The organism is Arthrobacter sp. 18067, assembly GCF_902706295.1.
Lineage (GTDB): Bacteria > Actinomycetota > Actinomycetes > Actinomycetales > Micrococcaceae > Arthrobacter.
The window spans coordinates 1-57,671 of the sequence record NZ_CACSJJ010000018.1 but is presented as its reverse complement, the minus strand read 5'-3'; the positions used below and the strand labels follow the sequence as shown (position 1 = coordinate 57,671).

Below are 57,671 nucleotides of genomic sequence, written 5' to 3'. Positions count from 1 at the left end.
CCCAAAATACACTCTGGGTCCCTTGAAACTCGCCTGAAGGAGTATCCATGGCCGGAAACCCTGACGCCCACGTCGACCGGACGTACAACCAGACCGTTGAAGCGCGCCGGTCCCCCAACCATCGGAAATGCCCCTTAACCGGAGGGAACGGGCAAGGCGGTTTGCCGCGAAGCCTCGACCTCAGCGTCTTGGCTCGTCCGGGCCGGGGTAGCAGTCCACTGGGTGCGGACTTCGATTACGCCCAGGAATTTCTCTCTTTGGACCTCGGAGCGCTGGCACGGGACGTGGACCAGGTATTGACGACATCCCAGGACTGGTGGCCCGCCGACTTCGGACATTACGGCCCATTGATGTTGCGTATGGCTTGGCACAGCGCCGGAACCTACCGCGTTGGTGACGGGAGGGGTGGAGCAGGCGCGGGAATGCAGCGCTTCGCGCCCTTGAATGGTTGGCCTGATAACCGCAACCTGGATAAAGCGCGCCGGCTCCTGTGGCCTGTGAAAAGAAAGTATGGCCAAAAGATCTCCTGGGCTGATCTGATGATATTCGCAGGTAACCGTGCCTTGGAGACCATGGGTTTCGCCACCCTCGGTTTTGGCGGTGGCCGCGAAGAAGTCTGGGTCGCGGACCAGACGTACTGGGGGCCGGAGGACAGGTGGCTCGCCGACGAACGGCACAGCGGCATCCGGGAACTCCACGAGCCCCTGGCGGCCAGCGAAATGGGACTGGTTTACGTCGACCCGCAGGGTCCGGCGACCGTTCCAGATCCTCTCGGTGCCGCACGCGATATCCGCCAGACATCCCGTCGCATGGGCTTGGACGACGAGGAGACCGTAGCGCTCATTGCCGGCGGGCATACTTTCGGCAAGACGCACGGAGCGGCCGATCCTGGCTCCAGCCTTGGGCCTGAGCCCGATGCCGCTCCGCCTGAAAGCCAAGGCTTGGGCTGGGCTAGCCGCTTCGGTACGGGCAACAAAGGCGACACCACTACCAGCGGGCTCGAAGGAATCTGGACCCCTACCCCAACCCAGTGGGACAACAGCTTCCTGGAAGTACTGTTCGGCTATGACTGGGCGGTGACACTCAGCCCCGCCGGGCTGTGGCAGTGGATCCCCAGCAATGGTGAAGGTGCAGGCACCGTCCCGGATGCCCACGACCCGTCCAAGTCGCACGTACCCACTGTGCTCACCACGGACCTCGCATTGCGCGAGGATCCAGCGTATGAAGAGATTGCGCGGCGATTCCTGGTGGATCCGGACCTCTTCGCCGCTGCCTTCGCCCGGGCCTGGTTTAAGCTCACCCACATCGATATGGGCCCGCGCCAGCGCTACCTGGGGCCACTCGTGCCAACTGAACCCATGATCTGGCAGGACCCGCTTCCTGAGGTAGGGCACGAACTCGTCGATGCCGTCGACATCGCCAAACTGAAGAGCCGATTGCTCGAAGCGGGCCTGACGGTAGGACAACTGGTCAGCACGGCCTGGGCATCGGCTTCAACGTTCCGGAACAGCGACAAGCGCGGTGGGGCGAATGGCGCCCGCATTCGCCTCGAGCCGCAGCGCAGCTGGGAGGTCAACGAGCCTGAAGCGCTGGGTGCAGTCCTTGAGGCTCTTGAGCAGATCCGCCAGGAGTTCAACGACTCGCAGCGCGGCAACAAGGAAATCTCCTGTGCCGACCTGATTGTTCTTGGTGGCTGCGCAGCAGTGGAATTGGCTGCGGCACGCGCCGGACACGACGTCGAGGTCCCGTTTTGCCCTGGACGCACTGATGCTACGCAGGAATGGACCGATCCCGGACATTTTGCCGTGCTGGAACCGAGCGCGGATGGATTCCGCAGCTATCGGCGCGAAGGCAACATGCCGCCGTCGGAAGTCCTCCTCATCGAGCGGGCAGGCCAACTGACTCTGAGCGCCCCGGAGATGACTGTGCTGCTGGGAGGGATGCGCGTACTCGGCGCCAACCACGGCCAATCACCGTTGGGCGTACTCACCTCGACGCCGGGCGAACTGACCAACGACTTCTTCGTCAATCTGCTCGACATGGGGACCGTATGGGAACCGAGGGTGGATGACAGCGCGACCGAGGCCGACTACGAGGGGCGCGACCGGCACAGCGGCGAGCTCAAGTGGGTTGCAGGCCGCACGGACTTGATCTTCGCAAACAACTCCGAACTCCGCGCATTGTCGGAGGTTTACGCGGGCCTGCACTCGGAAGGGAAATTCGTCAGCGACTTCTTATCCGTGTGGCACAAAGTGACGTGTCTCGATCTGTTCGGCCGCTGATGAGGGCGGGAAAGCCACAGGACGACGGTACCGGAACCCGGCGGAACGCAGGCATCATGCTCTCAATCCTCCACCGGATGATAGCGGCGCACGCTTACCTGCAGCCATTGCCGTCCGCCACGGAAAAGAGCTGTGCGCTGTGTGGGCATCGAGTGCAGGGCGATGACTCCCACACCACAGACTGGCTGCTCCTCCAGCTGGGAACGGATCCCCGCTGCAGTAGATGCAAATCGTTCCAGCGCGCCGCAAGTCCCTCAGCCGGCCATAAGGACCCACGCGCTGGAACCGGGACACATTTACGGTAGTCCGCGTCAGGATTTCCCATGGACAACCACTAAGGATAGTGAGGCCGCTCACATATCGGAAGGATGGGCTGCCTCCGCAGTGGTGAGGCGCAGGACTTTCGGTACCGGGCGGAAGTTCCACCTGTCTTGTGCTTCTCCTTCAACAGCGACGTCCAAGGAGCCCGATAATGACCAGCGCGAAAGTGGACCCGCATGCCAGCTGACCAGCGGACCACGCCTCTATCCCGAGACTCCACCAGCTCCGAGGTCTACGATGCCTGGAAACGCTTCATCCAGGGCGAGGACGATATCAGGGGCGTACGGCCGGAAGTAGCCATTTCCTGGCAACGCTCCCGGGACCAGTACAAGATTGACCCGTTTCTGTCCGAGGTACCTGATGCAGCCGTCTCCCAGGTGGCGCACTCGGTAGACCAGGACGTCGTCTTCACGGAGCTTGGCTTTTGTGCCGCTGCCATGACCCACGAGGTGGCGAACGCGGGCGGCGTCGTGACCATTGCCGATGCCAGCGGCAGAATCCTGACGGCTTGGGGAGACAAGAACACCCGTTCGGTCGCCACCGCAGGCGGCCTTGCGCCATGGTTCTGCTGGTCGGAGGGGGCTGTAGGTACGAACAGCATGGGCACCGCGCTGGAAGCCCGGCGAGCGGTGATGATCCGTCAAACGGAACACTGGTGCCAGGCCTTCCACGAATGGTCCTGCGCGGGTATCGCCGTACGGGATGTGGTGAGCAGGGAGCCACTTGCCATCCTCAACATCTCATGTTGGCGCGGTGACCTGCCGATGCCGGCGCGGAAATGGCTGGAGAGCGCTGCCACCCATACACAGAACAGTCTTCGCCGGCATGCCCGGGACAGCGGCAGCGAAATGCTTGCCGCCTACGCCCACGCCCGGGGTCGATCGAAGGAGCCGCTCGTTGCCGTCGATACATCGGGTGCTGTGGTTATTGCGGACGACGCTTCGAGTGTCATCCTGGGAGTGCCTGGCAACACGCCAGCGGTTGATCCGGCTGTGCGTTGGACGCCACAGCTCCCCGCACTCATCCACGCCGCCCGACACGCCACCAAACGGGCCACCACCGACCCGGGATGGACAGGCTCCACCCAAATCTTCACTCCCCTCGCTGACGAACCATCCTCGATCGGAATCCGCCCCATTTTCCTCCATGGCACTCTGATTGGACACCTCATTTCGTTCGGTGCCTTCGCTGGGGAACAGTTCCCCCAGGCAGAAGCAGGCGGGGTCTTACTGAGGCCGTCGTCCCGGCGGATAGTCGCCCTCCGGGAAGAAAACCTCATGGTGCTGCTGGGGACCTCCGAGGTCACTGTTGCCGAATCGGAAGGCAGCGAAGTGTGGCTTCTCACCAATGAAGGCAAGCTGCGGTCTGCCTTCTCCGGCCTGGATAAACTCGAAAAGGACCTGATGGACACCGGCAGTTTCCTGCGGGTCCACCGCCAGTACCTCGTCAACGTCAGTCGCATCCGGGAGGTTGAGCGGAGGGACAAAGGCGAACTGGTTCTGATCATGGACGATCCCGCAAACACCATGGTTCCCGTGTCCCGGCGGAACGCTCCCATGGTGCGTCGCGCATTGAGCATCTGAAAACGCCAGAGGCCGGAATCCACATGGATTCCGGCCTCTGCATTTCTTGGTGGAGGACATACGGGTCGAACGTATCGAGGCCACCCCACTGGTGGATCCCCCCAATGCCCGGCTGCGTGGACAAACCTCAAAGCCGAACGAGATAACGAGACTACCTCCGTTCCGCGGGGACATCAAATCACGGGGCTTGCCCCGGACGTATAGCCTTGCATCATGAGTCACGCGCACCCGGAAAACTGGCCCGTCCTGATCATTGCCGGCGCCTTGGACCCCGAACTCCTCAAAGACGTCAAGACCCTCGCTGCTGCAGCAGAGGAGTCCGACGGAAACCCTCCCTTCTCGGAGCAAACGCTGGTGATGCTGCGTGGCGCCGATGCCGGCGATCACTCCGTCTTATCGTTCGTCCTCTACGCGCCCGATGAGGACTCGGATCCCGCCACGGGTGAAGACCTGGCCGGAACCGCCGTCGTCATTGAAAACGGGGATGGAAGCGGCGTGCTGGAGCTGGCTGTGCACCCGAGTTACCGCAACCAGGGCGTTGCCGGGAGGCTGCTGGACTCGTTGCGGGGCAAACGCAGCCTGGACGGACTCAGTGCATGGTCGCACGGCAACCACGAAGCCGCTGCCGAACTCGCGAAGCGCTTTGAATACGGGCCTGTGCGGGAACTGTGGAAGATGCGGCTGATGTCGTCGGCCTCCTCACTGCCCGACGCCGGACTCCCGGACGGCGTCTCACTCCGCGCCTTCGTGCCAGGCCAGGATGAGCAAGCCTGGCTTGCCGCAAACAGTGCAGCCTTCTCACACCACCCGGAGCAGGGCTCGATGACCCTCGCGGACCTTGAGGCGCGGAAGACCGAAGAGTGGTTCGATCCCGAAGGCTTCCTGCTGGCTGTCAACGCCGAGGGGGAACTGCTGGGGTTCCACTGGACCAAAGTCCATCCGCGGCAGGGGCCGCACCCTGCCATCGGCGAGGTGTACGTGGTAGGCGTGACGCCCGCCGCCCAAGGCCTGGGCCTGGGCAAGGCGCTGACCGTCGCGGGAATCCAGCACCTCCAGGACAAAGGCCTGCATGCGGTGATGCTCTATGTGGACGCCGATAACCATGCAGCAGTAGCCCTATACCAGAAACTCGGCTTCGTTCGCTGGGACACCGACGTGATGTATGGCCCGGTGGCCAAAAAATAACCATGCGGGATCACTTGGCCTAAAGCCGGTGACATCTTGGATTCGAGCAGTGGAATTGCTTGTAATGTGGGAGGAAACCCCGTCCTGAGCTTAGGAGAACCCCATGCAGCCGGACCCCGTCGGCACCGCCGGATCCACCTCTAAGGGTGCAACATTGCCCCCGCGCTTCGGATCATCGGAAGTGCCGGCCTCTCGGGCCACCCAGGACCGCATCGACATTCCGGAGTTCGCCCCGAGCCTTGTGCCCGAAGGAGATATCTCCCCGGACCGCTTCCTGGACCGCGAACTCAGCTGGCTGGCGTTCAACTCACGTGTGCTGGAGCTCGCTGAGGATCCGGACCTTTTCCTGCTGGAACGCGTCAGCTTCCTGTCGATCTTCGCTTCCAACCTGGACGAGTTCTTCATGGTTCGGGTGGCTGGCCTCAAGCGGCGCATCGCCACGGGTTTGGCCGTGCCCTCCCCCGCAGGCCTGAGCCCCATTGAGGTGCTGGAGCAGATCAGCGAAGAAGCCCACAGGCTTCAAGAGCGCCACGCACGGGTCTTCGCCGAGCAGATCCGTCCGGCCCTGGCCTACGAGCACATCCACCTCATGCACTGGCATGAGCTCGATGAGGATGCCCGCCACCGGATCAGCATCATGTTCCAGGAAAAGGTCTTCCCCATCCTGACACCGCTGGCCGTGGACCCTGCGCATCCCTTCCCCTACATCTCTGGGCTCTCCCTGAACCTTGCGGTGATCGTGAGCAACCCGATCAGCGACAAGGAACTCTTCGCCCGCGTGAAGGTTCCGGACCAGCTCCCGCGCCTCATTTCCGTGGATGGACCGCGCGCCGGTGCCATCCCGGGCCGGGTTGCCAGGTTCATTGCCCTGGAAGAAGTCATCGCCGTCCACTTGGACAAGCTCTTCCCCGGGATGGAAGTCCTGGAGCACCACACCTTCCGCGTCACCCGCAACGAGGACCTGGAAGTTGAAGAGGACGACGCCGAGAACCTCCTGCAGGCCTTGGAAAAGGAACTGCTGCGCAGGCGCTTCGGTCCTCCCGTGCGGCTGGAAGTCACGACGGACATCAACCCGAACATCAAAGCGCTGCTGATTCGGGAACTTGGCGTCGAGGAGTCCGAGGTCTATTCCGTTCCGGCACCTCTGGACCTCCGTGGGCTGTCGGCGATCAGCGGCATCGACCGGGCCGACCTCCACTACCCCAAGCATGTACCCCACACTTCCCGGTACCTCAACGAGTCTGAGACTTCCAAGGCAGCGAACGTCTTTGCCGCCATGCGCCGCAGGGATATCCTGCTCCACCACCCATACGACTCCTTCTCCACCTCCGTTCAGGCATTCCTGGAACAGGCGGCCGCGGATCCCAAGGTGCAGGCCATCAAGCAGACCCTGTACCGCACGTCCGGCGACTCCCCCATCGTGGACGCCCTGATCGATGCCGCCGAGGCGGGCAAGCAGGTCCTGGCCCTTGTGGAGATCAAGGCGCGCTTTGATGAGCAGGCCAACATCTCCTGGGCCCGCAAACTGGAACAGGCCGGCGTTCACGTGGTGTACGGCATCGTGGGCCTGAAGACCCACTGCAAGCTCTCACTGGTGGTCCGGCAGGAAGTGGACGGCCTCCGCCGCTACTGCCACATCGGCACTGGCAACTACCACCCGCGCACGGCCCGCTACTACGAGGACCTGGGCTTGCTGACAGCCAATGAGCAGGTGGGCGAGGACCTGTCCAAGCTGTTCAACCAGCTCTCCGGCTATGCCCCGAAGTCAACGTTCAAAAGGCTGCTTGTAGCGCCTCGTTCCGTCCGTGCGGGCTTGGTGGACAGGATCGAAACTGAGATCCGCCATGCACGCGCAGGCATCCCGGGCCTCGTGCAGATCAAGGTCAACTCGATGGTGGACGAAGCCATCATCGACGCCCTCTACCGCGCTTCGCAGGCCGGCGTAAAGGTTGACGTAGTGGTGCGCGGCATCTGCTCACTGCGGCCGGGAGTCCCCGGGCTCAGCGAGAACATCACTGTCCGCTCCATCCTGGGCCGCTTCCTTGAGCACTCGCGCGTCTTTGCCTTTGGCAACGGCGGCGAGCCCGTGGTGTACATCGGTTCCGCAGACATGATGCACCGCAACCTGGACCGCCGCGTGGAAGCCCTGGTTCAGTTGGCCAGCAAGGAAGATACCGCAACGGTCATGGACCTCATGCGCCGCTACGTGGATGATGGAACCGCCAGCTGGCACCTGAACGATCACGGACACTGGACCAGGCATCATCTGGACGAGGACGGCAAGCCGTTGCTGGACATGCAGTCCTGGCTCCTGGACTCACGTTCACGCCAGCGCGCATCGGCCCGGCGGTAGAGGAAACACTTGAACAGCGATACACCCGTGGCGGATCAAACAGACCACCCCGGCGAGCCGGTGGCCGTCATCGCGGCCGGCGCCATTCCGTGGCGGATCAACAAGGGCACCCTTGAGGTCCTCCTCATCCACAGGCCCCGGTACGACGATTGGTCCTGGCCCAAAGGTAAGCTCGACGCCGGCGAAACGGTTCCGGAGTGCGCGGCCCGTGAAGTGTGGGAGGAGATTGGCCTCCAGGCCCCTTTGGGCATACCACTCCCGCCAATTCACTACCACGTTGCTGCCGGCCTGAAAGTGGTGCGGTATTGGGCTGTCAAGGTCAATGGCGCGCAGCTTAGGCCCGACGGCAAGGAAGTGGACAGCGTTATGTGGTGCAGCCCTGACCGGGCTGCCTCATTCCTGAGCAACCCGACGGATGTGGAGCCACTCGAATACCTGGAGAAGGCCCACGTCCGCGGCGAGCTGGACACATGGCCCCTGGTACTGATCCGCCATGCCAAAGCGAAGCCCCGGTCCTCCTGGACCAAGGCCGAGGGCGACCGCCCATTGGCAGCGACGGGCCAGCGTCAGGCAGTTGCCGTCCAGCGCCTTCTGGAGGTCTGGAAACCGCAACGCGTGGTGACCAGTCCGTGGGCGCGTTGTGTTGCCACCATTGCTCCGTATGCGAAGGCGAGCGGCGCCAAGGTAAAACTGGTGGAGGCCCTCACGGAGCACAACCACCAGCGCTCTCCCAAAAAGACTGCTGCGGCAGTTGAGGCCTTGTTCGACAAGCAGGTGCCCATCGCGGTCTGCACACATCGTCCGGCCCTACCTACTGCCTTGAAGCAGCTGGGCCAGCACATGTCGCAAGGCCTGAAGGCGCTCCTTCCCGTGTCAGACCCGTATCTGACGCCCGGCGAAGTCATTGTCTGCCAGGTTGTCCGGGGATCTGAGCGGAAGATCGTCTCCGTGGAACAGGTCAAGCCTTTCGACGACTAGTCCTTTACTTGCGCCCCAGGTTTTTGTATCAGATGGTTGATACAATAATCGCACTTTTCGATACAAAGACTTGGGGGTCTTCGACGTGTTCTTGAGCCTGCCACCGATGTTCTTCCTTGGCCCGGTTGTGGGCGCCGTCATCGTGTACCTGTTCCTTCGGATGCAGGTGTGGTCCAAGCCCGACTCCCAATCCGTTGCGTCACACGGGCTATGGGTGGGCATCATTGGATGGATGGCCAGCTCCTTGCAAGGGGCCATGAACACGGGGATCCTTCGCGTGAACCCCATGGGGGCCAGTGCCCCCACAACTCCCGAGCAGATCGCCGGCGCACTCGCCTGGCCGATTCTCGCCTGCCTCGCCGTCCATGCCTTGGGTCAGATGAGCTACCCCGCACCGAAAGCACCACGCAGGTACGCCGAACTGACCGTCCGCAGGATCAGGGACTTCCTCCCCCGCAAACTCGCTTGGACCACTGCCGCCATTTTCGCCTTTGCTGCCCTGGTCATCGCCTGGATCTCAACGCTCCCTGGCCACACTCCCGTGCAGCCCACTCCACCGACCCAGGCGCCACCTCCGGACACCGGGTATCCGGACAACGGCTACATGGGCCAAGGGCAGGAAGGTAGGATTCCCGGCTGGGAGCTGGCCGCATGGCTGGGCGGGGCCCTGCTGGTTCTTGCCGCCGGAACCCTTCTTGTGCTGCTGTTGATTGCCCGCCGCCGGCAGCTTGAAACACTCGACGGCGACGATAACCGGACACTCCGCGCCATAGCCAGCAACCGCTTGCTGCGGACTGTCGCGACCATCGCAGCCGGGCTGGCGAGCATCGCCGGGAACTTCGCTGCGCAGCCAGCCCCTGGAGCCCTGTGGCAGTCGTCCTGGTTCAATTACGTCGGCATGGTCAACATGGCGGTATTGCTCGTCATGTGGTGGTGGCGGGTTCCCGAGCTGCCATCGCTGCTCAAAGCGGCCACGACCACCAGCGCTGCCACCCTCCGCGCCGATCCCCGAACCCATGGGGCGGCCCGGCTCAGCATTTCCGTCGGAGCGGCGCTGGGCGTGCTGGGCGTTGTTGCGCTCGTTACCGGCTACGCGGCAATCCTGATGCCGGCTCGAACACCTGAGCTGTGGGCATTTCCTTCGATGACCGGCATGGTCGCCGTCATTCTCTTGGCAGCCATTGCCGCGGGCGACCTCCTGATCGGACGCAATTACGGTACATCCGGCGCTCCCCTCCGATGGCCACGGCAGCCCGTCTCCAAAGGCTTGTTCTCCTTTGCCATAGGCAGCGCCCTGGTACTGGCCGCCGCGCTCGCTTTCGCGGTAGCCGGCGAGGTGCAACCGTTCGGTTCCAAGACCTGGCCGGCCGCGGTTCTCGTCTCCATGGTGGTCGCGCTGGCCGGCTCCGCAGCCGTCCTGACGGTGCGCCGCCGTCGAGGTATCCCAGAGACAGGCGGCAACGCAGGACTGGATGCCGCGCTTCGAGCCATCAGCATGTACAGGATCGTCAGGACCCTCTCCGCGTATTGCCTGGGGCAGGCGGCCGCACTGCTGATCAGTACCGGCAACGCCTGGTATGGAGTATTCCCGCCGGGCCCCAGCCCGGACCCGATTGGCCCCAGCCCTGCGGGCACGATCGGCATGGTCCTGGCCGTCATCGCGGTCCTCGTCGCCGTGACGCCGGTGCGGAGCCTGTTCCGCACCCTCCCCCGGGGGAACACCGCCAAGCAAGGGGAACACGCACAATGACCGCCGGGATCACAGTCGACCTGGCGGATCCCGTCCCGCCGTACGAGCAGATCCGCCGCCAGCTCAGTTCCCTGATTGCCGTGGGAGTGCTGGAACCAGGCAGCCGCCTGCCCACGGTCCGCAGCCTGGCAGCGGACCTGGGCATTGCGGCGGGAACGGTCGCACGCGCCTACAAGGAACTCGAGCAGTCCGGGCTGATTGAATCACGACGGCGGAACGGAACTGTCGTCGTCGGCCCGCCCCCGGCACCCCACGGCGCTGTTCGCGCGGACTCTGCGGTGATGGCCGCCGTCGACGGTTTGCTCCGGACGGCCCGCGACGCGGGCATTGGTGACGACACTCTCATAGATCTGGTTCGAGGGCGGCTGACCAGTAAGCTGGACTCGTGAGCATCCCCACCCCTTATGAAGACCTTTTGCGTGACGTCATGGCCAACGGCACGCACAAGTCGGACCGCACCGGAACCGGAACGCGCAGCGTTTTTGGCCGCCAGTTGAGGTTCGATCTTGCCGAAAGCTTCCCGCTCATCACCACCAAGCGGGTCCACTTCAAGTCCGTGGCAGTCGAGCTCCTGTGGTTCCTGCGAGGCGACTCGAACGTGAAGTGGATGCAGGACCAGGGCGTCTCCATCTGGGACGAATGGGCTGACGCCGATGGCGAACTCGGCCCTGTCTACGGGGTGCAGTGGCGCAGTTGGCCAACTCCCGACGGCGGACACATCGACCAAATCTCCGAGCTCATGTCCAACCTGGCCGCCAACCCCGATTCACGCCGGCACATTGTGTCTGCATGGAACGTTTCCGAGCTCAAAGACATGGCCCTGCCACCTTGCCATGCTTTCTTCCAGTTCTATGTGGCCGACGGCAAGCTGTCCTGCCAGTTGTACCAGCGCTCCGCGGACACCTTCCTGGGCGTACCCTTCAACATTGCTTCATACGCGCTGCTGACGCGCATGGTGGCCCAGCAACTTGGCCTGGAGCCGGGCGAGTTCGTTTGGACCGGCGGCGACGTGCACGTCTACGACAACCACGTGGACCAGGTTGCCGAGCAGCTCAGCCGTGAGCCCTACGAATACCCGCAGCTGAAGATCCTCCGTAAGCCAGACTCGATTTTCGACTACACGCTGGACGACTTCGAGGTTGTGGACTACCGCCACCACCCCACCATCAAGGCGCCGATTGCCGTATGAGCGCTCCTTCTTCCGGGACTCCTTCCCAGCTGCCCGGCGTGATCTTCACCCAGGAAACCGCTGGCCGCATGACAGGCATTGGGCTGGTGTGGGCCCAGACAAAGTCCGGTGTGATCGGCAAGGACGGCGCCATGCCGTGGCACCTGCCCGAAGACCTGAAGCACTTCAGCCAGCTCACCACGGGTCACCCCGTCATCATGGGCCGCAAGACGTGGCTGTCATTCCCCGAAAAGTACCGTCCGCTCCCGGGCCGCACCAACATTGTGGTGACCCGCAACGCAAACTGGGCATCCACGCCCGAGGCCGAGGGCGCCGTCGTGGTTTCGTCGCTTGACGAGGCGCTGCTCGAATCCCAATTCGCGCCCGGCGGCCAGAAGGTCTGGATCATCGGGGGCGGCGAGATCTTTGAGCAGTCCATGGGCATCGCCAACGTGGCGGTCATCACGATCATTGACGCCGACCTCGAGGGCGACACTTTCGCTCCTGAACTTGGCCCGGACTGGACCTTCGACACCGTTGCCCCGACCGAGGGCTGGCTCTCCGCCAAGAACGGCACAAACTACCGGTTCACAACGTGGCGCCGGACCGAAAGCTAGGAAAGCCAGCATGCTGAAGAAACCTGAAACCCTGTTCGTGCTGGGCTATATGCTGCTGCCGCTCTTCGCACTGATCTCCGCCATTGTGGGACTGACCATGATCCTGGGCGGCAACAAAATTGCCGGGATCATCGTGCTGGTCGTTGTCACTCAGGTGTTCACGTTTGGTGCCTTCTTCGCCCTGCGCAAGCGCAAGGCCCTTTTGCTGCAAGAGCACGACGCCGGCCACTAGCCGCTGCGGGCGGCGAGCCAAGCCGCCTCGATGGGTGCCGGCGTCGCGCATTGCCTGCGTGACGTAACCAACAGCGGTAGTTTGCTCCGAAAGTTTAGACTTGGGGAATGACTACAGCAGCTAATCCGTCCGTTGGACTGGTCGGTTGGCGTGGCATGGTCGGCTCCGTCCTGATGCACCGCATGCAGGAAGAGAACGACTTCGCCAACATCAACCCGGTATTTTTCTCCACCTCGAACGCAGGAGGTGCCGCCCCTTCCTTTGCTGATGGGGCAGGCAAGCTCGAGGATGCGTTCGATATTGAGACGCTGGCCAAGCTGCCGATTATTGTCACCGCCCAAGGCGGGGACTACACCAAGCAGGTCCACGGCGAACTCCGCAGCCGTGGCTGGGACGGTCTCTGGATCGACGCTGCTTCCACCTTGCGCATGAATGACGACTCGATCATCGTGCTGGACCCCATCAACCGCGACGTCATCGACGCCGGCCTCTCCGGCGGCGTGAAGGACTTCATCGGCGGCAACTGTACGGTCTCCTGCATGCTCATGGGCCTCGGTGGCCTGTTCAAGAACAACCTGGTGGAGTGGGGCACCTCCATGACCTACCAGGCTGCCTCCGGTGGCGGCGCACGCCACATGCGCGAGCTCCTGAACCAGTTCGGCACCCTCAACAACGAGGTCAGCAGCGAACTGGACGATCCCGCGTCGGCCATCCTGGAAATCGACCACAAGGTCCTCGCTGCCCAGCGCAACGGCGTTGACGCCACACAGTTCGGCGTTCCGCTGGCCGGGTCCCTGATTCCCTGGATCGATGCCGACCTCGGCAACGGGCAGTCCAAGGAAGAGTGGAAAGCCGGCGTCGAAACCAACAAGATCCTCGGCACCGGCAACGGCACCGCCGGTAAGGACCACATCGCCATGGACGGACTGTGTGTCCGCATCGGCGCCATGCGCTCCCACTCCCAGGCCCTCACGCTCAAGCTGCGCGAAGACCTGTCCGTGACGGAGATCGAGAACCTCCTGGCCAAGGACAACGAGTGGGCCAAGGTTGTTCCGAACACCAAGGAAGCCTCTATGTCCGACCTGACCCCCGTGGCTGCATCCGGCACGCTGGACATCCCCGTGGGACGTATCCGCAAGCTCGAAATGGGGCCGGAATACATCAGTGCGTTCACTGTTGGCGACCAGCTCCTGTGGGGTGCAGCCGAACCGCTGCGCCGCATGCTCAACATTGTGACTGGCAAGCTCTAGCCATTCTCGTTTGAAAACCCGCTGTTCCGTCGCCGGCCCGCAACGGAACAGCGGGTTTTCCACGTTTAGGGCGGAGTCCAGCGGGGCGGGCTTCAGCGGGGCCGGCTTCAACCGGCCATGAACGTCAAGTACGCCCTTCCCTGTGCGTGGAACGAGTGCTCAGCTGCCTTGCCAAGCTGACCTGCGAACGGCTCCGGAACCACACTTACCGTCTTCCCGGTGACAGGCCTCGCCCATGTTCCCACCACTTCTCCCCCGGACACCATGATCCGTTTGAACACACCATTCTTCCCCGGGACCACGAGCTCCGCGAACTCGGGGGCCAGGACCAGGCTCCGGTCCTGGTAACCGAGCAGGAACTCGTCGAACCCGGGAAGTGCCAGCAACGAGCGTGAGCCGGGGACGCCGTCGTCGAGCATTGCTGCTGTCTCCGACGACAACCAATAACTGGTGCCGCTGAGAGGCAACTCGACCAACCTGTCCTGCAGCGTCTTGAGGGCTGCGCGTGCCTCGATGAGAGGCACTTGGCTCCACCACGAAAAGTCCTTGATGGTCGCAGGACCGTGGCTCCGGAGGTAGCGGAAAAGCAGCTCCGCAATGCCTTCCTCGCGCCCCAGGTCCCTCGACTCCGGAATCCATTCCTCGAACGGCACGAACAATTGCTGTACGCCCGCTTTACCGTTTGACGCCGCCATGGGCCCCTGGACCAGCCACGCCCGCTGGCAAAGACTCCCGAGCAAGTGGATGCCCCGCTGCGCTTTGGTGATCTGGCCGGCGTCTTCAAACGCCTGGAACAGCTGCTCCCGGGTTGCGCCGTGTGCACCCTCGGTTGCTTTGAGCACCTCAGTGGTTTTGAAGGCAACGTCCCGGCAATGGCTGATGTCGTCCGGTGTGATCGCCAGTTCACGGTGGCGGCCAGCCACCATATTCATGAGGCGGTCGCTGGTGATGCCCAGAATCCAGCGGAGATCTTCCGGTGCGAGTAGGTGGAGCGTCCCGCGCATGGGCCACGAACGGACCACAGACCCGGCGTCGAGGGCTGCCCTGACGTCCGAGGCGCGGCTGCCAGGCACACGCCGGCCTACCGCCCAGAGGGCTGAGCCAAGGTCCTGGGCCTGCATGGCCGTCATCCAACGGACCGCGTCCGCAACCGTTGGAAAGCCGCCGCCCAGCAGTCCTTGGCTGGCTAGCCGCAATCGGCCCATGACTCGCGGAGTTGGATCGGTGTGGGCTGAAGGCATGCTTCATCCTAAAAGGGCCAACGTGCACAGGGAACCTTTCCGCGCCTCCCAGCCCTCACCCAGCAGCGGATCCTACGATGAATTCATGCTTTTTGGAGATCTTGCTCCGTTCGTGCGGCCGATGAGCCGGTGGTTGGCTACCGCCGGCTGGTTCTGCACGCTCGTCGGGCTTGGAGCCGGACTGATCGTGGCGGTGGGGACGGGTGTGAGCCTTTCCTCTTCGATGCAAGCCATCCAGACGGTAAGTCTGGTGGCCACCGCCGCAGCCGCGCTGCTCATCGGTACCGCAGCGGCGAGCCAGCCATTGGCAGATCGCGACGACGACGCCCCCGAACCATGGTTCTACCCGACCGCCGCCGCGCAGGTCCGCAGCTTCCTGCTGGGAGCCCTCGTCATGTTGCTGGGCTTGGTGGGGTTCGCAACTGCCGGGCTGTTCATGCCCAGCGGGCCCTCGCCGCAGAGTATCGCCTTCAGCCAGATCTTCCTGTTGGGCTCGGTCAGCTGCGGGCTCACGTTCCTGCTGCTCAACAAGATCCTGCCGATCGCGGAACGTCGTACCCGCTAGGCTCCCAGCCTTCCAGGCTCACCGAGGGGCGACATCTCGACCCTAAACCCAGCTCATTCCCCAGAGAGCCAACCCCTCGAGGACCCTCGGGCGTGCGTGCGGGACAGGCCTTAGAGCGAAACACCGATCAGCAAGGGCTCCGGGTGCAACTCAATACCAAAACGTTCGACGACGCCGGCCCGCACCTCACGCGCGATGGCCACCATGTCCGCAGCCGACGCCGAGCCCCGGTTGGTAATGGCCAGAGTGTGCTTGGTGGACAGGGAGGCCCTGCCGCCCGAAACGCTGGACGCCTCAAGTCCGAAGCCCTTCCCGAAACCTGCCTGGTCGATCAGCCACGCAGCGGAGAGCTTCACCATGCCATCTGTTCCCGCGGGGTACTGTGGAGCGTTCTCCGGTAACTGCCCAGCACGCTCGGCCGCCACGATCGGGTTGGTGAAGAAGGAACCTGTTGAATAGGTGTCCCGATCTGCTGCGTCCAAGACCATGCCCTTGGATGCTCGAAGCCGCAGGACTTCCCTCCGGACATCGTTGGAGTAGGCCCGTTTGCCGGCCTCCACGCCCAGCACCCTGGCCAGTTCGGCGTAGCGGATGGGGGCGCTCATCCGTCCCAGCGGCAACTGGAACTCGACCGTTAACACCACATAGCGGGGAGAGCCCTCCACCGTGGTCTGCTTCAGGATCGAATCGCGGTATCCGAACTTTAGCTCGGAGTTGGTGAAGGTTTGCACTGCATTGCGTTCGCGGTCCCATGTCCTGACGGAGGCAATGGTTTGTGAAACGTCCGCACCGTAGGCGCCCACGTTCTGCACAGGAGTGGCTCCCGTGGCTCCCGGAATGCCGGACAACGCCTCCAACCCGGACCAGGCGTGCAGCACGGAGTGTTCCACCAGCGCATCCCAGTTGTGGCCCGCCTGCACCACCACCGACACCCCTCCGCAGCTGTCCTCGGAGTTCACGGTGAAGCCTTCTGACGCGATCTTCAAGACGGTCCCGGGGTAGCCTTGGTCCGAAATCAGGAGGTTGGAGCCTCCTCCGATGATCAGGAGTTTCTCGCCGGAAGCGTCGGCGGACCTGACGGCGTCGATGATTTCGGCCTCGGTGCGGGCCTCAACATAGTTCCCTGCGGGGCCGCCGACAGCGGCTGTGGTCAAGTCGGAAAGCAGTGTTTGGGTCACCAATCAAGCCTAACGGGCTTCCTCGGGCTGGACGGACCGGGCCTTCTGCTGACCGGACAGCGGGGCCAGGAAGAAGCTGACCACCAGCAGCACCAAAGGCGCCAGCAACGAATGCAGGATTCCGAAATGCTCGGCCAACAGCCCCAGGAGCGGAGGACCGCAGAGGAACGCTCCGTAGCCGATGGTGGAAACCACCGAGACCCGGGCAGCTGCGTGGACGGGGTCATCGGCAGCCGCGGACATGCCCACGGGGAAACCAAGGGAGGCACCCAGGCCCCAAACCGCCAAGGCAACAAAGGCGAGCCACGGAACCGGTGAGAAAACAAAGAGCGCCAGGCCCACGACGGCGGTGGCCGAGCACCAGCGCATCACCAGCACGCGTCCGAAACGGTCCAGGATGGCGGTCCCGGCGAAGCGTCCGATGGTCATGAATGTGACGAACAATCCATAGCCAACAGCGCCGGCGGCATCGGACTGCCCATGACCGTCGGCCAGTGCCAAAGCCACCCAATCCCCCGCGGCCCCCTCAGCCAAAGCCAACCCGAGGACCAGGACGCCGATCAGGAGTGTTCGGCGATCACGCCAGGCAAGGGCCACCAGCCGTTTGTTGTCCAGCGGAGCGGCAGCCTTGCCTGATTGGGGACGCAGCTCCGGAGACGCGGCATCGATGATCGGCAGCGGACCGGTGGAAGGGTCCTGGAAGGTGTCCGTTCCGTCGGGTCGGTAAGTGTGGGTTGCTGCTGCCGTCTTTTCCGCGCGGAACCAGAACCCGGCAGTCACCACGGAAGTGGTTACCACGACGCCTGAGATCAGGAAATGCCAGAACACCGGCATGTGCACGGCGGCCGCCCAGGCACCGAACCCGGCGGCGGCCACGGTACCGAGGCTGAACGCTCCGTGGAGATGCGGCATGATGTGCCGGTCCATGGCACGTTCCAGCGCGGCTCCTTCAACGTTGGATGCGGTGTTCCAGCTTGCCGTGCCGAGGCCGAGCACCACCAGGCCAGCCGCCACCACCAGCGGGCTCGCAGCGACGGAAGCGCCGAAACCCACAGTGACCAGCCCGGCGCCCACCATGCAGCTGCCGATCCGCGTGGTGAGTTTGGGACCCAGCCTGAGCACGATCAGGCCCGAGGCTGAGATCGAGATGAAAGACGCCACCGTCATGCACATCAGCAGCAGGCCGATGCCACCCGGCGTCAGGTTGAGGCCGTCTCGGATGGCTGGCAGGCGAGACACCCACGTCGCAAAGGCGATGCCACTCGCGGCGTAGGAGGCAAGAACAGCGGCGCGCCACCGTGACATTTCAGTCGCAGTGGCGCACGGTTTGCTGCGATGTTGAGGGGTGTTCGGTTGGTTCAAGAGACCTTCACGACCGCCTGCGACTTCATGAGGACCTTAAGTCCGGCCGCCACAACGGTGAGGTCAATGCGCGCGGTGCGGGCATCGGCGTCGAGCGCTCCCACTACACCGGTGACGTCGATGACAGCGCCGGCCTCATCGGTTCCGGTGGTGTCAGTGACGAGGACGGGCTTGGTGAATCGGGTCTGGTAATCGACGACGGCGGCGGGGTCGCCGGCCCAGTCGCTCACCAGTTGCACGGCGGCACCCATGGTGAACATGCCGTGGGCGATGACGCCCGGCAGCTCCACGGAGGTGGCGAAGGCTTCGTTCCAGTGGATCGGGTTGAAGTCACCGGAGGCTCCTGCGTACTTGACCAGGTCCTGGCGGGTGACGTCAATGCTGCGGGTGCCGATTTCCTGGCCGACCGTCAGTTCTTCGAATGTGGGGCTCATGGCTACTGTCCCTCTCCGCGGACCAGGATGGACGAGGTAGTGGTGGCGACCTTTTCGCCTTCCACTGTGGAAATCTCGGAGCGTGTGGTGATCATGGCTCCACCGCCCATGGCACGGACGCCATCCACGTGGAGTTCGGCTACGAGCTTGTCACCGGCAACTATTGCGCGGTGATGCGTAAACCGCTGGTCTGCGTGGACAACGCGGGAAAAGTCGATCCCCGACTCCGGGTCTTCCACCAGTTGGGCATCGGCACGCTGGGCAATGATGATGGCAAAAGTTGGTGGGGCTACGAGGTCGCTGTGGCCGAGGGCCTTGGCCGCGTCAACATCGAAGTGCGCTGGGTTGCCGGCCTTCACGGCCTTGGCGAACTCGCGGATCTTTTCGCGCCCGACGTCATATACCTCTGCGGCAGGGTAGCTTCGGCCCTGCAGGTCCGGATTGATACTCATGCTCCAACCCTATCGGGCCGCGGGAAGGTGGTGCCGCTTTCGCGTGGGCGTTACTTCTTGTAGCTCTTACGGATCTTCTGTCCGCGGATGACGAGCCCCGTGACGTGCAGCAGCAGCCCCACGCCGATCACGGGCAGAGAGGCCATGGCCAGTCCTTGGTTGCCGGACGTGTTCCCCACGATGGACAGGACGAGCCCGACGGCGATCAACCCCATGGCGCCAAAAACCAGCGCTTTGTAGGAGGTGGAGGCGGTGGCCCAGAAATCGTTCAGCACCGTCCAAGTCTACCCGGGGCGTGATGGGGGCGTTGCCGAGGGGTTAGCACTCGCTGGAAAGACGGGCGCTTACTGCCGAGAGCTCACCCCTCGCGGAGAACGCAGTCTAGAAGAGGGAGTCCTGCAGCGCCGGGATCTCCGTGGTGTGGGGGCCGAACTCGATTTTGCGGCCTTTCAACGCCCCCAGGTCTGCCACGAAACTGCCTTCCACCTCGACACCCGATGCGTCGGGAAGTCCGGCCAAGGCGATCGCCCCGGACAGCGAGCGGACCCGCAAACCGTGCCCGCCGGCGTCGAATGTTGCCGGATACGGGTGGCGTCGGCCTGTTTCGGCACCAGCGACACAGAGAAGCTCAGACAAGTCCGGCCGGTCCCACTCGTCCTCCACCACGGAGTAACCAGTCATCGCGAGCCCGCCCAACAGTTCGCGGACCCGCCCTGCGTGCTGACGGTTCAAGGCCAGAAGCTCGACGGCGGTACGCGGCTCCACGAGCCCCGCCACCTTGGAAGCGGACCTGACTTGCTGGACGAGGCCGAGCTCGCGGGTGACCAAATCCTCCAGCACGCGAACTATCCGCCCATCTTCGGCGTGGGCCACATGCGAGGCGTGCACGGCACCCTGCTCAGCGAGCCGGTTCCATTTGCGCTGGGCCGAGGCCGTACCAACTTTGGTGGCACCGTTGGCGAAGGTAGCGACGTAGAGCCAGTGCGGCTGCATCAGGTAAGCCCGCAGGCCCGTTGGAACCGAACCGCCCCGGTGGAAGTCATGCATCAGCCGCGAGTCGTCCCGCGCAAAGCAGGCACCGCACTGTTTGCCCCGCTCGGCCGGAGATCCGCTGCGGCAGGGAACATGCGTACGATCACCAGGTCCGTGAACCTTGGTGTGGCCAAGGCACCAGACACCGGGGATAACGCGCAGGCCCAGGGTTGAACCCTGGGCCAACGCAATATCAGTGAACTCCGCGTCCGGCGAGAACAACCTCAACGCCGGTGAAGAAGAGTCCCAAACGACTCCGTGGACCAGCATGCTTACAGGGAAGGCTGGACTCCGAATGCCACTGCGAGCTTCATGATCTTCTCAGCGCGGCCCAAACGCGGGAGGTCGGAACCATCGCGGATCACGCGGCCGTTGGCCTCGAAGTCGTTCATGAAGTCGGTGGCCCAGGCAACGTCCGAAGGCGTGGGGCTGATGACCTCGTTGATCACGGTGGTCTGATCGATGGCGAGGCAGAGCTTGCCGGTCATGCCCATCGTCACCGTGATGCCGGTCTGCTCGCGCAGGATCGGGTGGTTGGTGCCCACGGTGGGTCCATCGATGGGGCCCGGCAGGTTGCCTACGCGGCTGGCGACAACCAGCTTGGCGCGCGGGTACGCCATGGCCTCCGGAGTGGCGGCCATGCCCGTGTCGCGGCGGAAGTCGCCGGAGCCGAAAGCAAGGCGGAAAGCTCCCTGAGCACGTGCGATGTGGTTGGCTTCCTCGATGCCGAGGGCGGACTCGACCAGTGCAATCACGGGAGTCTTGCCGTCCATGCGGTGGTAGGACTCGGTGACCTGATCAGCGGACTCGGTCTTGGCGAGCATCACGCCGAGCAGGCCGGGTGTCCCGCGCAGGCCTGCGAGGTCGTCGGCCCAGAACTTGCTGGTGGCGTCGTTGACGCGCACCCAGGCCTGGCCGCCGGCGGTCAGCCAGTTCACCACATTCTCGCGCGCTGCATCCTTCTGGGAAGGGTCCACGGCGTCTTCGATGTCAAGAATGATGGCGTCTGCCCGCGAACCCGCAGATTCGTCAAAAAGCTCGGTCTTCATGGCATTCACGAGAAGCCAGGAACGGGCGATGTCGGCGGGAATGTTGCGGGTAGGCCGAATGGACTCGGCGGCGATGCTAGACGTCATGTATCTACCGTATCCGCCCCGCGGGCCGCAAGGCGAAGAAATCCGCCCGGTTGTGAGGATCAATACGAACTAAACCCCATATGACTGTGGGGTCCGGCAGTATGAACGCCCGACGGCGGTACGCGCCAGTCATGTCGGGCCCACCAGTCGCTGTTGTTCACAAGGCTCAACGCAGCGACTTGTGTCCCCCGGTTGCCGGGAATTGCCCAGGATTTCGTCCCATGTCTGCCTGTTTCGCAGCGTTTCCAGGCGTTACCCGATCGCTTCCCACCCGCCGTCGAAATGGGCTTTCATCGTTCCCAAGCCGTTGCGAAAGTTCCCAACCTCTTGCGTAGGCCGACCCACCCAACACAACACCCTCATCGAAAGTAGCTCCCATGAAACTGCACCTGCCCCTGCTGAGCGTCGCGGCCGCCGTCGTACTAGCGCTGACGGTGAGCGGCTGCGGCGGCGCTGCCGAAGCCGGACAAGCCAACCAGGCAGGCACCGAGGTCAAGGAACTCCGGTACCAGGGCTCGGCCAACAACGTGACTTTCCCCGAACTGGCTGCGGACCTCGGATACCTGGGCGACTTGAAGCTGAACTGGGTTGGCAACACCACCAGCGGCCCCCAGGACATCCAGTCGGCGGCGACCAACCAGACTGACTTCGGCGGCGCATTCTCCGGAGCGGTGGTCAAGCTCATTGAAGCCGGTGCACCCGTCAAGGCTGTGACCAACTACTACGGCTCGGACGAAAAAACGTTCAGCGGGTACTACGTCAAGGCAGAGAGCACCATCAAGGAACCGCGTGACCTGATCGGCAAGAAGATCGCCGTCAATACGCTGGGCGCACACCACGAAGCCGTCATCAACACATGGCTGACCAAGAACGGACTCAGCCAGGACGAGATCAAGCAGGTCCAGCTGGTCCCGCTGGCACCGAACGACACCGAGGAAGCCATCCGCCGCGGACAGGTGGACGCCGGAACACTCGGCGGAGTCCTCCAGGACAGGGCCATCGAGGCCGGCGGACTGCGGTCGCTGTTCAGCGATGTGGAGCTGTTCGGAACCTTCGCAGGCGGCCAGATCGTGCTCCGGAACGACTTCATTGAAAAGAACCCGAACACCACCCGCACGTTCACCACGGGCGTGGCCAAGGCGATCAAGTGGGCCGCGGAGACGCCCCGCGACGAGGTGATTGCCCGCTTCACCAAGATTATCGAAAGCCGCGGCCGAAATGAGAGTACGGCCAACCTGAAGTTCTGGAAGAGCCCCGGCGTCCCGGACTCGGGCGTGATCAAGGACGAGGACTTCACCCGTTGGGAGGCCTGGCTCAGCTCAGCCGGCATCGTCAAGGACAAGCTCACGCCGTCCAAGTACTACACCAACGAGTTCAACGAGCTCGCAGCAGCGAAGGGATAGCCATGACAGCGAAAATCAGCCTCCGGAACGTCACCAAGGAATTCACTGTCCGGGCCACCAAGACAACCAGCGCCACCCGGCTCACCGCCATCGATTCCCTCAGCCTGGATGTCCGCGACGGCGAGTTCCTCACTTTGGTGGGCCCCAGCGGATCGGGCAAGACCACACTGCTGGACCTGCTGGCCGGACTCTCAACGCCGACATCAGGTGAAGTCCTGGTGGATGGGAAAGCAGTCACAGGGCCGGGCAAGGACCGCGCCGTGGTGTTCCAGCAGTACGCGTTGTTCCCGTGGCGGACTGCATCAGCCAACGTCTCCATCGGACTCGAAGGCGTGGGCCCTGACGGCAAGAAGCTCAACCGCCGCGAACGTGCAGCGAAAGCCAGCGAATACCTGGCGTTGGTGGGCCTGGCGGGTTTTGAGGACCGGTATCCCCACGAGCTTTCCGGCGGCATGAAGCAGCGCGTCGCCATCGCCCGGAGCCTGGCATACGAGCCGGACGTGCTGCTCATGGATGAACCGTTTGCCGCCTTGGATGCGCAGACCCGCGAGCAGTTGCAGGATGAGCTCCTCAGGATCTGGAAGGCCACGGGCAAGACGATTGTCTTCATCACGCACGGCATTGACGAGGCCGTGTACCTCGGCGAGCGCGTCGCTGTGCTGAGCGCCCGCCCCGGCCGCCTCAAGGAAATCGTGGACATCAACATCCCGGACCGCGACGGCGACGGCGACATCCGTTCAAATCCGGCCTTCGTGGAGCACCGCCATCAGGTCTGGACGCTCCTGCACGACGAAGTCCGCCGTGCCCAGGACGCCGGCCACCGCAAGATCCTTCCGGACGGAAGCGCGCCGGACGAGCCCGCCACCACCATCACTGAAAGGAGCGCAGCCTGATGACCACCACGCTCACGCAAACTGAAGCGGCGCCCGCGGCGGGCGAAGCAACCGACGCGCGTACCGCCGTCGAACGTTCCGCCATTGACCCTTCCGCTGCAAGACCGTCAGCTACAGAGAGTACGACGCCGGCACCCGGCACAGTTCGACGCGTCGCCGGAGTCGTCGGGTCGGGTCTGTGGAAGTCCGCAGCGGTCCTGGCGTTCCTCGCGTTGTGGGAGCTCGGACCGACGTACTTGGCCAGCCCGTCTACGCGGGTGTTCCTGCCGCCCCTTCACGAAGTGCTCCTCGCGTGGGGCAAGCTGTTCGAATCAGGAACCATCCAGGGCCACATCGCGGCCAGCCTCACCCGTTCGGTGGCCGGTTTCGGCGCAGCGCTGGTGGCGGGTGTTTCGCTTGGCTTGCTTATCGCTTGGTACGGACGGCTGAACTCGGTCCTGAACCCGCTGCTGGAACTGTTCCGCAACACTGCAGCACTGGCCTTGCTGCCGGTGTTCACGTTGCTGCTGGGAATTGGCGAGGAATCAAAGATCAGCATCGTGGCCTACGCTGCGTTCTTCCCGGTCCTCCTCAACACCATTGCCGGCGTGAAGACCGTGGATCCGCTCCTGATCAGGGCTGCGCGCTCCCTGGGCCTCAACAGCTTCCGGCTCTTCCAGAAGGTCATCCTTCCATCCGCGGTGCCCACCATCTTTACCGGTATCCGCATGGCCGGCACCGCGTCCATCCTGGTGTTGATCGCCGCCGAAATGGTGGGCGCCAAGGCCGGCCTGGGCTACCTGATCGTGAACGCGCAAAGCAGCTTCCTGATCCCGGACATGTACGCGGGCATCCTCACGGTGTCCTTGCTGGGGCTCGGCGTGAACTTCCTGCTGGTCGCCCTTGAGCGGCATTTCTCCCGCTGGCGGACCGCTGTCGGTGCCGCCGCTTCCTGACCCACCCACGCGGCACCCGCCGCAAGCACCATCACAACAAGTAAGGAAACAACGTCATGACCGTCATTACCGAAACCAAACTCGAGTTCGCCAAACTCGGCTCCCGCATCGGAGCAGAAATCCGCGGACTGGACATCAGCGGAGACCTCAGCGAGGACACCGTGGCGCAGATCAGGGCTGCGCTCAACGAACACAAGGCTTTGGTGTTCCGCGAGGCCAACATTCTGACCGATGAGGCGCAGGTGAAGTTCGCTTCGCACTTTGGACCCCTGACCAAGGCCCACCCCACCGTGGCCTCCGTGGAGGGCGAGGAGAACGTCCTGCCCGTGGACAGCGAGAACGGCTCGGCCAACAACTGGCACACTGACGTCACGTTCGTGGTCAACCCGCCCCAGGCTTCCACGCTGCGCAGCATCGATCTTCCCGCCTACGGTGGCGAAACCTTGATCGCGTCCTCAGCCGGCGCTTACCAGGACCTCCCGGAGGAACTGCGCAGCTTCGCGGACAACCTGTGGGCCATCCACACCAATGACTACGACTACTCCGTGCCGAAGAACCTTGAGCACTCCAACGCCGAAGAACGCCGCAAGGAATTCACGCGCCTGAAGTTCGAGACCGCACACCCCGTGGTGCGGGTCCACCCGTTGACCGGCGAGCGCGGATTGTTCATTGGGGGCTTCGCGCAGCGGCTCAGGATCGTGGGACTGTCCAACACTGAATCCAAGGACATCATCCGCCTGCTGCAGGCCTACGTAACTCGTCCGGAGAACGTGGTGAGGGTGAACTGGGAACCGAACCAGGTGGTCCTGTTCGACAACCGCATCACCCAGCACTACGCCCCGGACAATTACGATGGCCAGCCGCGCAAACTCAACCGCGTGACCATTGCCGGCGACGTTCCCGTGAGCATCGACGGCAAGCCCAGCCAGGCTATCCAGGGTGATTCGAGCACGTATTCTGTGGTGGCGCCGATCAGCCACGCATCGTAGGCGCACTCCATGTGTTGCTGTTCCCACCCAACTGAGTCGCAGTTGAGCGCGTTTTGAGAGGTCATAACGCGCACAACTGCGACTCAGTTGGGTTAAAACGGGATTAGGGGATGTTGGTTCCCCGGGCTGCCACCCACAATCCGTACCACTCGGCACGGGACATGGTGGCAGCCACGGAAGCGGCATCAGCGCATGCCTGAATGCGTACGGGGTTAGTGGTTCCCACGACGGGCGAAATCCGGGCTGGGTGCTTCATCAGCCAGCCAAGCAGGACCGCCTCGGGCGTGGTGTCCTTCTCCCCCGCCAGCTGTTGCAGCATCGAAGCCGTTGCCGACTCGGCCGGTGACAGCTTCCCAGGCCTCGCACCGGTGTAGCGCCCCTGGGCCAAAGAACCGTAGGCCTGAAGTTCAATCCCCTTGGCCATGCAATGTTCCAGAGTCCCATGCGGGAAGCTGTATCCCAGCCCCTCCGCATGGTTGACCAACACGGTGCTCTCCAGCCAGTCCCGGCGCAGGAGGCTCATCTCCAACTGGTTCGCCACAACAGGCATCTCCAGCTCGTCCTGCAGGAATGCGATCTGCGCGCCGGACATGTTGGACACACCCAGCTGCCGCACTTTGCCTTCCGCCACCAAATGCCCGACGGCGTCCGCTACCTCGTGCGGGTCCATCAGCGGATCGGGACGGTGCAGGAGCAGCACGTCGACATAGTCCGTTTGGAGCCGTTCCAGGCTCCCGTTGACCCTTTCAAGGATGGCTTCCTTGCTGAGATCGTAGTGTGTATCCAGCCCACGCTCCCCCAGCCTGATCCCGCATTTGGTCTGAAGCCGGATCTTTGCGCGCAAACCCTGCGAACGGGCGAGGACTTCACCGAAGACGGCCTCAGACTTTCCGCTGCGGTAGATATCAGCATGGTCGAAAAGCTCGATGCCGATGCCCCGCGCGGCGTCAATCACAGCAGCAGCTTGATCAATCTCGGCAGCACCGTAAGACGTGCCGTCCCAAGGGCCGCCGAGTCCCATGCAGCCATAGATGAGGCGTCCACGCCCGTTCGCAATAGTCATACTTATAGTTTTACCGGCCACCCTTAGGCGTTGCGGACAATCCACGCAGTGGTGTCGGCAGGGAGTTTGCCGTCTTCCAGCGGGCCGCTGCTTACGACGACGTCGCCCTCGGGAAGGTCAACGGGATCGGTACCGAAGTTGGTCACCGTGTGCCAGCCACCGGGGCGGCTGAAGTGCAGCACGTCCGGGTTGCCGGTTTCCACCCATTCGAGTTCCTCGTCCGCCTGGAGTTCGCTGCGCAGGCCCAAGGCCTTGCGGTAGAGCTCCAGGGTGGACCCTTCCACGCCTTCCTGCGTGGACACTGCGTAATCCTTGAACCACCCCGGCTGGGGAAGATGCGCTTTGCCCGCACCGAAGCCGAACGACGAGCCTTCCGCGGTCCACGGCAATGGCACGCGGCAACCATCACGGCCAATTTCCACACCCGGGTTGCGGAAGAAGGACGGATCCTGGCGTTCGGAGTCAGGAATTTCCGACACCTCACGCAGGCCAAGCTCTTCGCCCTGGTAGAGATAGGCCGAGCCGGGAAGCGCGAGCAGCAAGAGTGTCGCGGCGCGGGCACGACGCAAGCCAAGTTCGACGTCGAGCTCTTCAGCCGGACCGCCGGCCAGCAGCCAGCCCTTGCCGTCCTGGCCCTTGGGCTTGCCCCCGGTGACGTCCTGGGCCGCGTTGGTGCCCTGGGCTACCGAACCGCCCTTGGGCAGGCCGTAGCGGGTGGCGTGGCGGACGACGTCGTGATTGGAGAAGACCCAGGTGGAAGAAGCACCTGATTCCTTCGCCGCCACCAGGTTGTCCGTGATGATCTTCCGGAACGATGCAGCATCGAAATCGGACTGCAGGAGATCGAAGTTGAATGCCTGGCCCAGTCCTTCGGGGCTGGCATACCGGGCACGGCGGGACTCGTGGACCCAGGCCTCGGCAACAGCGGTACGGGGCGGGTTGTACTCGTTGAAGAGCTTGCGCCACTCGGCGTAGACCTCGTGGACTTCATCGCGGTCCCAGAACGGGTGGGACCCATCAGTGAAGCCATCGGTACCGTGGGCCTTGGCCTCCAGGTCGGCCTTCATGGGCAGCGGCTCGGAAAGATCCTTGGCCATGCCGTGGGCGACGTCGATGCGGAAACCGTCCACGCCACGGTCCGACCAGAAACGGAGGGTCTTCAGGAAGTCCTCGCGGATCTCCGGGTTCTCCCAGTTAAAGTCCGGCTGCTCCTTGGCGAAGATGTGCAGGTACCACTGTCCGGGTGTGCCGTCCGGCTCCGTGATGCGATCCCAGATGGGGCCACCAAAAACGGAGTCCCAGTCGGACGGCGGCAGTTCGCCGTTCTCGCCCTTCCCATCACGGAAGATGTAGCGCTCGCGGGCAGCAGAGCCCTTGGGTGAGGCCAAGGCTTCCTTGAACCACTCATGGCGGTCGGAGGAATGGTTGGGGACGATGTCCGCCACGATCTTGATGCCTGCCGCGTGCAGCGCTGCGGCCATCTCGTCGAAGTCCTCAAGCGTCCCCAGCTTCGGGTCGACGTTGCGGTAGTCATCCACGTCGTAGCCGCCATCAGCCAGGGCCGAGGGATAGAACGGGCTCAGCCATACGGCGTCGATGCCCAGTTCCTTGAGGTAGGGAACCTTCGCGGTGATGCCCTTGATGTCTCCGAGTCCGTCGCCGTTCGCGTCGTGGAAGCTGCGGGGGTAGATCTGGTAGACAGCCGCTTGGCGCCACCAGTTGGGGTCGGCCATGCGGTCTGCGTCGGTACGGTGGGCCTGAGCGGCGGAGGTGCTCACGAAACTCCTTTGATTTAGAATCTAAATTTATATCCCGGACCAGTATGAAACGCCCGGGCGTTGAAGGTCAACAAGGTCAGCCCTTGACGGCTCCCTGGGTAACGCCTGCCATGACCCACCGCTGCGTAAACAGATAGGCAATGATTGCCGGCGCCATCGCCATCAGGTAGGACGCGAAGGACACATGGTAGTTGTTGCTGAACTGGGTCTGGAAGAGGTTCTGCCGCACTGGGAGCGTCTGCAGCGCCGGATCGGAAATGATCAGCGAGGGCATCATGAAGTCGTTCCATGCATAGAGGAATGCGAAGATTCCCACGGTCGCACTCATGGGAGCCAGCAAGGGGAAGATCAGCTTCCAGAAGGTCTGCCAGGTCGTAGCGCCGTCGATCCTGGCGCTTTCCTCCAGTTCCATGGGGATGGACCGGAGGAAAGCTGTGAACAGGAGAACGCTGAAGCTCAGCTGGAACATGGTGGCCAGCAGGATCACGCCGAATGGGTTGTCGAGGCCAAGGCGGCCTGTGAGCTGGATCTGCGGCAGCGCTACCACTGGGAACGGAATGAACATTGCCCCCAGCAGGTAGAAGAACGAGTAGCGGAACAGTCGGCGCTCCCAGTTGCGCACAATCGCGTACGAGGCGAAGGCAGCCAGGATGATGGTGGCAACCACGGTCCCCGCCGTCACCAGCAAGGACATTGCTGCACCGACCGGGAAGTTCGTCAGCGTCCAGGCCTGTACGAAGCCGTCGAGGCTGAACGGGGCGGGGAAGGAGAAGGCATTGCCATCCACTGCCTGCCCTTGGGTCTTGAACGCCATGGAAACCGTGACATACAGCGGTAGGAGCACAGTCACCGCGCACAGGACCAGGACGGTTGTTGCCGACCAGTTGACGCGCTCAACTTTGGAGCTGGAATTGTTGGTCATCGATCCGATCGTCATTACAGTGCATTCCGTCCGCGAGTCAGCGAGAGCTGTACGAGAGAGATAACGATGGCCACCACGAAGAAGATCGTCGCATTGGCCATTTGGTAGGCGTAGTCGCCGCCGTTGAAGCCCGAGATAACAGTCATCGCGATGCTCCGGGTTGAGGTTCCCGGACCACCATTGGTTAGGCCAACGATGATGTCGTACGCATTAAGGAAACCCTTGAACCCGAGAATGATATTGATGACCACATAACCCGACACCAGGGGAAGAGTAATCTTCAGCAGCTGTTGGAACTTGCTCGCACCGTCGATTTCCGCTGCCTCATAAACATCCCCCGGCACGGCAACGAGGCCGGCGATGTAGATGAGCAGGGCACCGGGTACAGCCTGCCAGGCCGTCACCAGCACGATGGCTACCCACGCGAAATCGGGATTCGCCAACAGGCTGCTCTCCAACCAAGGAATCCCGGCCGCAGCACCCAGCGACGGCAGCGAGTTCGAGAACAGGAAGTTGAAGACGTAGGCGATGATGATGCCCGAAACCACCATCGGAATCACGAAGATGGTCCGCAATGCCGACTTCATCCGGATGCGCGACGTCAACCCGACGGCGAGAAGGAAGGCGACTACGTTGACCGCGATCACTGTGACGATGGAAAACCCGAAGGTAAACAGGTAGCTCTGCAGGATTGCGGGGTCAGTGAAGATCGCGATGTAGTTGGTCAGGCCGACGAACTCCCAATCACCGATTCCGATGGAATCCGTAAAGCTGAAGAAGATGCCGACGATGCCAGGAATGGTGATGGCCAAAGTGAACAGGACAAGGCTCGGCACAAGGAAGAGATAGAAGATCGGTTCGACCCGACGCCTGCTGCCCTGCCGTTGACGGCCCTGTTTTCGGGTAGCTTGCTTTGGGCCACCGTGCTTTGGGCCACCCTGACCGGATGTGGTGGGTGAAGTGATGATGGACATGATGTTGACTCCCTGGTTCGGTGCTACTGGCGGAACGCCAGGCGCGCCCAATCTGCGTCGAGTGTGCTGAGGGTGGATGACGGGTTTGCGCCGAACACGAGTGCTTGGGTGTAGTTCATGATCGGAATGGTGCGCGGCACCAGCACCGACGGGCCTTGGTAGACCTGGGATTTGTCGTAGTACTGCACCATCCCTTCAATCCGGGGATCAGGAACAACGGCAGAATCCTTGGTGGGCGTGAAACCCAACTGCGATTTGTTGTAGGCCTCAATCACTTCCGGCCTGTAGAGGTACTCGAGGAAATCACGCGCAGCTTCCTTGTGCTTGGACGCTTCCGGTATCCACGCCGCGAGGTCAACGTTGACGCGGACCCGCAAGTCCTGGGGATCCTCGGTCATCGGCAGCGGAAAGGTGCCCAGCTTGAGGTCAGGGGCGGTCTTGGCAATCTCGCTGAAGGCCCACGGGCCCTGCAGGTACATCGCAGCCTTGCCCTGCGAGAATGCCAGGTTGCCGTCACCGTATGCCCGGCTGGCAGCATCCTTGTTCACGTAGCTGGTGGCGAGCTTCAGCATCTTGGCGACGGGCTGCTCGAAGTCTTTCTGGAAGGAAACAGAGGACTCCGGCCCCACTTCCGTGCCTTCCACTGCCAGCTTGTCGAAGAAGTCGAGGGTGTCCACCTGACCGCCTACCGAGTAGTCAAACCACCCTTGGGCGATGGTCCAGTCGTCCTTCCAGGTGGCGTAGAACGGCGTCACACCTGCAGCCTTCAACTGGTCGCACGCTGCGATCAGCTCGGTCCAAGTGGTGGGCACCTTGATGTTGTTGGCAGCGAAGATCTCCTTGTTGTAGATCACCGATGACGCCATGACCGAATACGGAAGGGCGCTGGTCCGGTCCTGGTACGAGCCATACTGGTCCATCAACGGCTGCAGATCCTCACGGATCCGGGATGCAGCGTCCGTGCCGGACAAGTCGCTCAACACCCCACGCTGAACGAAGCGCGAGGTCTCCATGTTGTAGTTTGCCAGCGCGATGTCCGGCGGATTGCCGCGAACGAAGCTCGCGGACACCACATCCACACCCGAAGTGTCCAGAACAACCTCGGTGTCGTTCTGCGAAGCGTTGTACTCGGCAACGAGCTTGGTCATGAAACCGATGGCTTCACGCTTGCTGAACGTAAAACGGATGGTCTCTTTGTCCGGCTCCCCGGCGCAGCCCGAGAGGAGCCCCGCCAACAAAGCCAGACCCAACCCCATTGCTGCGAAGCGTTTCCTGCGTGTCAGTTTTACGGACACCGTAGACCTTTCGTCTTGCGGACCTCAGTGGCCGCATTCCCATCGCGCGGCGGGTCATGCTCATCGCCACCCGAACTTTAGATAGGAGCTAAATTTATGACCTATCGCTAACCATGGTGAGTGATGCGCGCCACAGCGTCAAGCTTTTGGTGAAATGCGTCGTCATCTAAATTTATGTACTAAATTTAGAGAGATCGTTCTATCGTTCCCGCCGAGCGGCCTGAAGAGTATGGAGTACCCCATGCAGACCGGTACTGCACCGTCGACCCAGCTGGTCCGCCGGGTCAACGCCAGCGCCATGCTCAAAGCAATGCGCGGCGCCGGCGTCCTCACCGGTACGGAGCTGATGGATTCCACCGGACTTTCGCGTGCCACCGTCATCTCAATCTGTGACGAACTCGTCCGGCTCGGATGGCTCCAGGAACTGGAGAACCAGCGGGGTACCGGAGACTACGTCAAGGGCCGGCCGGCACGCCGCTTCGTTTTCGACGACGGCGCGGCCAGTGTGCTCGGAATAGACATAGGCGCCACCAAGATCACGGCGATCGTGGCCAACATGGCCGGAACCTCCCTGTCCAAGGTCACCATGCCGTTCCGTACCTACAATGTCCCGGCCGACGAACGTGCCGACGTGCTGGACCGCATCGCGGCTGAAGCCTTGAAAGAGGCCGGCGTTTCCGCAGATTCCGTTCTGGCCGTATCCGTGGGAGTGGCCGCTCCTGTCAGCCGTGACGGCGAGGTCCTCACTGCCCAGGAGTTCTGGAAATCCTTCGACGTCCGCCGGATTGTGTCCGAGCGGCACGGCTGGCACGTCCTCCTGGAAAACGATGCCAACCTCGCAGCCCTCGCAGAACGCTGGCAGGGCACTGCACAGGGAGTCGACAACCTTGTGGTCATGCTGGCCAGCGACCGGCTGGGTTCCGGCATCCTCGAATCGGGCCGGCTGCTCCATGGGCAGCTTGGTGGTTTTGGGGAACTGGGGTATCTCGAGAACGTGGACGGTGTGGGTGACACCTACGGCATCGCCCATTACGCAGTACTGTGGGGCCGGGAAGCCCTTGACGCCAGCGCGACGACGAAGCTGCGTGAACTGTGTGGCGGCGACCCGGCAGCCCTGACGTCGGAGATGGTTTTCAAAGCCGCGGCCGATGGCGACCTCGCGGCCGCCAAGGCCCTCGATCGCCTGGCCCACCGCATGGCCCGGGCCATCGGCTCGATCAGTACGTTGCTCAACCCTGAACTGGTGGTTATTGCCGGCGCCGTGGCAGCCTCTGCACACGCCCTGATCCCCGGCATGGAAAAGCAGATGCCGGAGTTCACCTTTACTCCCCCGCGCCTGGCAACGTCCACACTGGGCGACGGCATCGTCTCGCTGGGCGCAGTTCGGCACGCACTGGACTACGTCGAAGACCATGCGCTGGACCTCTACCCCGCATCATTGCCGAAGCCAGCGGCAGCCGGCTAGTCCGGCGTCGACCTATTCCGGCATGGACATCGTGCGCAGGTCCAGCTGCCTCAGGACGCGGTCGGCCACTTCCGGGTCCGTTCCAAGCTCGTTTCGGGCAGCCACTACTTCCTGGCGCGCGGCGTCGAGGGCGATGGTCTGCACGGCGATGGACAGCTCCCGTCCGCGCTTCCGCTTTTCAGCAACGGACTCGTTCTGCAGGGTGCCGTCCAGCAACTCCGCATGGAGTCGGCGCATCTTTTCCTTGACCAGGGCCACCTTCTCTGCCGGAAGTTCCTTCATCAGGTCGTGGTCCTTCAACGCCGCCACTGCCGCAGACTGGGCGCGCTTGGCCAGGACTTTGGCAGCATCCTGTTCGTGCGAGCCGTCCTCTGTTGCCTTCAATACGCGCATGAGCCAGGGCAAGGTGAGGCCGGGAAGCACCAAAGTTGCCAGGAGGACGGCGCAGGCAATCACCAGGATCTCGTGCCGGGCAGGGAAATCGCTGCCATCAGGCAAGGTCAACGGAAGTGCCAACGCCAGCGCCAAGGTTGCAAGGCCACGCATGCCGCACCATGTAAGGATCAGCACTTCCTTGGGCGAGGTGGGCTGCAGCAGGTTCCTGCGCCTCCGGGCCGTCAAGGCAAGCAGACCAAGCCACAGGAACCGGACAACGAACACCAGGATGCAGATCACCACGGCCATGCCGATCATCCCGAAAATCGCAGTCCCCTCATCCCGGATGACGTGGCGGATCTCCAGTCCTACCAGGCCGAACGCCAAGCCGGTCGCCAGTAGCTCCACCACGTCCCAGAACGCGGTCCTGGTGACGCGTTCGGCGGCGTCCTGCGGCCGCGCATGGCGCTGCAATTCCAAAGCAGTCACGACGACGGCCACCACACCTGAGGCGTGCAGCTCTTCCGCGAGGATGTAGGCCGCGAAAGGTACCACCAGCGTGACAGCACTCCGGGCCACCATTGAGGTGACCAGCTTGGTGATGGCCTTGGTCAGCCAACCCATCGCGATGCCGATCACCACAGCCAGGGCGGCGCCAATAATGAACTGCGGGATGACTTCCGGTCCCACTTCGCTGCCCGAGACCGTGGCGGCAACGGCGGCCTGGAAGATCACGATGGCCGCCGCGTCGTTGAAGAGTCCTTCGCTCTGAAGGACCGTAATGAGCCTGCGTGGCATGTGGACACGTCCCGCTACTGACTCAACGGCAACAGGGTCCGGCGGGGCAACCATGGCTCCCAAGGCAATGGCTGCGGGGATTCCGATGCCTGGGATCATGAGCCACGCAGCACCGGCCACCACCGCGGTGGACACCACCACCAGTGCCACTGCCATCAGGAGGAGCGTCCGCCACCGCACCCTGAAGACCGCCCAGGAGCTCTTCTGTGCCGTGGCGAACAGCAGCGGCGGAAGGAAGATCGGCAGGATCAGTTCCGGCGAGATCTCAAACTCGGGGAATCCGGGTATGAAGGTGAGTGCAACAGCCAGGAGCAACATCAGGACCGGATACGGCAGCCGGAGCCGGTCTCCCAAACCCACGGCCACTACCGTCGCAAGCAGCAACCCGATGATGAGCGCCAACTGATCCATTTTCCTGCTTCCCCAGATGTTGTACGGTTCTTCCCCCGCCGAAGCCGAAAAAGTTCCCTACCAACATATCCCGGGCTAAAGGCAGTCCCGGGTCAGTCTTGCGTGAGGGCGTCCACGACGTCCTCTGCCCCATCCTTGAACGTGATGGTCCGGCGGATGGTCCCGGGCAGTTCCAGGACGGCTGCTGTGACCAGGGCAACGTTGGGCCTGGATGTCTGCGTGCCGATGCCGGGATTCTCCGGGTCGGTCTGGATCAAACCCGTGGCCGGCTCATCCGTGAGGGCTCCCGGGCCCAGGACGGTCCAGTCGAGGTCGGTAGCGCGCAGGTAGTCGTCGGCGGCGGCCTTGGACTCGGCATAGGCAAAGAACGGGTGCTCAGGGGGTACTCCGTGGTCTTTTGCGGCCCCAATGTAGGACACCATCACGTACCGGCCGACACCTGCTTGGACCGCGGCGTCCATGGATCGGATGGCGGCGTCCCGATCCACCGCATAGGTCCTGTCGGGACTACCACCACCGGCCCCGGCGGACCAGACCACGGCGTCGTGGCCCTTGAGCGCCTGGGCGAGTTCCGCCGTCGTCGAGTTTTCGACATCCAGTACCTCGGCAGTGGCGCCAGTGTCCGTGACATCTGCCACATGTTCGGGATTCCGGATGAAGGAGGTGACATCGTGACCTTCGCCACTGAGGATGCGGGACAGATGCAGGGCCACTTTCCCGTGGCCGCCAATGATTGCAATTCGGCTCATGGACCCATTCTGTCCCACGAAACGAAAAAAGACCCCGCAGGCGAAAGCTGCGGGGTCTTGCTCTGTAGCGGTGGGGAGGCTCGATCTCCCGACCTCACGATTATGAGTCGTGCGCTCTAACCAACTGAGCTACACCGCCACGAATGAGAAAAACCTGTGCCAAGCCGGTCAAAACCGCCTTGACACAGGCCCTCATTCAGAGCCCCCCACCGGAATCGATCCGGTGACCTCGTTCTTACCAAGAACGCGCTCTACCACTGAGCTAGGGGGGCAACGAGTAAATACTCTACCGGACGTTTTCAGAAGCTACAAATCGGCGAAACAACGCGGAAAAACGGCGCCGACACAATTTGCGAAGTCGCCGTTTTCCTGATCCAAATCCGGGTCAATCGAGCGTCAATATCAGGGCAGGCGAAGCACCTGTCCCGGGTAGATCTGGTCCGGGTTGGGAACAGTATCTGCGTTGGTCGCGATCAAAGCGCCGAGGTCCACCCCGAACTGGGCAGCGATGCCACTCATGGTGTCTCCCTGCTCCACCACAACCTCGGTGACCCGCGGGGCCACTGGTCCGGGCTGCCCGGACCCTGCTGCGGCTTCAGAGGCCGCCTCCTGGGCCTGCGGCTGGACTTCCGGGGCTTTGGGTTCCAGGCCCTCCTGTTCGGCCTCCAGGGCTGCTGCGGTGTCTGCGGCCGCCTGTTGCTGGGCGGCCTGCGCTGCAGCAGCCTCTGCGGCTGCTGTATCTGCAGCAGAAACCTCGACGGCGGCAGCATCCTCCACCGCTTGGCTTACGGCCGTTTGGGCTACTGGGTCCGCCGGCGCCGCCTCGGGCGTGGCGGGCGCAGCGTGCTCCCTGTGATCCTTTTCACCGTGCAGCAATTGATCACCACGCCCTTTGTCGCCAAGGCCCAGGTTCTTCTTCAAGTTATCCAGCAATCCCATGGAGCACCCTCCTGTGTCCTGCGGCCTGTCAGCCGGCACCTTGATGGTACGGCCGGGCACGGACACATGTAACCCCGTTAAACACATCAGAGGGCCGGCTTGAAAGCCGACCCTCTGATGGGAACTACTTAGTGTTTACCACCAGGCAGTGTTTACCACTTGCCCTTGCGGTTGAAATCGCGGTGTCCGCCTTCGCCGCCACTGCGGGGCTTGCGGGCGCCGTCACCGTGACCGCCGAAGCGGGACCCGCTGGCCTGGCCACGGTCGCGGTCGCCGAAGCTGCCTGCGGTGCGCTCGGAGCGGTCGCTGTAGGAGCGGCCACCACGGTCAGCGGAGGTACGCTCGCCGCCTTCGGACTTGCGGAAGTCCTTCTTGAAGCCGCCGTTGCCCTTGAAGTTGCCGCCACCACGGTTTTCGCGGTCGCCATAGCCACCACGTCCACCGGCGCCACCACCGGAGTAACTGCCGCGGTCGCCGCTGGGCTTGCGGCCGTTGTCCAGTTCGAGGTGGATCAGCTCGCCACCGATGCGGGTGCGGGACAGTGCGCGCAGCTGCTCGGGGCTGAGGTCTGCCGGGAGCTCCACGAGGGAGTGGTCCGAGCGGATGTCGATGCCGCCGATCTGTGCGGAGGAGATGCCACCTTCGTTGGCAATGGCGCCAACGATGGAACCCGGCATGACGCGCTGACGGCGTCCGACGGCGATCCGGTAGGTAGCGTTGCCCTCGGTGAGCGTACGGGTCGGGCCACGGGAACCGAAGCCGTCCTTGGAGCGCTCACGCTTCTGGTATTCAGGAGCTGCAGGCAGTTCCTTGACCAGCAGGGGCTGTCCACCCTGGGCCATGACGGCCAGGGCTGCAGCGATCTCGGAAGCCGGAACGTTGTGCTCTTCCTCGTAGGAGGAGATCAAGTCGCGGAACGCTGCAACATCCTCGGACGCGAGGGTCTCGGTGATGCGCTCGGCGAACTTGCCCAGGCGCAGCGTGTTCACGGTCTCAGCGGTGGGCAGGTGCATCTGCTCTACCGGCTGGCGGGTTGCCTTTTCGATGGAACGCAGCAGGTACTTCTCGCGCGGCGTCATGAACAGGATCGCGTCACCGCTGCGGCCGGCACGACCCGTGCGGCCGATGCGGTGCACGTAGGACTCGGTGTCATGCGGGATGTCGTAGTTGATGACGTGGCTGATGCGCTCCACGTCAAGGCCACGGGCAGCGACGTCGGTGGCCACGAGGATGTCGATGCGGCCTTCCTTCAGCGCGTCAACAGTGCGCTCGCGCTGCTGCTGCGGGATGTCGCCGTTGATGGCGGCAGCCTGGAAGCCGCGGGACTTCAGCTTGTCGGCGAGGTCCTCGGTAGCCATCTTGGTGCGCACGAAGGCGATAACGCCGTCGAACTCTTCAACCTCGAGGATGCGGGTCAGGGCGTCCAGCTTGTGCGGGCCCATGACCTGGAGGTAACGCTGCTTGGTGTTGGCACCGGTGGTGGTCTTGGACTTCACCGAGATTTCAGCAGGGTTGTTCAAGTACTGCTTGGACATGCGGCGGATCTGGCCCGGCATGGTGGCAGAGAACAACGCAACCTGGCGGGTCTCAGGAGTCTGCTGGAAGATCTGCTCAACGTCATCGGCAAAGCCCATGCGCAGCATCTCGTCAGCTTCGTCCAGTACCAGGTACTGGAGCTCGGAAAGGTCCAGTGAACCCTTGGCGATGTGGTCGATCACACGGCCGGGGGTACCGACAACAACCTGTGCACCGCGGCGCAGGCCGGCCAGCTGCGGGCCGTAAGCCGAGCCACCGTAAACAGGGAGGACCGTGAAGTCGTCAATGTGCTTGGCGTAGGAGGTGAAAGCCTCGGCAACCTGGAGGGCAAGTTCACGCGTCGGAGCCAGGACCAGTGCCTGGGTCTTGCGGGACGGGCCATTGAGGTCGTGCAGCTCAGCCAGGCGGGACAGGGCCGGGACAGCGAAGGCTGCGGTCTTGCCGGTACCGGTCTGGGCCAGGCCAACGACGTCGCGGCCTTCCAGAAGCAGCGGGATGGTGGCTGCCTGGATGGGGGACGGCTTTTCGTAGCCGACATCCTGCAAGGCGGCCAGAACGCGACCGTCGATGCCAAGATCGACGAAGCGGACGCCTTCTTCTTCCTCTTCTTCTGCCTTGGGGGCAGGAGCTTCGGTGAAGGCGGGAGCTGCAGACTCGGCTGCAGCATTCTCGACGGGGGCAGCGGCAGCAGCCGGTGCTTCAGCTTCGGCGGGCGCGGTGGTCTCCACTGCATCAGCGGACTCTACGGCCTGGGCGTCGAAGTTTTCGTTGAGATTTTCGGTCATAGGGGGAAATTCCTCATCCATAGGGCAGTCGGCGCGGCCCGGTTGGGCTTGGCCGCAGTACTCGTCGCGAAGGCAGGCAAAGTGCCCTGCTCCCGCAAGAAGTCCGGCGCTATCGCAATCCCATGGCAGGACTTCCCGCTGCATCTCTTGGCTGCTATCCCAGCAGTCTGTACAGCGTTTTCTTTAGCCGGCTCTCCCTATGAAAATGCCCGCACACAATTGCGGGCCCCAACACTTACCAGTCCTGCCTCAAGAATTGGGCAGGATAAAGGGATTTCCGGAGTGGGGGATATTTCAAGTGTAGGGCAAGGTGTGGCGTCACCGCGACTTAAGGCCCCCAAACGGCCGGTGAGCTTGTTCACACTCGGCTTCCACCCCGGCGCCAAGGCCATGAAAGGCCTTCAGAGGCCATGGCGGCGCAGGACCTTCTCGAACTTTGAGTGGTACTCGTCCTGCAGCCGGATTTCGCCGTCGGCCTCCGCGTCGAGCAGTACCTGGACGATGTCCGGCGTCGGTTCGTTGAACCACTGGCCCACCGTAATGCCGTGCTTCGGGACGAACGTGCGGTGAATGTGGTCTCCCGCCGAAATGGTCCCTGTCCTGATCACCCTGAGGTACGTCCCAACCCGGCCTTCCTCTGTGAAGCGCTTCACCCACTGCGGCTCCCCCAGCGCCCTTTGGAACGTGGCGCACGGAACACGGGGAGACGTGACCTCCACTTCCACGTCCAGGCCAATCTTCCATCGTTCGCCGATGACTGCGCCCGTGGTCTCGATTCCTGCCACGCGCAGGTTCTCACCGAAAAGACCCGCCGTCACCTCGCGTTGCAGCTCAGCTGACCAGAAGTCCGCGTCCGCCTGCGAGTAGGCGTACAGCGCTTGGTCTTCCCCGCCATGATCAAGCCGGCTCGCCTGCACATCCCCGTGAAGTCCCAGCTTATGGACCTTGACCGGGCCTTCGACGGGGCGCTTGTCAATGGCCGTCACTCCCACGCTGCCGGAATCGGGCAGCAACTGGTGGACACGGCAGACGGCAACAAGGGAGGCAGTGTTCATGGGACCAGTCTACGGACGGGCCGGGGAAGGTCTAAGGATCAAAACGGTAGCCCATCCCTGCTTCCGTGTGCAGGTGGCGCGGCTCCGCCGGATCCCGCTCCAGCTTCCGCCGCAGCTGTGCAATGTACACGCGAAGGTACTGGGTTTCCTTGGCATAGGCCTGCCCCCAGACCTGGGTGAGAATCTGCTGCTGGCTCACCAGCTTCCCCTTGTTCCGGACCAACAGTTCCAGGATGTTCCATTCCGTGGGCGTCAACCGGACTTCCGAGCCGTCCTTCACAATCTTCTTGCCGGCCAGGTCCACCATGAAGTCGGCAGTGGCAAGGGTAGGTTCCTCATGTTCTGTGACGACACGGCGGGAGGCGACCCGAAGCCGGGCAAGCAGCTCATCCAGACCGAAAGGCTTGGTCACATAGTCGTCCGCACCGGCGTCGAGCGCTTCGACTTTGTCTTCCGAGGCGTGCCGGGCGGACAGCACGATGATGGGCATGCTGCTCCAGCCGCGGATGCGACGGATGATCTCCACGCCGTCCATGTCCGGCAGCCCAAGGTCCAGGACCACGATCTCCACCGGCTGCTTGGCAGCGGCCTGGAGGGCCTCGGCCCCCGTGCCCACCGACAACGCCTGGTAGCCGTGGGCCTGAAGGGTGATCTGCATGGCGCGGGCAATCCGGGCCTCGTCCTCGACGATCAGAACCAGCGTCATTGCGCGTCACCTGTCCACAGCGGCAGGGTGACCACCATGGTCAGGCCGCCACCCGGCGTCGGCTCCGCGGCGAGCCTGCCGCCCATGGCCTCGCTGAACCCTTTAGCCACTGCCAGGCCCAGGCCGATGCCACCGCCGGAACCGGTTCCCCCCGCGGCGGCCTGTGACGGCGAATCACCGAAGCGTTGGAAAGGCTGGAACATGGTGAGCACTTCATCGTGGCCCATTCCCCTGCCGTGATCCACGATCCTCAATTCACTGGCGGGCCGGTCGCCCAAAGTGATGCCGGCGCCGGCCCGGGCAGTCAGGACCACATCCGAGTCGGGCGCGTACTTCACCGCGTTTTCAACGATGTTGGCCACCACGCGCTCCAGCATGCCGGCATCAGCCTGCACCGGAGGCAGGTTGGCCGGAAGTTCATTGCGGAGGTGCCTGGGCGGAATACCCCTCAGCGCCTGGGGCAGCACCTCGGCCCACACGATGCCGGTCAGCAGCGGATTAACTGCATCAGCCGTGATCCTGGACATGTCCAGGAGATTGTCCACCAAGTGATCCAGGCGGTCTGCGTACTCCTCAATCGTTTCCAGCAGTTCCCGCTCCACCTCCGGCGGGAAGCTCACGTCCTCCTGGCGCAGGCTGCTGACCGCCAGCTTGATACCGGCCAACGGCGTCCGCAGGTCATGCGACACCGCGCGCAATATGGATGTCCTCATCTTGTTGCCCTCGGACAGCCGTACATTGTCCCGGCGGCTCTTCACCAACTGCTGGCGTTCCCGCACTGCCACCACGAAGGCCCCGAATGCGGCCAGCAGCCGCTGGCGTTGAGGCGACAGCGGACCGCCGCGCAGCAACAGAGTGTAATGGGGATCGACGACGGCGGCATGGTCGGCGGCGGCGTGGGTCACCGGCGGATTGGGGCCGGCGCTCGCCAGCACCTGCCACGACGGAGCCGCACCCGGCATTGCCGGCCCACCCGGGCCCGCGGAGCCCAGCAAGGTCACCGCTTCCATGCCCAGATTGCTGCGGACCTTCTCAAGGAAAGTTTCCAGGCTGCCGTCGGAACTCAGGATTCTCAGGGCCAACTCGCTCAGGGCCGTGGCCTCGGCTCCGGACCGCGCTGCTTCCTGGGCGCGCCGGCTGGCAAGGCCGACTGCGAGCGCCACGCCGCAGGCCACTGCGAGGAAGACGACCAAGGTGAACAAGGTGGTGGGGTCGGCAATGGAGAGCGAGCCGACGGGATCTGCCGAGAAATAGTTAAGCAGGAAGCTTCCCAGCACGGCGGCTACCACCGCCGGCCACAAGCCGCCGATCGCGGCGACGGCAACTGCCACTGCCAGTTGCAGCAGCATGATGATCGCGAAGTTACGGAAATCGAGGACCGTCACCAGAAGTTCGACGGCGGGCGGCAGCAAAAGCGCAAGGACCAAACCGGTGACCACCCGGCGTTGGCCGATGCCGCGAACCGGCGGGAGCCGCAGCAACACGCCGTCATCGCCGTTACCGTGTGCCTCTGGTGCCGCCATGGCTACATCCTTACATGGTTGGCCCGCTGGGCAGTTCTCCCCATTTACGCCCGTCACCGGTGCCGGCGCCGCCTGCAAGGACTAGGCTTGCTCTGAGCATTCTGGTCCGGCGTGGCGCCGGACACTTCAACGGTCTATCCAGGGGGATATACATGGGCCCGAAAGACAGCCCTGACGCAGCCGGCAACGACGGCGGCAGCAGGGACAACAACGCCGACTTCGGAGCGGGCAACAATCCGCCCAAGCCCCCGCCTTGGCAGGTGCCCAAGCCCGAACTCCACCCCGAGCTGTTCACGCCTGTTGAAGGCGGCCAGGAGCCGGCGAAAAGTACAGGCAAGGGCAAGAAGCGCCCGGTGCCTGCCGGCGCATCCCTGGCCGGGAACGGCGCACCGCCGCCCGGACAACCCCTCCCCGTGGTGGACCCGTTCGCCAAAGAACGCGAGCGAGGAGCAGCTGAGGCAGCCAAAAAGAAGAAGCGTTCCCAGCGCCGCACCGTTGTGGTGGGCTTGGGCGTGACTGCCCTGCTGGCTGGAACCATCACCGCGATCGTGGCCAGCAATGAGCAGGAAGCGGACTACGCGCAGGTTTGTTTCAACGAGGAAACCGGCGAGCGCGTCGACGATAACGAGTGCAACAACAGCAGTTCGGCCGGCCGCAGCTCCGCGGTCTATGCCTGGTACTTCTACTCCCGGGGAGCCAGTGTGCCCGCGGTGGGGCAAAACCGCAGCTCCTACCCGAGCTACACCAAGAACGTACCTACGGGAGCAAAATCCTCTACCGGATACAGCACCAAAGGCGGCACTGTCAGCCGCGGCGGCTTCGGCAGCAGTTCCAAAAGCGGCGGAAGCTCGGGAGGCTAGGCGTGCGTCGACTGTCCTCCGTGCCCAGGCCGGACTGGAAGCAAAAGATCGAAGAACAGGGCCTGGTATTTTCCACCACCACCATGCCCGATGGCCGCAAAATCGAATACTGGAACGAGTCGGCGTACTACGAATTCACCATGGACGAGGTGGAAACCCTCGAGAAGACCGCCGAAGACATGCACATCATGTGCCTGGAGGCCGCGAAGTACCTGGCCACCGGAGCCATGGGCGATATCGGCATCGGGCAGCAAGCCTTGGAACTCGCCGGTGAGTCACTCTTGGCCGCGGACATGGACATTTACGGCCGCTTCGACTTCATCTACGACGGCAAGGGCGGCCCGGCCAAGATGCTGGAGTACAACGCCGACACCCCCACCGGGCTGATTGAAGCTTCTGTGGCCCAGTGGTTCTGGCTCCAGGACGTCTTCCCGGACAAGGACCAGTGGAACGGAATCCATGAAGCCCTGATCCGGCAGTGGAAGAAGCTGCAGTTCCGCACCGGCATGAGCACCCTGCACGTGGCCCACTCGGAGGCCGAGGAATCCGGCGAGGACTGGATGACGGCTGCCTACATGCGGGATGTCGCGAGCCAGGGTGGCTGGACCACCATCGGCATCAACATGTCCGACATCGGCTGGGACCCCAACCTGAACCGGTTCGTGGACCTGGACAACTTCATGATCAGCACCATGTTCAAGCTGTACCCGTGGGAGCTGATGATGAAGGAGCCCTTCGGGCACCGCCTCCTGCAGCGTGCCCACAACCCGCGCTGGGTTGAACCGGCGTGGAAGATGCTCCTGTCCAACAAAGCATTGCTGGCGGCATTGTGGCATCTCTACCCGGACCACCCGAACCTGTTGCCTGCATATCTCGGCGACCCGGGTCCCCTGAAGGAATGGGTTGCCAAGCCGCTGCACGGGCGCGAGGGCGACAACATCCGCATCCACGCCCCCGGCATCGAGATTCAGCAGCCCGGCGGCTACGGCCGTGAAGGCTGGTGCTTCCAGCAGTACCACTCACTCCCTGACTTCGACGGCAATCATCCCGTCCTGGGTCTCTGGGTGGTGGATGGCGAATCCGTCGGCTGTGGCATCCGCGAATCCGATGGCCCCATCACGGACTACTTCTGCCGCTTTGTTCCCAACACCATTGACTCCCCCGCGCCTGCCGCGCCCACCGCTACTTCCTACGGAGCCGCACTATGAGCACTGAAACCTCGACGCCGGGTGGCGGCCCAGCGGGCGGCGACCGTACCGCCGTCGTACCTCCCAAAGGCCTCCACGCCGGGATCCTGGACCTTGGCGACTCTGTCATGTTGGGCCTGGCATCCACCGCACCTGTCTATTCGTTGGCCGCGACGCTGGGGCTCATTGTTGCCGTCAATGGCAACTACACGCCGCTGATCCTGATCCTTGGCTTCATCCCGGTCCTGTTCATCGCCTACGCGTTCCGTGAACTCAACAGCGCAATGCCGGACTGCGGCACCACGTTCTTCTGGGCCCGCAAGACCTTCGGTCCCTGGGCCGGCTGGCTGGGCGGCTGGGGCGTGGCATTGGCAGGCATCGTGGTCCTGGCCAACCTGGCGCAAATTGCGGGCAAGTACCTTTGGCTGCTGATCGGCGATGGTTCCCTGGCTGAGAACACCTGGCTGGTGACGGCAACCGGCGTCCTGTTCATCGTGTTCATGACGTACGTGAACCACCGCGGCATCCGGCTGGGCGAGCACGTCCAGCGCACGTTGACTTACATCCAGTACATCTCGCTGGGCATCTTTGCTGTGGCGATCATCGTCCGGATCGCCGGCGGAGCGCCCGAAGGCCAGGCCTTCGACTTCGAATGGTTCAACCCTGCCGGTGCATTTGCCGATCCCGGCGCTGTGGTCCACGGGGTGCTGCTGGCGCTGTTCATTTACTGGGGCTGGGACACGTGCCTGGCGCTCAATGAAGAAACCGAGAACCCGGCCAAGACTCCCGGCCGTGGCGCCGTCATCTCAGCCTCCGTCCTGGTGGCGATCTACGTTTCCGTTGCGCTGCTGGTGATGATGTACGCCACGATCGGTACCGACGGAATCGGCCTGGGCAACGAAGCCAACCAGGACGACGTCTTCCTGGCCATGAAGGACGTTGTGTTGGGTCCTTGGGGCTGGCTGATCATCGTGGCTGTGCTGGCATCGGTCCTGTCATCTACGCAAACCACCATCCTGCCCACGGCACGCGGGACACTGTCCATGGGAGTGCACGGCGCGCTGCCACCACGCTTCGGCAAGGTGCACGAGAGGTTCATGACCCCAGGCTTCTCCACGCAGGTCATGGGTGCCGTGGCCGTTGTGTACTACGTGGCCATGAGCTTCCTCAGCGAAAACCTGCTGTCCGACTCCATCAGCGCCATCAGTTTGTTCATCGCGTTCTACTACGCCTTGACCGGGTTCTCCTGCGTCTGGTTCTTCCGCTCCACGCTCCGGGACTCCGCCCGGAACCTGTGGTTCCGTGGCATCCTGCCGTTCCTGGGTGCGCTGTCCCTGACGGCGGCGTTCTTCATCTCGGCCGTCCAGATGTGGGACCCGGCCTACGGGGACACTCAGATCTTCGGCATCGGCGGGGCTTTTGTCAGTGGCGTGCTGCTGCTGGCCCTGGGCGTTGTGCTGGCTGTGGTGTGCCGCTTCGCGCCGTCAACCCGTGGCTACTTCACTGGTGAGCGCGCCGAGGTTGGAGTGGTGCGCGGCGAGTAGGCTGCGCTCCGCAGCCCTAGCGTTGCCTCAAGGCCCATCGACGGAGGCGGGCAGGCACGTCCACGTCACGGATGGAGTTGCGCCGGAAGGCGGCGAGCCAGCAAATCAGGATTGCCACGGCGCAGAACACGCCCGCGCTGGACGCCATGATCCAGAGCCCGGGTGTCTGGACGTTGAGGTCAGCGGACCCCAGCGCCAGGCCGATGGTCTTGGGCGAATAGAAGAACACCAGCGTCGATACCGCGAGGACTGCGCCCATCACTAACCGCTGGACCCTGTATCGGGCAGGCGTTTCCTTGATGGTCCATGCAAATGCCGGCAGGACCACGGCCATCCAGACCCAGTGGTGGGACCATGAGACCGGGCTGATGAGCAACATGGCAAGTGCCGTCGTCGAAATTGCAGCCACGCGTGCGCCTTGGGCGCTGGCGGCCCTGATGAGCAAAGCAGCCAGGACAATGGTAGCCACGCTCAAAGCAAGCCAAGGCAAGGTCACAGCATCGTGTGGAACGCCGAAGTGCAGCAGGGCGCCCTTGATGGAGAGGTTGTCGACGTACCCCGCGCCGCCAATCCGTGACGTGTCGGGGAGGATCTCCAACCAGAACTGCAGGGATTCTGCGGGCCGCAGCAGCCAGCCGAGCAGCACTGTGCCGGCGAAACCAATGGACATGTTCGCCAGACCACGCCAGTCCTTGCGCATCAGGAAGTACAGGCCGAACACCAGCGGCGTCAGCTTGATGCCGGCGGCCACACCTACCAGGAAGCCGCTGCCCCGGAAGCCGCGCCGCTTGGAGAAACCGCCCAGCAGGTCGATGACCATCAGGCCCATGAGCAGGATGTTAATCTGCCCGAACGCCAGGGTTTCGCGCCACGGCCCCAGGAAAAGGACGGCAAGGAACAGTGCGGCCGCTATCCAGCAGGCCTTGGTGGAAGACAGTGCACTACGCAGATCAGGCTTGGACGACCAGTACCTGACGATCGTGACTGCTACCCAGGCGGCCAGGGCCACGCCGGCAACGTTGAACAGCGTGAGCGCCGAAGATTGGGGCAACCGCGCCAGCAACCCGAACACAAGGGCTGCGAAGGGCGGGTAGGTAAACGGGAGGTGCGGCCCGCCGGCAGAAGCGACGCTGGGACCATAGAGGTCCGAAGGCGAGCCGCCTGCCTGGTTCAGGATGCTCCCGCCGAACCAGTAGACGCTGAAGTCCAGGCCCTGCTTGGCCCAGTCCGCGAGCATCATCCAGACGGGAAAAACCACCACGGCCAGCGGCAGTAAGCGAAGCAATACCGAGGATCGTGATGGTTCTTTGCGCGGTGTTCCGGCATCCGCCGTGGTCCGTAAATCGACGTCAGGCAGTGCCATACAAATTCCCCCAAGTTAACCGAACAGCAAAGGGGGAAGTGTGCGACCCCCGCACCCATACTACTGAGGCACTCCCCCGGCCCGCCTGCCATGTGCGACGGCACACATGCCAGCGGCCATAAGATGCTGGAATGAGCGATTCAACGACGAACACCTCCGACGTCCTGGCCCTCGACTCGCTGCTGACCGCGGACGAAGTGGCCCTCCGCGACAGGGTCCGCGACTACACCGCCCAGCGGATCCGGCCAAACATCGCCCGCTGGTACGAGGACGCAGTTTTCCCGCGGGAGATCGCTCCCGAGTTGGGCGAGCTCGGCGTCCTGGGTATGCACTTGGAGGGTTATGGCTGTCCCGGCCGGACCGCCGTCGAATATGGTCTGGCAGCGATGGAACTGGAGGCCGGCGACTCCGGGATCCGAACCTTCGTTTCCGTGCAGGGCTCACTCGCCATGACAGCTATCCATAAGTGGGGCTCGGAGGCGCAGAAGCAGCAGTGGCTACCGCGCATGGCGGCCGGTGAGCTGATTGGATGCTTTGCATTGACCGAGCCAACGGCGGGTTCGGATCCGTCGTCCATGACGACATTTGCCCGCGAGACCCCCCACGGCTGGGTGCTGGACGGTGCCAAGCGGTGGATCGGGCTCGCGTCGATTGCTGACGTCATGGTGGTGTGGGCCAACACTGAGGATGGTATTCGCGGATTCCTTGTCCCTGCAGGTTCTTCAGGGGTTACCGCCACGGCTATTGAGCCGAAGCTCTCCATGCGCGCCTCGATTCAGTGCGATGTAACGTTCGACGACGTGCGGCTGGGTCCTGAAGCAATCCTCCCTGGTGCCATGGGACTTCGGGGACCATTCTCCTGCCTGAACGAGGCGCGCTACGGTATCGCGTGGGGTGCCATGGGCGCCGCGCGCGACTCCTACGAAGCTGCGTTGGAATACGCAGGCAACCGCCTCCAGTTCGGCCGACCATTGGCCGGCTACCAACTGACGCAGGAGAAACTGGTGAACATGTTGGTGGAAATCCAGAAGGGCACCATGCTGGCACTGCACCTGGGCCGTTTGAAGGACGCCGGTCATCTTCAGCCCCAGCAGATTTCCCTGGGCAAGCTGAACAACGTCCGCGAGGCCATCAAGATCGCCCGGGAAGCCCGGACCATCCTCGGCGGGAACGGCGTCACCCTCGACTACTCACCCCTGCGGCATGCCAACAACCTCGAATCCGTGCGGACCTATGAGGGCACGGACGAGGTCCACACCCTGATCCTGGGCCAGCACATCACGGGCATCGGGGCGTTCCGCGGCTAACTCACCCAACTAAGTCAGGCCTCGGGGAGGACCACCAGCTTGAAGTAGCCGCGCAGGCCCTTCACCACGTCCACCTCGTCGGGGGCCAGCAGCCATTGGGTCTGGAGTCCGTCCCACAAGGCAACCAGGGACATCGCTGCCTCGTCCGGATCCACGCCGGGCAGCAGCCTGCCCTCGGAGGCGAGCTCGGCAAAGCGACGGGAATAGCTCCTCCGCAAGCGTTCATAACGCTCCGTGAAGTACTCCCGCCCGGGGTGCCCATCAGTAACGGACTCGGCACAGAGCACTGTGTAGAGCTCAATCACGCCCGGAATGTCCTCATTGAAAAGGGCAGTCCGGATCACGGAGTCAACCAGACCTTCCTCCATGTCATCCGGGAAGGAACCGCCGGTGATTTCATCGCGCCGCTTCAAGACCGCCATCAACAGGTCGCTCTTGGACGGGAAGTAGTGCAGCAGGCTGGTCTGGCTCAGGCCTACGCGATCGGCAACTTCCTGCAGCGATCCGCCCCGGTAACCACGGGCAGCAAACACCGCATGGGCAGCGTCCAGGATGGTCCGGCGCCGTTCCTCGGATTTCGCGTAAGGGCCGCGCCTCGCTGCGCGGCCCACGTCCTTTGTGGTCATGGCTAGCCAGTGTACATGCGTGTTACAGCCGCGAAAATGAAATTCGAGTGACTACTCGAATTTTCTGTTACCGTGGTCACACTTGCCGCAGTTGGAACCCACGAATCCGCGCGCCGGCACAGTCAACCTGACACGAAGAGGTGAAGGCTCATGACCCGTTTCACGCGAAGACAACTCCTGGGCGCAGGCCTGGGCACAGCAGCCATGGGCCTGCTGACCGGGTGCGCTACTCCAGGAACCCAGTCCGTCAACGCTGCACCAACCATCCCCGCAGCCGGCGAGCCTGTGCGGCTCACCTACTGGGCTTGGCTCAAGGATTTCCAGAACGTTGCCGACATCTGGAATGCCGCCAACCCGAACATCCAGGTAGACGTGGTGTGGATTCCGGGCGGCAACGCAGGCGGATACCAAAAGCTCTACTCGGCCCTCGCTGCAGGCGGAGGACCGGACCTGGCCCAGGTTGAACTGCGCTCCATTCCCGAGTTCATGCTGGTCAACGGGCTGGTGGATCTCTCCCGTTATGGTGCCGACCAGCACGCGCACCTCTACGACCCCACTCTGTGGCAGCAGGTCAGCTACACAGGCGGAATCTACGGCATCCCCCAGGACTCCGGGCCAATGGGCATGTTCTACCAGCCCGCCATCATGGACAAGGTGGGCGCAAGCACCCCGAAAACCTGGGACGAGTGGGCCGGTGTTGCCGCAGAACTCAGGGCCGTTGACACCTACCTGGACTGCTTTCCCATCAGCGACGCCTCGCCCTTCGCCTCGTTCGCCGCGCAGGCTGGCGCTGCTTGGTTCCGTCCCGACGAGGACGGCTGGGTCATCAACATGACCGACGACGCCACGCTCAACACCGCGCGTTTCTTCGACAAAGCGATCGACGACGATCTCGTCACCACCGCGTACGGCGCCTTTACGCCGGGCTGGTTCGCGGCCGCCGGCAAGGGCGGCATTGCTTCGACCATTACCGGCAGCTGGGGCGATGCCCTGGTTCAGGGCGTCAGCGGCTCCGAGGGAAAATGGCGGGTTGCGCCCATGCCCACGTGGGGCGATACCGGGTTCGGTTCCACCTACCTCGGAGGTTCCACGGCTGCAGTCCTCGCGAACAGCAAGCACCCCAAGGAAGCACTGGAATTTGCTGTGTGGCTGACCACGTCCAAGGAAGGAATCGACGCCGAAATCAAGAACAGCGGCATCGGCTGGTCCCCCAATCCCGACTTCATCGGATCGGACCGCCAACAACCGTCGGCGTTCTTCGGTGGTCAGCGATACAACGAGGAAGTCTTCGTCCCGGCCACGCGGCAGCAAAACCCTGACTGGTCCTGGTGGCCAGTGACGCAGCAGTCCTTCAACATCCTCAGCGACGGTTTCCGCAAGAAGGCATTCGGGACCTCGTTGGTGGACTCCATTGCGGCCTCCGAACAGCAGATCATCACCGTTTTCAAGAACAAGGGCCTCACCATTCGGAAGGAAACGGCATGACGACTACCCGCACTGCACCCGCTGTCCAGCGTCCCGCTACAGCGGCCCGCCGTGGCAAACGCACAGGTGCTGCCGCACGCGCGCCCTGGCTCCTGCTGGCACCGTTCCTGGGGCTCTTCATCCTCACGTTCCTGCTCCCTATTGTTGTGGCCGTCCTGTCCAGCTTCACGAAAGTGACCCGGAGCGGGCTCTTTGGCGAGGCAGGCGTGACCAGCGAGTTCGCCGGTTTCAGCAACTACGCCCAAGCATTGGCAGACGGCAGCTTCGTGGCGTCCATCGGCCGGATGCTGCTGTTCGGCATCGTCCAGGTACCCGTCATGATCGTCCTGTGCACGGTGTTGGCACTCATGTTGGAATCGGCCTCGGCAAAGTGGCCGGGTTTTTTCCGGGCCGCCTATTTCCTCCCTTACGGTGTGCCCGGTGTCATCGCCACCATCCTGTGGTCCTTCCTGTATGTGCCCGGACTCAGCCCACTGTTTGACGCAGCCAAGATCGTAGGCCTGACGCCCGATTTCCTGGGTGCCAACAGCGTGCTGTGGTCCATCGCCAACATCGTCACGTGGAGCTACACGGGCTACAACATGCTGATCATCGTGGCGCAGCTCAAAGCCATCCCGGTGGAACTCTACGAAGCCGCCAAGGTAGACGGTGCCTCTACGTGGCGCGTGGCCCGCAGCATCCAACTCCCCCTGATCCGCCCGGCACTCATGCTCACCACGGTGTTCTCCATCATCGGAACCCTGCAGCTCTTCGCCGAGGCCCAGGTCCTCAAGACCGTGGCGCCCGCCATCGACAGCCAGTACACGCCCAACCTCAGCGCCTACACCACGGCCTTCGCCTACAACGACTACAACGTCGCAGCAGCCCAGTCGGTCATCATCGCCGTGGCCGCGTTCGCCCTGTCCTTCGCCTTCCTCGCACTCACGAACAGGAAGTCCTCATGACCGTCACAGCCACGAAGCCAACCACCGCCCCGGTACGCAGCAAGCCTTCGGCCGGCCCGGACCGCTCAGCCGGACGACGGCGGTCCTCCACCATCATCGTCACCGCACTTTTGGTAGTGGTGGCCCTGTACTTCCTGATTCCCGTGTACTGGGTCTTCGTTGCCTCCACCAAGTCCACGGAGGACCTCTTCTCCACCAACGGCTTTTGGTTCGCGCCGACGTTCTCCTTGTGGGAAAACATCGGCCGGGTCATCAGTTACGACAACGGCATCTTCGGCCGCTGGTTCCTGAACTCCGCGATCTATGCCGGTGTTGGTGCGCTCCTGGCCACGTACTTCGCTGCCGCTGGAGGCTACGCGCTGGCCAAGTACGAGTTCCGTGGCCGGAATCTGGTATTCGGGACCATCCTGGGTGGTGTGCTGGTTCCCGGCACGGCCACGGCGTTGCCCCTCTTCCTGCTGTTCAGCCAGATGGGCCTGGCCAACACGTACTGGAGCGTCCTGTTGCCATCGCTGGTCTCGCCGTTCGGCCTGTTCCTGTGCAGGATCTACGCGCAGGCCACCGTGGACACCTCGCTGATCGAGGCCGCCAGGATCGATGGCGCCGGAGAACTCCGTATCTTCCACACCATTGGGCTCAAGGTGCTGACTCCGGCACTGGTCACCGTGTTCCTGTTCCAGCTGGTGGGTATCTGGAACAACTACTTCCTGCCGCTGGTCATGCTCTCCGATTCAGAGCTCTACCCCATCACTTTGGGCCTGAATAACTGGCTGAGCCAGGTTGACCGCTTGCCCGAATTCTATGAACTGACCACCGGTGGAGTGTTGCTCTCCATCATTCCGCTCAGCATCGCCATGGTTGTCCTGCAGCGCTTCTGGCGCGGTGGACTGACTGAAGGAGCCGTTAAGTAATGACCGACGCCAGCTACATCACAGATCGCGGACCGGGATCCGGGAAGCGCCTCCCTGCCCGCTCCTGGCTGCACACCGATGCACCAACCATTTCCCTGAATGGACAGTGGCGCTTCCGGCTCCTCCCGGGCGCTCCCGGCACACCGGGTGGCCGCGGCGTCCTTCCTTCCGGAGAGACAATCGAGGGCGTCGCCGACCAAGAATTGGACGATTCCGACTGGGACCAGATCCCGGTTCCAGCGCACTGGGTCCTCGAGGGTGAGGGGCGCTACGGACGGCCCATCTACACCAACGTACAGTTCCCGTTCCCGACTGATGCGCCCCATGTTCCGGATGAGAACCCCACCGGTGACTACCGGCGGACCTTTGACGTGCCGGAAAAATGGAGTGGCACCGGGAAGACAGTCCTGCGTTTCGACGGCGTCGAATCCCGCTACAAAGTGTGGCTCAACGGCGTCGAGATCGGTGTTGGCACGGGCAGCCGGTTGGCCCAGGAATTCGACGTCACCGAGGCAATCCGCCCAGGACACAATGTGATTGCGGTCCGCGTCCACCAGTGGTCCGCCTCCAGCTACGTCGAGGACCAGGACCAATGGTGGATGCCGGGCATCTTTCGGGACGTCACGCTCCAAGTACGTCCGGAAAAGGGCATCGACGACGTCTGGCTGAGGACGTCCTTCACCAACGGCGCGGGCATCATCGACCCCGAATTCACGGCCGATGCAGCCGCCTACCCCATCCGGTTGTCCGTCCCCGAGCTGGACGTCGACGTCGTTTGGTCCTCCCCTGCCGACGTCGCCCCGGTGGCGATCACCGCCGTCGAACCCTGGTCTGCGGAGGTTCCGCGGCTGTACGCGGCAACCGTGGCGGGCAAGGGCGAGACCATCTCGCTGCGCCTGGGATTCCGCACCGTGGAGATCAAGGGTGACCAGTTCCTTGTGAACGGCCGGCGCGTGGTGTTCCACGGTGTGAACCGCCATGAGACCCATCCGGACCGAGGCAGGGTCTTCGATGAGGACTTCGCCCGGGCCGACCTCGCGCTCATGAAGCAGTTCAACGTCAACGCCATCCGCACCAGCCACTACCCGCCGCACCCGCGTCTGCTGGACATCGCGGATGAGATGGGATTCTGGGTGATCCTCGAATGCGACCTCGAGACCCACGGTTTCGAACGGCACGGTTGGGTGGGCAATCCCAGCGACGACCCCGCCTGGCGCGAAGCATATGTGGACCGGATGGAACGGACGATGGAGCGGGACAAGAACCACCCGTCCATCGTCATGTGGTCCCTCGGCAACGAGTCCGGCACGGGTTCCAACCTGGCTGCCATGTCCGCGTGGGCCCACGCCCGTGACACCGGCCGCCCGGTCCACTACGAAGGCGATTACACCGGCGCTTACACGGATGTGTACTCGCGTATGTACTCCTCCGTTCCTGAGACTGAGGCGATTGGCCGCGACGATTCCGGCTCACTCTTGCTGGGCTGCTCCGCGGCAGAGTCCGCACGGCAGCGCAGCAAACCGTTCATCCTGTGCGAATACGTTCATGCCATGGGCAACGGCCCGGGCGCGATCGACCAGTACGAGGACCTGGTGGACCGCTTCCCGCGGCTGCATGGCGGCTTCGTCTGGGAATGGCGTGACCACGGCATCCGGACCACCACCGCCGATGGCACGGAGTTTTACGCCTACGGCGGCGACTTCGGCGAGGTAGTCCACGACGGCAACTTCGTGATGGACGGCATGGTCCTGTCGGACTCCACGCCGAGCCCCGGGCTCTTTGAGTACAAGCAGATTGTCGCTCCCCTGCGCCTGGACTTCAGTGCGGACACCCACGACGGCGGCACGCGCCGCTTCATCTCCGTCGCCAACCTTCGGCACACGGCCGATGCGTCCGACGTCATGCTGCGCTGGCGCACCGAAGTGGACGGCCTTTTGCACGTCTCGGGCGAGCTTGACGTCGTCACCTCCGCCGGCCATCCACTCGCCGCCGGTGAGAAAACCCTGATCGAACTGCCGGAGTTCGCAGGCGTCTCATCCGGTGAGTACTGGCTCACGGTGGAGGCCGTCCTCTGCAAGGACACTGCGTGGGCCGATGCCGGGCATGTGATTTCCGCGGCGCAGCTCGAACTGACAGAAACCCGTCGCGGCGTGACGGGACCCCGTCCGCTGGCATCATCCGAACGTGCGGCTGACATTGCGGAGGGCACCATTTCGCTGGGCCCCGCCGTCTTCGAGGACGGCCGGTTGGTCTCGCTTGCCGGGCTTTCGGTATCCGGACCTCGGCTGGAGTTGTGGCGGGCACCCACGGACAACGACGCCGGGGCAGGCCGCGGCAGCTACGACCTCGCCGATCCTCGGCTCAACAGCGGCAACGGAACTCCTGCCCCGTCAATGGAGTCAGTGTGGCGTGCTGCCGGCCTGGATCGGATCACCGCCCGGGTTGAGAAGGTTTCCGCCGACGAAACCGGCGTTGTGGTCCACACCCGCTACGCCGCAGCGGACGCCGCACGTTGGGTCTCTGTGGAGGAGAACTGGCAACTGTCCGAGGGTGAGTTGTGGCTTCGTGTGGAGATTGTTCCCAGCACCGGCTGGGACATCATCTGGCCACGCATCGGCATCCGATTCGATCTGCCGGGCTCCGTGGACGGAGCTTCATGGTTCGGCGCCGGGCCCCGTGAATCGTACCCGGACAGCATGCACGCGACGCTGGTGGGCCGGTACTCGGCAGGCATCGACGAGCTCATGGTGCCCTACGCCAAACCGCAGGAAACGGGACACCGGAGTGATGTCCGGTCGCTGGATCTGCAGGAGGCAGGTACTCCTTGGCTGAAACTCGACGCGGCCGCTGACTCCCGTGGCCGTCTGCCTGGCTTCACTCTTACCCGGCACACGGCACAGGAAATCTCAGCTGCAGGCCACCCGCATGAGTTGCCGGCGAGCCAAGGCAGTTACCTGTACCTCGACGCTGCCCAGCATGGCCTCGGATCCAGGGCGTGCGGACCGGATGTGTGGCCGGATCATGCACTGCGCCCGGAGGCCCGGACGCTGACGTTCCGGATCACCGAAGCGGGCTAGTTGTACTCCCCTTGTGGGGCCTGCTCTGCGTGCTTTCGGGCACAAATAGCTCGAAGAGCGCGCAGAGCGGGCCCCGCAACCGGCTTCAGGCAACGTCTCATCAGGCGACCGCGACCGGTTCCTTCTTCGCGGCGTCCTTACGAATGGTGGCGCTGATGACTGCGGCTACCGTGCACATGGCAGCCGCCCCAAGCCAGGCGTAGTTGTAGTGCCCGGTGGCGTCGCGAATGAAGCCGGCGGCGAGTGCGGCTGCTGCGGCGCCGAGTTGGTGGGCAGCAAACACCCAGCCGAACACCACGGAGCCGTCCGCGCCGAACACTGAGCGGCAGATCGCCGCAGTCGGAGGCACAGTGGCAACCCAGTCGAGCCCGTAAACCACCACGAAGATGATCATGCTCGGCTCCACGGATGAGCCCAGCAGCAACGGCAGGACCAGCAGCCCAATCCCACGGAATTGGTAGTACACGGCCAGCAGGATCTTGGGGTTGAAGCGGTCGGTCAGCCAACCGGATGCGATGGTCCCCACGATGTCGAAGATTCCGACGACGGCCAGCAAGCCCGCTGCCGTGGTTTCGGGCATTCCGTGATCGTGGGCCGACGGTATGAAGTGTGTGCCGATAAGCCCGTTGGTGGTGGCTCCACAGATCGCGAAACCCGCAGCAAGCGCCCAGAACGTCCGGACCTTGGCCGCCCGTTTGAGGACCTGCAAGGCACGGATTGCGGCATTGGCGGAGTCCTTCGGAGCGAAAGTTCCGGGCGACGCAACCGCAGCGGTCGTTTCTCCTATCGGCTGTGTCGTAGTTCCGGCGTCGGCGGCTTTCAGCTGAGGTGCCTCGGCACCGTACGGCAAGACCCCGACGTCGGCGGGTGAGTTCCGTAGCCAGCGCAGCACCAGCGGGACAACCGCGAGCGCACCCGCGGCGATAAGCAAGGAGGCACCGCGCCAGCCCGGGTTCTGGGCCAGGGCGGCAATGAAGGGAAGGAACACCAGCTGCCCGGCGGCACTGCCGGCCGTAAGTATCCCGATCACCAGCCCACGGCTCTTGGCGAACCAGGTGTTGGCGATGGTCGCCGCGAAAACCAGGGCCATGGAGCCCGTGCCGAGTCCAATCAGGAGCCCCCAGGTAAGGAGGATCTGCCAGGACTGGTTCACGAAGACAGTAAGGGCCGAGCCGAGGCCGATGAGGCACAGCGCCAGCGAGGTAACCTTGCGGATGCCGAAGCGTTCCATCAGGGCTGCCGCGAAGGGCGCCGTCAAGCCGAAGAGGACAAGGTTGATACTGACGGCCAGCGACAACACCGTGGTGGACCAGCCGAACTCCTGCTGCAGCGGAACCATCAGCACACCGGGCGCTGCACGGAAGCCGGCTGCTCCCACGAGGGCAAGGAACGCCACTGCGGCGACAATCCAGGCAGGGTGGAGGCGGCGGCGCTTGCCCGTGGGAGTTCCCGTCGTTCCGGGCGGGGTTCCTGTGACATCGGGAGCGGTCATGCGGAGATCTCCGTTTCGGAGGTGCGGGTTTCAGGAGTGCGGATTTGCTTGGGTGCGACAGCCAGGCGCATCGGATGGTCGCTGCGTTTGAGGCTGTGCCAACTGGTGTTTGCCGCGGTGAGGCGGGTGCCGCAATGCGTGCAGGTGTCTGCCGAGGACGTGGCCTGTCCGCAGTCTGTGTGGATGACCTTCATATGGGACACCTCGCTGGGTGCATCCAGGTGCTTTTCGGCCCAGATGATGATGGCGTTGAGGACAGGCAGCGCGTCCTCGCCCTTGGGCGTGAGGATGTACTCCTGCCGGGTGCGGCTGCCGTCCTGGTAGGGGCGTTGGGCCAGGAGGCCGGACTCGAGCAACCACCCCAGCCGCTTGCTGAGGACGTTGTCCGCAACCTCGAGTCGCTGCTTGATGGCCTCGTACCGGCCGTTGCCGAAGAAGATTTCACGCAGGACCAGGCTCCCCCAGGGATCGCCAAGGACGTCGAGCCCACGGGCAAGGCTGCACGTACGGGCGGACCAGTCGGAACGAAGAGGCATGAGGTCAAACTAGCTGACTTTTCTAAAGAAAGCTAGGTTGTTGCTCCTTTCTGGCCTTGTTTGACGCCGGGGGGACGCCACATCCAAGTAGTGCCCCGGAAAAAGACGAGTAGCCCCACAAGGTTCACATCGGCCGGGGAGTTCCTACAATCGAAAGTGTCTGGGGATTTCTGAATATCCGTTCCGGCTTTTACAGCGGATCCACTCCCGCTTGGAGTTCCCATGACTCTGCAGGGCGATCCAGAACCACAGAACGCTCCAACCGAATCACGCAGCCGTTTCCGGCGCTCAACGCCGGGTACCTTCAAAGCCGCCGTGCTGGCCGGTGCGTTGGTTGCCGCCATTGCCATGACGCCACCCCTGCCCGACCAAGCCCGCGGCAGTTCAGGGACCTCGGCGGCATCCGTTGCCCTCGACTTCGACCCGATCCAGCGACAGGTGGCACCCGCCGTCGTGAGTCCGCGCGCCGAACCAGCAGTACCGGCGGACACGACGCCGGCGCCTGCAGAGGAGGCGACCGCAGCCGAAGCGACGTCGGCCGAGCCGCCGGCTGAGCCGCCACCCGCCGTCGTGGTTCCGCCTTCCGCCCCGGTTCCGCCCGTGGAGGCAGCCCCGCAGCCCCCGGC

At 63.5% G+C, this 57,671-nt stretch carries 49 protein-coding genes, 2 tRNA genes and 1 pseudogene; 26 read left to right on the top strand and 26 right to left on the bottom strand.

Going from position 1 to position 57,671, the window contains the following annotated elements:
• Positions 1 to 47: 47 nt before the first annotated feature.
• The 11 genes from katG (at position 48) to asd (ending at position 13,719) form a co-directional block, all read left to right on the top strand.
• The gene (katG, locus tag GVL04_RS17455) at positions 48 to 2,282 is read left to right on the top strand and encodes a catalase/peroxidase HPI (RefSeq protein ID WP_159706906.1); all 2,235 of its coding nucleotides are present in this window, start codon (positions 48 to 50) and stop codon (positions 2,280 to 2,282) included.
• A 497-nt stretch (positions 2,283 to 2,779) separates the two neighbouring features.
• Positions 2,780 to 4,186, top strand: coding sequence for a DNA-binding protein (locus GVL04_RS17450; protein ID WP_159706904.1), 1,407 nt, complete (start codon positions 2,780 to 2,782; stop codon positions 4,184 to 4,186).
• A gap of 213 nt (positions 4,187 to 4,399) precedes the next feature.
• On the top strand, positions 4,400 to 5,371 hold the full coding sequence (gene mshD, locus GVL04_RS17445) for a mycothiol synthase (protein WP_159706902.1): 972 nt from the start codon (positions 4,400 to 4,402) through the stop codon (positions 5,369 to 5,371).
• Positions 5,372 to 5,474: 103 nt separating this feature from the next.
• Entirely contained in the window at positions 5,475 to 7,724 is a 2,250-nt protein-coding gene (locus GVL04_RS17440) for an RNA degradosome polyphosphate kinase (RefSeq protein ID WP_159706900.1), read from the top strand.
• A gap of 9 nt (positions 7,725 to 7,733) precedes the next feature.
• On the top strand, positions 7,734 to 8,702 hold the full coding sequence (locus tag GVL04_RS17435; RefSeq protein ID WP_159706898.1) for an NUDIX hydrolase: 969 nt from the start codon (positions 7,734 to 7,736) through the stop codon (positions 8,700 to 8,702).
• Positions 8,703 to 8,793: 91 nt separating this feature from the next.
• Positions 8,794 to 10,452, top strand: a complete 1,659-nt coding sequence (locus GVL04_RS17430; protein ID WP_159706896.1) for a hypothetical protein — start codon at positions 8,794 to 8,796, stop codon at positions 10,450 to 10,452.
• Positions 10,449 to 10,841, top strand: coding sequence for a GntR family transcriptional regulator (locus GVL04_RS17425; protein ID WP_159706894.1), 393 nt, complete (start codon positions 10,449 to 10,451; stop codon positions 10,839 to 10,841). Before GVL04_RS17430 ends, GVL04_RS17425 begins: the two co-directional genes overlap by 4 nt.
• Positions 10,838 to 11,641: a thymidylate synthase gene (locus tag GVL04_RS17420; RefSeq protein ID WP_159706892.1), complete on the top strand. Its 804-nt coding sequence runs from the start codon at positions 10,838 to 10,840 to the stop codon at positions 11,639 to 11,641. Before GVL04_RS17425 ends, GVL04_RS17420 begins: the two co-directional genes overlap by 4 nt.
• Positions 11,638 to 12,237: a dihydrofolate reductase gene (locus GVL04_RS17415; protein ID WP_159706890.1), complete on the top strand. Its 600-nt coding sequence runs from the start codon at positions 11,638 to 11,640 to the stop codon at positions 12,235 to 12,237. The genes GVL04_RS17420 and GVL04_RS17415 overlap by 4 nt, the downstream gene beginning before the upstream one ends.
• Before the next feature lie 10 nt (positions 12,238 to 12,247).
• Positions 12,248 to 12,469, top strand: coding sequence for an NF038396 family protein (locus tag GVL04_RS17410; RefSeq protein ID WP_159706888.1), 222 nt, complete (start codon positions 12,248 to 12,250; stop codon positions 12,467 to 12,469).
• A 107-nt stretch (positions 12,470 to 12,576) separates the two neighbouring features.
• On the top strand, positions 12,577 to 13,719 hold the full coding sequence (gene asd, locus GVL04_RS17405) for an aspartate-semialdehyde dehydrogenase (protein ID WP_159706886.1): 1,143 nt from the start codon (positions 12,577 to 12,579) through the stop codon (positions 13,717 to 13,719).
• Positions 13,720 to 13,826: 107 nt separating this feature from the next.
• Here asd and GVL04_RS17400 read toward each other — a convergent pair whose 3' ends face one another.
• Positions 13,827 to 14,960 (bottom strand): winged helix DNA-binding domain-containing protein, encoded by a 1,134-nt coding sequence (locus tag GVL04_RS17400; RefSeq protein ID WP_159706884.1) that lies wholly within the window; start codon positions 14,958 to 14,960, stop codon positions 13,827 to 13,829.
• An 85-nt stretch (positions 14,961 to 15,045) separates the two neighbouring features.
• Here GVL04_RS17400 and GVL04_RS17395 point away from each other — a divergent pair, with 85 nt between their 5' ends.
• The gene (locus GVL04_RS17395) at positions 15,046 to 15,525 is read left to right on the top strand and encodes a hypothetical protein (RefSeq protein ID WP_159706882.1); all 480 of its coding nucleotides are present in this window, start codon (positions 15,046 to 15,048) and stop codon (positions 15,523 to 15,525) included.
• Between the two features lie 110 nt (positions 15,526 to 15,635).
• Here the strand turns inward: GVL04_RS17395 and GVL04_RS17390 are convergent, their stop codons facing one another.
• The 7 genes from GVL04_RS17390 to GVL04_RS17360 all read right to left on the bottom strand — a co-directional run bounded on the left by GVL04_RS17390 (position 15,636) and on the right by GVL04_RS17360 (position 21,119).
• Positions 15,636 to 16,703, bottom strand: a complete 1,068-nt coding sequence (locus tag GVL04_RS17390; protein WP_159706880.1) for a UDP-N-acetylmuramate dehydrogenase — start codon at positions 16,701 to 16,703, stop codon at positions 15,636 to 15,638.
• Between the two features lie 9 nt (positions 16,704 to 16,712).
• Entirely contained in the window at positions 16,713 to 18,008 is a 1,296-nt protein-coding gene (locus GVL04_RS17385; protein ID WP_200846887.1) for a sugar MFS transporter, read from the bottom strand.
• A 53-nt stretch (positions 18,009 to 18,061) separates the two neighbouring features.
• A complete protein-coding gene (locus tag GVL04_RS17380; protein ID WP_159706876.1) occupies positions 18,062 to 18,499 on the bottom strand; it encodes a MaoC family dehydratase in 438 nt (145 codons plus the stop codon).
• Between the two features lie 2 nt (positions 18,500 to 18,501).
• The gene (locus tag GVL04_RS17375) at positions 18,502 to 18,951 is read right to left on the bottom strand and encodes a MaoC family dehydratase N-terminal domain-containing protein (protein ID WP_159706874.1); all 450 of its coding nucleotides are present in this window, start codon (positions 18,949 to 18,951) and stop codon (positions 18,502 to 18,504) included.
• Between the two features lie 50 nt (positions 18,952 to 19,001).
• Positions 19,002 to 19,226, bottom strand: coding sequence for a DUF3188 domain-containing protein (locus GVL04_RS17370; protein ID WP_159706872.1), 225 nt, complete (start codon positions 19,224 to 19,226; stop codon positions 19,002 to 19,004).
• A gap of 106 nt (positions 19,227 to 19,332) precedes the next feature.
• Positions 19,333 to 20,253 (bottom strand): DUF2797 domain-containing protein, encoded by a 921-nt coding sequence (locus GVL04_RS17365; protein WP_159706870.1) that lies wholly within the window; start codon positions 20,251 to 20,253, stop codon positions 19,333 to 19,335.
• Positions 20,254 to 20,255: 2 nt separating this feature from the next.
• Positions 20,256 to 21,119, bottom strand: coding sequence for a CoA ester lyase (locus GVL04_RS17360; protein WP_159706868.1), 864 nt, complete (start codon positions 21,117 to 21,119; stop codon positions 20,256 to 20,258).
• A 377-nt stretch (positions 21,120 to 21,496) separates the two neighbouring features.
• Here GVL04_RS17360 and GVL04_RS17355 point away from each other — a divergent pair, with 377 nt between their 5' ends.
• Genes GVL04_RS17355 through GVL04_RS17340 form a run of 4 tightly spaced genes read left to right on the top strand, consistent with a single transcriptional unit; the run spans position 21,497 to position 25,339 of the window.
• Positions 21,497 to 22,522 carry an ABC transporter substrate-binding protein gene (locus GVL04_RS17355; RefSeq protein WP_159706866.1) on the top strand — a complete coding sequence of 342 codons (1,026 nt, stop codon included), beginning with the start codon at positions 21,497 to 21,499 and terminating at the stop codon, positions 22,520 to 22,522.
• 2 nt (positions 22,523 to 22,524) lie between these two features.
• A complete protein-coding gene (locus GVL04_RS17350) occupies positions 22,525 to 23,415 on the top strand; it encodes an ABC transporter ATP-binding protein (RefSeq protein ID WP_159706864.1) in 891 nt (296 codons plus the stop codon).
• Entirely contained in the window at positions 23,415 to 24,350 is a 936-nt protein-coding gene (locus tag GVL04_RS17345) for an ABC transporter permease (protein ID WP_159706862.1), read from the top strand. The genes GVL04_RS17350 and GVL04_RS17345 overlap by 1 nt, the downstream gene beginning before the upstream one ends.
• Positions 24,351 to 24,406: 56 nt before the next feature.
• On the top strand, positions 24,407 to 25,339 hold the full coding sequence (locus tag GVL04_RS17340) for a TauD/TfdA family dioxygenase (RefSeq protein WP_159706860.1): 933 nt from the start codon (positions 24,407 to 24,409) through the stop codon (positions 25,337 to 25,339).
• Positions 25,340 to 25,442: 103 nt separating this feature from the next.
• Here GVL04_RS17340 and GVL04_RS17335 read toward each other — a convergent pair whose 3' ends face one another.
• The 5 genes from GVL04_RS17335 to GVL04_RS17315 form a co-directional block, all read right to left on the bottom strand.
• Positions 25,443 to 26,402 carry an aldo/keto reductase family oxidoreductase gene (locus tag GVL04_RS17335; protein ID WP_159706858.1) on the bottom strand — a complete coding sequence of 320 codons (960 nt, stop codon included), beginning with the start codon at positions 26,400 to 26,402 and terminating at the stop codon, positions 25,443 to 25,445.
• A 23-nt stretch (positions 26,403 to 26,425) separates the two neighbouring features.
• The gene (locus GVL04_RS17330) at positions 26,426 to 28,180 is read right to left on the bottom strand and encodes a glycoside hydrolase family 13 protein (protein WP_159706856.1); all 1,755 of its coding nucleotides are present in this window, start codon (positions 28,178 to 28,180) and stop codon (positions 26,426 to 26,428) included.
• Between the two features lie 76 nt (positions 28,181 to 28,256).
• Positions 28,257 to 29,102 carry a carbohydrate ABC transporter permease gene (locus tag GVL04_RS17325; RefSeq protein WP_235036335.1) on the bottom strand — a complete coding sequence of 282 codons (846 nt, stop codon included), beginning with the start codon at positions 29,100 to 29,102 and terminating at the stop codon, positions 28,257 to 28,259.
• 14 nt (positions 29,103 to 29,116) lie between these two features.
• Complete coding sequence (locus GVL04_RS17320) at positions 29,117 to 30,076, bottom strand: carbohydrate ABC transporter permease (protein WP_159706852.1); 960 nt, start codon at positions 30,074 to 30,076, stop codon at positions 29,117 to 29,119.
• 23 nt (positions 30,077 to 30,099) lie between these two features.
• Positions 30,100 to 31,371 carry an ABC transporter substrate-binding protein gene (locus GVL04_RS17315; RefSeq protein ID WP_159706850.1) on the bottom strand — a complete coding sequence of 424 codons (1,272 nt, stop codon included), beginning with the start codon at positions 31,369 to 31,371 and terminating at the stop codon, positions 30,100 to 30,102.
• 241 nt (positions 31,372 to 31,612) lie between these two features.
• Here GVL04_RS17315 and GVL04_RS17310 point away from each other — a divergent pair, with 241 nt between their 5' ends.
• Entirely contained in the window at positions 31,613 to 32,836 is a 1,224-nt protein-coding gene (locus GVL04_RS17310; protein ID WP_159706848.1) for an ROK family protein, read from the top strand.
• 12 nt (positions 32,837 to 32,848) lie between these two features.
• On the opposite strand, the gene GVL04_RS17305 is transcribed toward GVL04_RS17310, so the two are convergent.
• The 9 genes from GVL04_RS17305 to GVL04_RS17265 all read right to left on the bottom strand — a co-directional run bounded on the left by GVL04_RS17305 (position 32,849) and on the right by GVL04_RS17265 (position 41,713).
• Entirely contained in the window at positions 32,849 to 34,420 is a 1,572-nt protein-coding gene (locus GVL04_RS17305; protein WP_159706846.1) for a Na+/H+ antiporter, read from the bottom strand.
• A gap of 92 nt (positions 34,421 to 34,512) precedes the next feature.
• Entirely contained in the window at positions 34,513 to 35,169 is a 657-nt protein-coding gene (locus GVL04_RS17300) for an NAD(P)-binding oxidoreductase (protein ID WP_159706844.1), read from the bottom strand.
• 65 nt (positions 35,170 to 35,234) lie between these two features.
• Positions 35,235 to 35,308, bottom strand: a tRNA-Met gene (locus GVL04_RS17295).
• A 61-nt stretch (positions 35,309 to 35,369) separates the two neighbouring features.
• Positions 35,370 to 35,441: transfer RNA gene (locus GVL04_RS17290), tRNA-Thr, on the bottom strand.
• Between the two features lie 130 nt (positions 35,442 to 35,571).
• Positions 35,572 to 36,108, bottom strand: coding sequence for a LysM domain-containing protein (locus tag GVL04_RS17285; protein WP_159706842.1), 537 nt, complete (start codon positions 36,106 to 36,108; stop codon positions 35,572 to 35,574).
• Between the two features lie 152 nt (positions 36,109 to 36,260).
• Positions 36,261 to 38,429: a DEAD/DEAH box helicase gene (locus tag GVL04_RS17280; RefSeq protein WP_159706840.1), complete on the bottom strand. Its 2,169-nt coding sequence runs from the start codon at positions 38,427 to 38,429 to the stop codon at positions 36,261 to 36,263.
• Between the two features lie 401 nt (positions 38,430 to 38,830).
• Entirely contained in the window at positions 38,831 to 39,484 is a 654-nt protein-coding gene (locus GVL04_RS17275; protein ID WP_159706838.1) for an MOSC domain-containing protein, read from the bottom strand.
• A 31-nt stretch (positions 39,485 to 39,515) separates the two neighbouring features.
• Complete coding sequence (locus GVL04_RS17270) at positions 39,516 to 40,190, bottom strand: response regulator (RefSeq protein ID WP_159706836.1); 675 nt, start codon at positions 40,188 to 40,190, stop codon at positions 39,516 to 39,518.
• Positions 40,187 to 41,713: an ATP-binding protein gene (locus GVL04_RS17265; RefSeq protein ID WP_159706834.1), complete on the bottom strand. Its 1,527-nt coding sequence runs from the start codon at positions 41,711 to 41,713 to the stop codon at positions 40,187 to 40,189. Before GVL04_RS17265 ends, GVL04_RS17270 begins: the two co-directional genes overlap by 4 nt.
• A gap of 152 nt (positions 41,714 to 41,865) precedes the next feature.
• On the opposite strand from GVL04_RS17265, the gene GVL04_RS17260 reads away from it, so the two are divergent.
• The 3 genes from GVL04_RS17260 to GVL04_RS17250 are packed head-to-tail and all read left to right on the top strand — an operon-like array spanning position 41,866 to position 45,304.
• On the top strand, positions 41,866 to 42,573 hold the full coding sequence (locus GVL04_RS17260) for a Tat pathway signal protein (protein WP_159706832.1): 708 nt from the start codon (positions 41,866 to 41,868) through the stop codon (positions 42,571 to 42,573).
• 2 nt (positions 42,574 to 42,575) lie between these two features.
• Positions 42,576 to 43,781, top strand: a complete 1,206-nt coding sequence (locus GVL04_RS17255; protein ID WP_159706830.1) for a glutathionylspermidine synthase family protein — start codon at positions 42,576 to 42,578, stop codon at positions 43,779 to 43,781.
• Positions 43,778 to 45,304: an APC family permease gene (locus GVL04_RS17250; RefSeq protein ID WP_159706828.1), complete on the top strand. Its 1,527-nt coding sequence runs from the start codon at positions 43,778 to 43,780 to the stop codon at positions 45,302 to 45,304. The genes GVL04_RS17255 and GVL04_RS17250 overlap by 4 nt, the downstream gene beginning before the upstream one ends.
• Before the next feature lie 16 nt (positions 45,305 to 45,320).
• Here the strand turns inward: GVL04_RS17250 and GVL04_RS17245 are convergent, their stop codons facing one another.
• Positions 45,321 to 46,667: a glycosyltransferase 87 family protein gene (locus GVL04_RS17245; protein ID WP_159706826.1), complete on the bottom strand. Its 1,347-nt coding sequence runs from the start codon at positions 46,665 to 46,667 to the stop codon at positions 45,321 to 45,323.
• Positions 46,668 to 46,798: 131 nt separating this feature from the next.
• On the opposite strand from GVL04_RS17245, the gene GVL04_RS17240 reads away from it, so the two are divergent.
• Positions 46,799 to 47,974, top strand: coding sequence for an acyl-CoA dehydrogenase family protein (locus GVL04_RS17240; protein WP_159706824.1), 1,176 nt, complete (start codon positions 46,799 to 46,801; stop codon positions 47,972 to 47,974).
• A 14-nt stretch (positions 47,975 to 47,988) separates the two neighbouring features.
• Here the strand turns inward: GVL04_RS17240 and GVL04_RS17235 are convergent, their stop codons facing one another.
• The gene (locus GVL04_RS17235; protein WP_200846886.1) at positions 47,989 to 48,600 is read right to left on the bottom strand and encodes a TetR/AcrR family transcriptional regulator; all 612 of its coding nucleotides are present in this window, start codon (positions 48,598 to 48,600) and stop codon (positions 47,989 to 47,991) included.
• Between the two features lie 150 nt (positions 48,601 to 48,750).
• Between GVL04_RS17235 and GVL04_RS17230 the strand changes: the two genes are divergently transcribed.
• From GVL04_RS17230 to GVL04_RS17215, 4 genes are read left to right on the top strand one after another with little or no spacing between them, the layout of a single operon-like run.
• Positions 48,751 to 50,085: an ABC transporter substrate-binding protein gene (locus tag GVL04_RS17230; RefSeq protein WP_159706822.1), complete on the top strand. Its 1,335-nt coding sequence runs from the start codon at positions 48,751 to 48,753 to the stop codon at positions 50,083 to 50,085.
• Complete coding sequence (locus GVL04_RS17225; RefSeq protein WP_159706820.1) at positions 50,082 to 51,029, top strand: carbohydrate ABC transporter permease; 948 nt, start codon at positions 50,082 to 50,084, stop codon at positions 51,027 to 51,029. The genes GVL04_RS17230 and GVL04_RS17225 overlap by 4 nt, the downstream gene beginning before the upstream one ends.
• Positions 51,026 to 51,940 carry a carbohydrate ABC transporter permease gene (locus tag GVL04_RS17220; protein WP_159706818.1) on the top strand — a complete coding sequence of 305 codons (915 nt, stop codon included), beginning with the start codon at positions 51,026 to 51,028 and terminating at the stop codon, positions 51,938 to 51,940. Before GVL04_RS17225 ends, GVL04_RS17220 begins: the two co-directional genes overlap by 4 nt.
• Positions 51,940 to 55,017, top strand: coding sequence for a glycoside hydrolase family 2 TIM barrel-domain containing protein (locus GVL04_RS17215; RefSeq protein ID WP_159706816.1), 3,078 nt, complete (start codon positions 51,940 to 51,942; stop codon positions 55,015 to 55,017). The genes GVL04_RS17220 and GVL04_RS17215 overlap by 1 nt, the downstream gene beginning before the upstream one ends.
• A 100-nt stretch (positions 55,018 to 55,117) precedes the next feature.
• Here GVL04_RS17215 and GVL04_RS17210 read toward each other — a convergent pair whose 3' ends face one another.
• Together GVL04_RS17210 and GVL04_RS17205 are read right to left on the bottom strand one after the other, a co-directional pair.
• The gene (locus GVL04_RS17210; protein WP_159706814.1) at positions 55,118 to 56,509 is read right to left on the bottom strand and encodes an MFS transporter; all 1,392 of its coding nucleotides are present in this window, start codon (positions 56,507 to 56,509) and stop codon (positions 55,118 to 55,120) included.
• Positions 56,506 to 57,045, bottom strand: a complete 540-nt coding sequence (locus GVL04_RS17205; RefSeq protein ID WP_159706812.1) for a helix-turn-helix domain-containing protein — start codon at positions 57,043 to 57,045, stop codon at positions 56,506 to 56,508. The genes GVL04_RS17210 and GVL04_RS17205 overlap by 4 nt, the downstream gene beginning before the upstream one ends.
• A 222-nt stretch (positions 57,046 to 57,267) precedes the next feature.
• On the opposite strand from GVL04_RS17205, the pseudogene GVL04_RS17200 reads away from it, so the two are divergent.
• Positions 57,268 to 57,671, top strand: a pseudogene (locus tag GVL04_RS17200) (hypothetical protein); the annotation flags it as partial.

Bases quoted from the DNA above. Each gene is read 5' to 3' on its own strand.
- GVL04_RS17400 (WP_159706884.1), bottom strand. From the start codon at position 14,960: ATGCCTTCAGCCCACACCGATCCAACTCCGCGAGTCATGGGCCGATTG.
- mshD (WP_159706902.1), top strand. From the start codon at position 4,400: ATGAGTCACGCGCACCCGGAAAACTGGCCCGTCCTGATCATTGCCGGC.
- GVL04_RS17440 (WP_159706900.1), top strand. From the start codon at position 5,475: ATGCAGCCGGACCCCGTCGGCACCGCCGGATCCACCTCTAAGGGTGCA.
- GVL04_RS17395 (WP_159706882.1), top strand. From the start codon at position 15,046: ATGCTTTTTGGAGATCTTGCTCCGTTCGTGCGGCCGATGAGCCGGTGG.
- GVL04_RS17415 (WP_159706890.1), top strand. From the start codon at position 11,638: ATGAGCGCTCCTTCTTCCGGGACTCCTTCCCAGCTGCCCGGCGTGATC.
- GVL04_RS17360 (WP_159706868.1), bottom strand. From the start codon at position 21,119: ATGACGTCTAGCATCGCCGCCGAGTCCATTCGGCCTACCCGCAACATT.
- katG (WP_159706906.1), top strand. From the start codon at position 48: ATGGCCGGAAACCCTGACGCCCACGTCGACCGGACGTACAACCAGACC.
- GVL04_RS17305 (WP_159706846.1), bottom strand. From the start codon at position 34,420: ATGGATCAGTTGGCGCTCATCATCGGGTTGCTGCTTGCGACGGTAGTG.
- GVL04_RS17270 (WP_159706836.1), bottom strand. From the start codon at position 40,190: ATGACGCTGGTTCTGATCGTCGAGGACGAGGCCCGGATTGCCCGCGCC.
- GVL04_RS17240 (WP_159706824.1), top strand. From the start codon at position 46,799: ATGAGCGATTCAACGACGAACACCTCCGACGTCCTGGCCCTCGACTCG.
- GVL04_RS17225 (WP_159706820.1), top strand. From the start codon at position 50,082: ATGACGACTACCCGCACTGCACCCGCTGTCCAGCGTCCCGCTACAGCG.
- GVL04_RS17425 (WP_159706894.1), top strand. From the start codon at position 10,449: ATGACCGCCGGGATCACAGTCGACCTGGCGGATCCCGTCCCGCCGTAC.
- GVL04_RS17335 (WP_159706858.1), bottom strand. From the start codon at position 26,402: ATGACTATTGCGAACGGGCGTGGACGCCTCATCTATGGCTGCATGGGA.
- GVL04_RS17450 (WP_159706904.1), top strand. From the start codon at position 2,780: ATGCCAGCTGACCAGCGGACCACGCCTCTATCCCGAGACTCCACCAGC.
- GVL04_RS17340 (WP_159706860.1), top strand. From the start codon at position 24,407: ATGACCGTCATTACCGAAACCAAACTCGAGTTCGCCAAACTCGGCTCC.
- GVL04_RS17265 (WP_159706834.1), bottom strand. From the start codon at position 41,713: ATGGCGGCACCAGAGGCACACGGTAACGGCGATGACGGCGTGTTGCTG.
- GVL04_RS17365 (WP_159706870.1), bottom strand. From the start codon at position 20,253: ATGCTGGTCCACGGAGTCGTTTGGGACTCTTCTTCACCGGCGTTGAGG.
- GVL04_RS17380 (WP_159706876.1), bottom strand. From the start codon at position 18,499: ATGAGCCCCACATTCGAAGAACTGACGGTCGGCCAGGAAATCGGCACC.
- GVL04_RS17260 (WP_159706832.1), top strand. From the start codon at position 41,866: ATGGGCCCGAAAGACAGCCCTGACGCAGCCGGCAACGACGGCGGCAGC.
- GVL04_RS17210 (WP_159706814.1), bottom strand. From the start codon at position 56,509: ATGACCGCTCCCGATGTCACAGGAACCCCGCCCGGAACGACGGGAACT.
- GVL04_RS17280 (WP_159706840.1), bottom strand. From the start codon at position 38,429: ATGACCGAAAATCTCAACGAAAACTTCGACGCCCAGGCCGTAGAGTCC.
- GVL04_RS17215 (WP_159706816.1), top strand. From the start codon at position 51,940: ATGACCGACGCCAGCTACATCACAGATCGCGGACCGGGATCCGGGAAG.
- GVL04_RS17350 (WP_159706864.1), top strand. From the start codon at position 22,525: ATGACAGCGAAAATCAGCCTCCGGAACGTCACCAAGGAATTCACTGTC.
- GVL04_RS17325 (WP_235036335.1), bottom strand. From the start codon at position 29,102: ATGACCAACAATTCCAGCTCCAAAGTTGAGCGCGTCAACTGGTCGGCA.
- GVL04_RS17345 (WP_159706862.1), top strand. From the start codon at position 23,415: ATGACCACCACGCTCACGCAAACTGAAGCGGCGCCCGCGGCGGGCGAA.
- GVL04_RS17230 (WP_159706822.1), top strand. From the start codon at position 48,751: ATGACCCGTTTCACGCGAAGACAACTCCTGGGCGCAGGCCTGGGCACA.
- GVL04_RS17235 (WP_200846886.1), bottom strand. From the start codon at position 48,600: ATGACCACAAAGGACGTGGGCCGCGCAGCGAGGCGCGGCCCTTACGCG.
- GVL04_RS17300 (WP_159706844.1), bottom strand. From the start codon at position 35,169: ATGAGCCGAATTGCAATCATTGGCGGCCACGGGAAAGTGGCCCTGCAT.
- GVL04_RS17355 (WP_159706866.1), top strand. From the start codon at position 21,497: ATGAAACTGCACCTGCCCCTGCTGAGCGTCGCGGCCGCCGTCGTACTA.
- GVL04_RS17310 (WP_159706848.1), top strand. From the start codon at position 31,613: ATGCAGACCGGTACTGCACCGTCGACCCAGCTGGTCCGCCGGGTCAAC.
- GVL04_RS17385 (WP_200846887.1), bottom strand. From the start codon at position 18,008: ATGTCACGGTGGCGCGCCGCTGTTCTTGCCTCCTACGCCGCGAGTGGC.
- GVL04_RS17285 (WP_159706842.1), bottom strand. From the start codon at position 36,108: ATGGGATTGCTGGATAACTTGAAGAAGAACCTGGGCCTTGGCGACAAA.
- GVL04_RS17375 (WP_159706874.1), bottom strand. From the start codon at position 18,951: ATGAGTATCAATCCGGACCTGCAGGGCCGAAGCTACCCTGCCGCAGAG.
- GVL04_RS17410 (WP_159706888.1), top strand. From the start codon at position 12,248: ATGCTGAAGAAACCTGAAACCCTGTTCGTGCTGGGCTATATGCTGCTG.
- GVL04_RS17320 (WP_159706852.1), bottom strand. From the start codon at position 30,076: ATGTCCATCATCACTTCACCCACCACATCCGGTCAGGGTGGCCCAAAG.
- GVL04_RS17250 (WP_159706828.1), top strand. From the start codon at position 43,778: ATGAGCACTGAAACCTCGACGCCGGGTGGCGGCCCAGCGGGCGGCGAC.
- GVL04_RS17275 (WP_159706838.1), bottom strand. From the start codon at position 39,484: ATGAACACTGCCTCCCTTGTTGCCGTCTGCCGTGTCCACCAGTTGCTG.
- GVL04_RS17205 (WP_159706812.1), bottom strand. From the start codon at position 57,045: ATGCCTCTTCGTTCCGACTGGTCCGCCCGTACGTGCAGCCTTGCCCGT.
- GVL04_RS17220 (WP_159706818.1), top strand. From the start codon at position 51,026: ATGACCGTCACAGCCACGAAGCCAACCACCGCCCCGGTACGCAGCAAG.
- GVL04_RS17245 (WP_159706826.1), bottom strand. From the start codon at position 46,667: ATGGCACTGCCTGACGTCGATTTACGGACCACGGCGGATGCCGGAACA.
- asd (WP_159706886.1), top strand. From the start codon at position 12,577: ATGACTACAGCAGCTAATCCGTCCGTTGGACTGGTCGGTTGGCGTGGC.